54 protein-coding genes and 1 pseudogene (2 of these 55 running past the window's edge) are annotated in these 56060 nt (G+C 72.4%); 24 read left to right on the plus strand and 31 right to left on the minus strand.

All coding sequences use genetic code 11. From position 1 onward, the window contains the following. A pseudogene (locus ACIQAC_RS33435) lies at positions 1 to 412 on the minus strand (DMT family transporter); its annotated part reaches 434 nt to the left of the window's first position; the annotation flags it as partial. Here ACIQAC_RS33435 and ACIQAC_RS33440 point away from each other — a divergent pair. The 3 genes from ACIQAC_RS33440 (at position 403) to ACIQAC_RS33450 (ending at position 5220) form a co-directional block, all read left to right on the plus strand. Further along, complete coding sequence (locus ACIQAC_RS33440; RefSeq protein WP_402197807.1) at positions 403 to 1917, plus strand: PLP-dependent aminotransferase family protein; 1515 nt, start codon at positions 403 to 405, stop codon at positions 1915 to 1917. The pseudogene ACIQAC_RS33435 and the gene ACIQAC_RS33440 overlap by 10 nt on opposite strands. Before the next feature lie 119 nt (positions 1918 to 2036). Then, positions 2037 to 3611 (plus strand): alkaline phosphatase D family protein, encoded by a 1575-nt coding sequence (locus tag ACIQAC_RS33445; RefSeq protein WP_402197809.1) that lies wholly within the window; start codon positions 2037 to 2039, stop codon positions 3609 to 3611. 211 nt (positions 3612 to 3822) lie between these two features. Next, positions 3823 to 5220 carry a GNAT family N-acetyltransferase gene (locus tag ACIQAC_RS33450; RefSeq protein WP_402197811.1) on the plus strand — a complete coding sequence of 466 codons (1398 nt, stop codon included), beginning with the start codon at positions 3823 to 3825 and terminating at the stop codon, positions 5218 to 5220. A gap of 171 nt (positions 5221 to 5391) precedes the next feature. Here the strand turns inward: ACIQAC_RS33450 and ACIQAC_RS33455 are convergent, their stop codons facing one another. Beyond that, positions 5392 to 6597: a trans-sulfuration enzyme family protein gene (locus ACIQAC_RS33455; protein WP_402197814.1), complete on the minus strand. Its 1206-nt coding sequence runs from the start codon at positions 6595 to 6597 to the stop codon at positions 5392 to 5394. 60 nt (positions 6598 to 6657) lie between these two features. Between ACIQAC_RS33455 and ACIQAC_RS33460 the strand changes: the two genes are divergently transcribed. Next, entirely contained in the window at positions 6658 to 7149 is a 492-nt protein-coding gene (locus tag ACIQAC_RS33460; protein ID WP_402197817.1) for an Lrp/AsnC family transcriptional regulator, read from the plus strand. A gap of 33 nt (positions 7150 to 7182) precedes the next feature. Continuing rightward, entirely contained in the window at positions 7183 to 8877 is a 1695-nt protein-coding gene (locus ACIQAC_RS33465; RefSeq protein ID WP_402197820.1) for a DUF885 domain-containing protein, read from the plus strand. Positions 8878 to 8926: 49 nt separating this feature from the next. Here the strand turns inward: ACIQAC_RS33465 and ACIQAC_RS33470 are convergent, their stop codons facing one another. After that, complete coding sequence (locus tag ACIQAC_RS33470; RefSeq protein ID WP_402197823.1) at positions 8927 to 9760, minus strand: SDR family oxidoreductase; 834 nt, start codon at positions 9758 to 9760, stop codon at positions 8927 to 8929. Between the two features lie 100 nt (positions 9761 to 9860). Next, positions 9861 to 10343: a rhodanese-like domain-containing protein gene (locus tag ACIQAC_RS33475; RefSeq protein ID WP_402197825.1), complete on the minus strand. Its 483-nt coding sequence runs from the start codon at positions 10341 to 10343 to the stop codon at positions 9861 to 9863. A gap of 121 nt (positions 10344 to 10464) precedes the next feature. On the opposite strand from ACIQAC_RS33475, the gene ACIQAC_RS33480 reads away from it, so the two are divergent. Then, the gene (locus ACIQAC_RS33480) at positions 10465 to 10911 is read left to right on the plus strand and encodes an Lrp/AsnC family transcriptional regulator (protein WP_402197827.1); all 447 of its coding nucleotides are present in this window, start codon (positions 10465 to 10467) and stop codon (positions 10909 to 10911) included. Positions 10912 to 10925: 14 nt separating this feature from the next. On the opposite strand, the gene ACIQAC_RS33485 is transcribed toward ACIQAC_RS33480, so the two are convergent. The 5 genes from ACIQAC_RS33485 to ACIQAC_RS33505 form a co-directional block, all read right to left on the minus strand. Beyond that, positions 10926 to 13922 (minus strand): AAA family ATPase, encoded by a 2997-nt coding sequence (locus ACIQAC_RS33485; RefSeq protein WP_402197828.1) that lies wholly within the window; start codon positions 13920 to 13922, stop codon positions 10926 to 10928. Next, positions 13919 to 15082 (minus strand): exonuclease SbcCD subunit D, encoded by a 1164-nt coding sequence (locus tag ACIQAC_RS33490; protein WP_402197831.1) that lies wholly within the window; start codon positions 15080 to 15082, stop codon positions 13919 to 13921. Before ACIQAC_RS33490 ends, ACIQAC_RS33485 begins: the two co-directional genes overlap by 4 nt. Positions 15083 to 15177: 95 nt before the next feature. Then, the gene (locus tag ACIQAC_RS33495; protein WP_402197833.1) at positions 15178 to 15804 is read right to left on the minus strand and encodes a YigZ family protein; all 627 of its coding nucleotides are present in this window, start codon (positions 15802 to 15804) and stop codon (positions 15178 to 15180) included. Between the two features lie 299 nt (positions 15805 to 16103). Continuing rightward, positions 16104 to 16643, minus strand: coding sequence for a SixA phosphatase family protein (locus ACIQAC_RS33500; RefSeq protein WP_402197835.1), 540 nt, complete (start codon positions 16641 to 16643; stop codon positions 16104 to 16106). After that, complete coding sequence (locus tag ACIQAC_RS33505; protein WP_402197838.1) at positions 16640 to 17410, minus strand: hypothetical protein; 771 nt, start codon at positions 17408 to 17410, stop codon at positions 16640 to 16642. The genes ACIQAC_RS33500 and ACIQAC_RS33505 overlap by 4 nt, the downstream gene beginning before the upstream one ends. Before the next feature lie 155 nt (positions 17411 to 17565). Between ACIQAC_RS33505 and ACIQAC_RS33510 the strand changes: the two genes are divergently transcribed. Beyond that, the gene (locus tag ACIQAC_RS33510) at positions 17566 to 17973 is read left to right on the plus strand and encodes a CoA-binding protein (protein ID WP_402197841.1); all 408 of its coding nucleotides are present in this window, start codon (positions 17566 to 17568) and stop codon (positions 17971 to 17973) included. Positions 17974 to 18146: 173 nt separating this feature from the next. Beyond that, the gene (locus ACIQAC_RS33515; RefSeq protein WP_402198023.1) at positions 18147 to 19361 is read left to right on the plus strand and encodes a 4-hydroxybenzoate 3-monooxygenase; all 1215 of its coding nucleotides are present in this window, start codon (positions 18147 to 18149) and stop codon (positions 19359 to 19361) included. 7 nt (positions 19362 to 19368) lie between these two features. Here the strand turns inward: ACIQAC_RS33515 and ACIQAC_RS33520 are convergent, their stop codons facing one another. Then, positions 19369 to 19737: an ArsR/SmtB family transcription factor gene (locus ACIQAC_RS33520; protein WP_402197842.1), complete on the minus strand. Its 369-nt coding sequence runs from the start codon at positions 19735 to 19737 to the stop codon at positions 19369 to 19371. Positions 19738 to 19802: 65 nt separating this feature from the next. Here ACIQAC_RS33520 and ACIQAC_RS33525 point away from each other — a divergent pair, with 65 nt between their 5' ends. Beyond that, entirely contained in the window at positions 19803 to 20951 is a 1149-nt protein-coding gene (locus ACIQAC_RS33525) for a cation diffusion facilitator family transporter (protein WP_402197845.1), read from the plus strand. A gap of 10 nt (positions 20952 to 20961) precedes the next feature. Here ACIQAC_RS33525 and ACIQAC_RS33530 read toward each other — a convergent pair whose 3' ends face one another. Both ACIQAC_RS33530 and ACIQAC_RS33535 read right to left on the minus strand, forming a co-directional pair. Then, positions 20962 to 21519 carry a YbaK/EbsC family protein gene (locus tag ACIQAC_RS33530; protein WP_402197846.1) on the minus strand — a complete coding sequence of 186 codons (558 nt, stop codon included), beginning with the start codon at positions 21517 to 21519 and terminating at the stop codon, positions 20962 to 20964. Between the two features lie 43 nt (positions 21520 to 21562). Beyond that, entirely contained in the window at positions 21563 to 22135 is a 573-nt protein-coding gene (locus ACIQAC_RS33535) for a helix-turn-helix domain-containing protein (protein ID WP_402197849.1), read from the minus strand. A gap of 105 nt (positions 22136 to 22240) precedes the next feature. On the opposite strand from ACIQAC_RS33535, the gene ACIQAC_RS33540 reads away from it, so the two are divergent. Beyond that, positions 22241 to 23098 (plus strand): EamA family transporter, encoded by an 858-nt coding sequence (locus ACIQAC_RS33540; protein WP_402197851.1) that lies wholly within the window; start codon positions 22241 to 22243, stop codon positions 23096 to 23098. 49 nt (positions 23099 to 23147) lie between these two features. Here the strand turns inward: ACIQAC_RS33540 and ACIQAC_RS33545 are convergent, their stop codons facing one another. After that, the gene (locus tag ACIQAC_RS33545) at positions 23148 to 23933 is read right to left on the minus strand and encodes an acyltransferase (protein ID WP_402197854.1); all 786 of its coding nucleotides are present in this window, start codon (positions 23931 to 23933) and stop codon (positions 23148 to 23150) included. A 118-nt stretch (positions 23934 to 24051) separates the two neighbouring features. Here ACIQAC_RS33545 and ACIQAC_RS33550 point away from each other — a divergent pair, with 118 nt between their 5' ends. Then, the gene (locus tag ACIQAC_RS33550) at positions 24052 to 24582 is read left to right on the plus strand and encodes a gamma carbonic anhydrase family protein (protein WP_402197857.1); all 531 of its coding nucleotides are present in this window, start codon (positions 24052 to 24054) and stop codon (positions 24580 to 24582) included. A 28-nt stretch (positions 24583 to 24610) separates the two neighbouring features. Here the strand turns inward: ACIQAC_RS33550 and ACIQAC_RS33555 are convergent, their stop codons facing one another. From ACIQAC_RS33555 to ACIQAC_RS33570, 4 genes are all read right to left on the minus strand, one after another. Next, the gene (locus ACIQAC_RS33555) at positions 24611 to 25255 is read right to left on the minus strand and encodes a DedA family protein (RefSeq protein ID WP_402197858.1); all 645 of its coding nucleotides are present in this window, start codon (positions 25253 to 25255) and stop codon (positions 24611 to 24613) included. Between the two features lie 231 nt (positions 25256 to 25486). Then, entirely contained in the window at positions 25487 to 25699 is a 213-nt protein-coding gene (locus tag ACIQAC_RS33560; protein WP_402197861.1) for a hypothetical protein, read from the minus strand. Further along, a complete protein-coding gene (locus ACIQAC_RS33565; RefSeq protein ID WP_402197863.1) occupies positions 25696 to 28215 on the minus strand; it encodes a beta-glucosidase in 2520 nt (839 codons plus the stop codon). The genes ACIQAC_RS33560 and ACIQAC_RS33565 overlap by 4 nt, the downstream gene beginning before the upstream one ends. A gap of 335 nt (positions 28216 to 28550) precedes the next feature. Continuing rightward, a complete protein-coding gene (locus tag ACIQAC_RS33570; RefSeq protein WP_402197865.1) occupies positions 28551 to 30524 on the minus strand; it encodes an RICIN domain-containing protein in 1974 nt (657 codons plus the stop codon). 361 nt (positions 30525 to 30885) lie between these two features. On the opposite strand from ACIQAC_RS33570, the gene galU reads away from it, so the two are divergent. Further along, positions 30886 to 31818: a UTP--glucose-1-phosphate uridylyltransferase GalU gene (gene galU, locus ACIQAC_RS33575; RefSeq protein ID WP_402197868.1), complete on the plus strand. Its 933-nt coding sequence runs from the start codon at positions 30886 to 30888 to the stop codon at positions 31816 to 31818. Positions 31819 to 31918: 100 nt separating this feature from the next. Here the strand turns inward: galU and ACIQAC_RS33580 are convergent, their stop codons facing one another. Further along, a complete protein-coding gene (locus tag ACIQAC_RS33580) occupies positions 31919 to 32359 on the minus strand; it encodes a DUF4442 domain-containing protein (protein WP_402198026.1) in 441 nt (146 codons plus the stop codon). A gap of 107 nt (positions 32360 to 32466) precedes the next feature. Between ACIQAC_RS33580 and ACIQAC_RS33585 the strand changes: the two genes are divergently transcribed. From ACIQAC_RS33585 to ACIQAC_RS33595, 3 genes are all read left to right on the plus strand, one after another. Beyond that, positions 32467 to 33396 (plus strand): hypothetical protein, encoded by a 930-nt coding sequence (locus ACIQAC_RS33585; RefSeq protein ID WP_402197870.1) that lies wholly within the window; start codon positions 32467 to 32469, stop codon positions 33394 to 33396. Between the two features lie 82 nt (positions 33397 to 33478). Next, entirely contained in the window at positions 33479 to 34501 is a 1023-nt protein-coding gene (locus ACIQAC_RS33590; RefSeq protein WP_402197871.1) for a hypothetical protein, read from the plus strand. Between the two features lie 59 nt (positions 34502 to 34560). After that, positions 34561 to 35898, plus strand: a complete 1338-nt coding sequence (locus tag ACIQAC_RS33595) for an MFS transporter (RefSeq protein WP_402197873.1) — start codon at positions 34561 to 34563, stop codon at positions 35896 to 35898. On the opposite strand, the gene ACIQAC_RS33600 is transcribed toward ACIQAC_RS33595, so the two are convergent. The 3 genes from ACIQAC_RS33600 to ACIQAC_RS33610 form a co-directional block, all read right to left on the minus strand. Further along, positions 35860 to 36705 (minus strand): spermidine synthase, encoded by an 846-nt coding sequence (locus ACIQAC_RS33600; protein WP_402197875.1) that lies wholly within the window; start codon positions 36703 to 36705, stop codon positions 35860 to 35862. The two genes, ACIQAC_RS33595 and ACIQAC_RS33600, sit on opposite strands and share 39 nt — an antisense overlap. 108 nt (positions 36706 to 36813) lie before the next feature. Continuing rightward, positions 36814 to 37983: an elongation factor Tu gene (gene tuf, locus ACIQAC_RS33605; RefSeq protein ID WP_402197877.1), complete on the minus strand. Its 1170-nt coding sequence runs from the start codon at positions 37981 to 37983 to the stop codon at positions 36814 to 36816. A gap of 308 nt (positions 37984 to 38291) precedes the next feature. After that, positions 38292 to 39017 carry a DNA alkylation repair protein gene (locus tag ACIQAC_RS33610; RefSeq protein ID WP_402197878.1) on the minus strand — a complete coding sequence of 242 codons (726 nt, stop codon included), beginning with the start codon at positions 39015 to 39017 and terminating at the stop codon, positions 38292 to 38294. 50 nt (positions 39018 to 39067) lie between these two features. On the opposite strand from ACIQAC_RS33610, the gene ACIQAC_RS33615 reads away from it, so the two are divergent. Further along, positions 39068 to 39928 carry a TVP38/TMEM64 family protein gene (locus ACIQAC_RS33615; RefSeq protein ID WP_402197881.1) on the plus strand — a complete coding sequence of 287 codons (861 nt, stop codon included), beginning with the start codon at positions 39068 to 39070 and terminating at the stop codon, positions 39926 to 39928. Positions 39929 to 39988: 60 nt separating this feature from the next. On the opposite strand, the gene ACIQAC_RS33620 is transcribed toward ACIQAC_RS33615, so the two are convergent. Next, positions 39989 to 41158, minus strand: coding sequence for a thiolase family protein (locus tag ACIQAC_RS33620; RefSeq protein WP_402197883.1), 1170 nt, complete (start codon positions 41156 to 41158; stop codon positions 39989 to 39991). 94 nt (positions 41159 to 41252) lie between these two features. Here ACIQAC_RS33620 and ACIQAC_RS33625 point away from each other — a divergent pair, with 94 nt between their 5' ends. From ACIQAC_RS33625 to ACIQAC_RS33635, 3 genes are all read left to right on the plus strand, one after another. Continuing rightward, the gene (locus ACIQAC_RS33625; protein WP_402197886.1) at positions 41253 to 41723 is read left to right on the plus strand and encodes a winged helix-turn-helix transcriptional regulator; all 471 of its coding nucleotides are present in this window, start codon (positions 41253 to 41255) and stop codon (positions 41721 to 41723) included. A 137-nt stretch (positions 41724 to 41860) separates the two neighbouring features. Beyond that, positions 41861 to 42736, plus strand: coding sequence for an undecaprenyl-diphosphate phosphatase (locus ACIQAC_RS33630; RefSeq protein WP_402197888.1), 876 nt, complete (start codon positions 41861 to 41863; stop codon positions 42734 to 42736). A gap of 74 nt (positions 42737 to 42810) precedes the next feature. Beyond that, positions 42811 to 42990, plus strand: coding sequence for a hypothetical protein (locus tag ACIQAC_RS33635; RefSeq protein ID WP_402197889.1), 180 nt, complete (start codon positions 42811 to 42813; stop codon positions 42988 to 42990). Between the two features lie 45 nt (positions 42991 to 43035). Here ACIQAC_RS33635 and ACIQAC_RS33640 read toward each other — a convergent pair whose 3' ends face one another. After that, complete coding sequence (locus ACIQAC_RS33640) at positions 43036 to 43776, minus strand: glucose 1-dehydrogenase (protein WP_402197892.1); 741 nt, start codon at positions 43774 to 43776, stop codon at positions 43036 to 43038. Between the two features lie 157 nt (positions 43777 to 43933). Between ACIQAC_RS33640 and ACIQAC_RS33645 the strand changes: the two genes are divergently transcribed. The 3 genes from ACIQAC_RS33645 to lnt all read left to right on the plus strand — a co-directional run bounded on the left by ACIQAC_RS33645 (position 43934) and on the right by lnt (position 48272). Beyond that, complete coding sequence (locus ACIQAC_RS33645) at positions 43934 to 45997, plus strand: restriction endonuclease (RefSeq protein WP_402197894.1); 2064 nt, start codon at positions 43934 to 43936, stop codon at positions 45995 to 45997. A gap of 152 nt (positions 45998 to 46149) precedes the next feature. After that, complete coding sequence (locus ACIQAC_RS33650; protein ID WP_402197896.1) at positions 46150 to 46626, plus strand: nuclear transport factor 2 family protein; 477 nt, start codon at positions 46150 to 46152, stop codon at positions 46624 to 46626. Positions 46627 to 46700: 74 nt separating this feature from the next. Continuing rightward, positions 46701 to 48272, plus strand: a complete 1572-nt coding sequence (lnt, locus tag ACIQAC_RS33655; RefSeq protein ID WP_402197899.1) for an apolipoprotein N-acyltransferase — start codon at positions 46701 to 46703, stop codon at positions 48270 to 48272. Here lnt and ACIQAC_RS33660 read toward each other — a convergent pair. Further along, entirely contained in the window at positions 48190 to 49101 is a 912-nt protein-coding gene (locus ACIQAC_RS33660; protein ID WP_402197901.1) for a Gfo/Idh/MocA family protein, read from the minus strand. The genes lnt and ACIQAC_RS33660 overlap by 83 nt on opposite strands. Before the next feature lie 154 nt (positions 49102 to 49255). Here ACIQAC_RS33660 and ACIQAC_RS33665 point away from each other — a divergent pair, with 154 nt between their 5' ends. Then, positions 49256 to 49768, plus strand: coding sequence for a DinB family protein (locus ACIQAC_RS33665; protein ID WP_402197904.1), 513 nt, complete (start codon positions 49256 to 49258; stop codon positions 49766 to 49768). Positions 49769 to 49881: 113 nt separating this feature from the next. Continuing rightward, positions 49882 to 50382 carry a hypothetical protein gene (locus tag ACIQAC_RS33670; protein WP_402197906.1) on the plus strand — a complete coding sequence of 167 codons (501 nt, stop codon included), beginning with the start codon at positions 49882 to 49884 and terminating at the stop codon, positions 50380 to 50382. Between the two features lie 119 nt (positions 50383 to 50501). Here the strand turns inward: ACIQAC_RS33670 and ACIQAC_RS33675 are convergent, their stop codons facing one another. The 7 genes from ACIQAC_RS33675 to ACIQAC_RS33705 all read right to left on the minus strand — a co-directional run. Next, positions 50502 to 51053, minus strand: a complete 552-nt coding sequence (locus ACIQAC_RS33675; protein WP_402197907.1) for a hypothetical protein — start codon at positions 51051 to 51053, stop codon at positions 50502 to 50504. Positions 51054 to 51164: 111 nt separating this feature from the next. Next, positions 51165 to 51848 carry a uracil-DNA glycosylase gene (ung, locus tag ACIQAC_RS33680; protein ID WP_402197910.1) on the minus strand — a complete coding sequence of 228 codons (684 nt, stop codon included), beginning with the start codon at positions 51846 to 51848 and terminating at the stop codon, positions 51165 to 51167. A gap of 79 nt (positions 51849 to 51927) precedes the next feature. Beyond that, the gene (locus ACIQAC_RS33685) at positions 51928 to 53508 is read right to left on the minus strand and encodes an ABC transporter substrate-binding protein (RefSeq protein ID WP_402197911.1); all 1581 of its coding nucleotides are present in this window, start codon (positions 53506 to 53508) and stop codon (positions 51928 to 51930) included. 214 nt (positions 53509 to 53722) lie between these two features. Then, complete coding sequence (locus ACIQAC_RS33690; protein ID WP_402197914.1) at positions 53723 to 54475, minus strand: SDR family oxidoreductase; 753 nt, start codon at positions 54473 to 54475, stop codon at positions 53723 to 53725. Between the two features lie 11 nt (positions 54476 to 54486). Continuing rightward, entirely contained in the window at positions 54487 to 55248 is a 762-nt protein-coding gene (gene fabG, locus ACIQAC_RS33695) for a 3-oxoacyl-ACP reductase FabG (RefSeq protein ID WP_402197916.1), read from the minus strand. Positions 55249 to 55385: 137 nt separating this feature from the next. Next, positions 55386 to 55835, minus strand: coding sequence for a DUF3037 domain-containing protein (locus ACIQAC_RS33700; RefSeq protein WP_402197918.1), 450 nt, complete (start codon positions 55833 to 55835; stop codon positions 55386 to 55388). Continuing rightward, on the minus strand, positions 55832 to 56060 hold the final stretch of the coding sequence (locus ACIQAC_RS33705; RefSeq protein ID WP_402197920.1) for a HipA family kinase. The gene runs 536 nt beyond the window's last position; 229 of the gene's 765 nt are visible here — the last part of the coding sequence; its start codon lies beyond the right edge, outside the window; the stop codon is at positions 55832 to 55834. The genes ACIQAC_RS33700 and ACIQAC_RS33705 overlap by 4 nt, the downstream gene beginning before the upstream one ends.

A 56060-nucleotide genomic window follows, 5' to 3' on the forward strand; every position in this document is an offset into this window, starting at 1 on the left:
CGGCGGCCAAGGGCACCAGTACGGCGACGACGACGGGCGCGCAGCCCACGAAGACACCGGGGACCGCCGGTTCCGCGGTGCGCTCCGCCGCGAGCACCGCCAGGTTGAAGCCGACCATGCCGACGGCCGCGAGCAGCGCCAGCCGCCCCCACTGACGCGGGACCAGCCGCCTGAGGCGGGCCGCCGCGCCCCTGCCCGCCAGCGGGATCAGCAGCGCACAGGCGAGGGCGTACCGCAGGAACTGCCCACCCGCGTACGGGTAGTCGCCCAGGACGCTGTTGGCGGTGAACGATCCTCCGACGAGGACACAGGCGAGCGCGGCCAGCAGGGCTCCGCGCGTGGTGGTGGCGTTCATGGAGGCGACGCTAGGAAGGAAGGCGGTCCGGATTAAGGTCCACTTCCATGAGGGCATCGGAGACCAATCCGGAGCGGGACACTCCCTGGGCCGACACCGCTCCCCCGGCCGAGACCGCTCCCTCGGCCGACACGGCTCCCTCGGCCACGGGTGCCGCGTCGGCCTCCGCCGCCTGGGAGTTGCTGCTGCCCGCCGCCGGAGCGCCCGCACGCGCGCGTGGCCGTTCCTTGCAGGCCGCGCTGCGCGAGGCCGTACGGTCGGGCCGGCTCGCCCCGGGGACGCGGCTGCCGTCGAGCCGGGATCTGGCGGCCGACCTCGGCGTGTCGCGGGGGCTGATCACCGAGGCGTACGAGCAGTTGACGGCCGAGGGCTATCTGCGCAGCGGGCGCGGGGCGGGCACCTGGGTCGGTGAGGCCGTACGGCAGGCGCGGCCGCGGGCGCGGGACCTCGCCCCGCGTACACCGGGCGCGCGGGCGGACTTCGTGCCCGGCACACCCGACCTCGCCCTGTTCCCGCGGGCCGCCTGGGCGGCGGCGCAGCGCGCCACGATGGCGGAGGTGCCGCACGGCGCGCTGGGCTACCCCGACCCGCGCGGTCTGCCCCGGCTGCGTACCGCGCTGGCCGCGCTGCTCGCGCGGCGCCGGGGTGTGGTCGCGGACCCGGAGCGGATCGTGGTGGTCTCCGGGGTCGCGCAGGCATCGGCGCTGCTCGGTCTGGTGCTGCACGCGCGCGGGACGAGGGCTGTCGGCGTCGAGGACCCGGGCAGCCCGCAGCACAACGCGCTCTACGCCTCGACCGGCGTCTCCACCGTGCCCGTCCCGCTGGACGGGGAGGGACTCGCGATCAAGCCGCTGCGGGCCTCGGGTGTGCGGGCCGTCGTGACGACGCCGTCCCACCAGTTCCCCACCGGTATCGCGTACTCCGCGCGGCGCCGTGCCGAACTGCTCGACTGGGCGCGGTCCGTGGACGGCCTGATCCTGGAGGACGACTACGACGGCGACTTCCGCTACGACCGCGCCCCGGTCGGCGCCCTCCAGGGACTGGATCCGGAGCGCGTCGCCTACACGGGCTCGGTCAGCAAGTCCCTCGCCCCCGGGCTCCGGCTCGGCTGGCTGCTGGTCCCGCGGTGGCTCGCCGAGGAGGCGGTGGAGCGCAAGCGGACCCTGGACCTGGGCCACCCGACGCTCGACCAGGAGCTGTTCGCCCGCTTTGTGGAGCGCGGCGACTACGACCGCCAGCTCCGCCGCTGCCAGCGCGCCTACCGGGAACGCCGTGACGCCCTGGTGGCCGCCCTGGCGGAGTACTTCCCCGGCGCGGAGGTCACCGGAATCGCCGCCGGACTCCACGTCATCGCCGCGCTGCCCGCCCGGTACGGCCCCGAGAGAGACTTCCTCGCACGCGTGCGGGCCGCCGGCATCGCCGTACGCCCCCTGGCGGAGTACACACACGCACGCGCGGCGACGGATCCGGACGCCGTACATCTGGTCCTCGGGTACGCGCATCTGTCTCCCGCGCGGATCAGGGCCGGAGTCCGGGCGATGGCCGGGGCGAGGGCGGCCTGACATGCTTCACGGGGGCGCCCCGGCGGTCAGTTGTTCACTTCTGGTTTGGCTGTGCGCTGCGGCGCCCCAGTAGGAGTGACAGCGCAACACTGGCCGGTTCCCGTCCTGGAGGCGCATTCATGTCACCCGCTTCGATCCCCGGCCGCCGCAGCGTGCTGCGCGGCTCGCTCGCCGCCTCGGCGGCCCTGACCCTGCCCGTCGGCCTCGGCGCGGCGCCCGCCCTCGCCCTGTCGGGGCGCCCGAAGGCGGCCTGGGGTGTGCAGGCCGGTGACGTGGCGACGGACTCCGGTCTGGTGTGGGTGCGTTCCGACCGGCCCGCGCGGATGATCGTCGAGACGTCCAGCACCGAGTCGTTCCGCAGGGCGCACCGCTGGTACGGCCCGACGCTCGGCCCCGGCACCGACTTCACCGGCACGACCGCGCTGCGCGGACTGCCGTCCGGCGAGCAGATCCACTACCGCGTGCTGCTCGCCGACCCGCACGACCCGCGCCGCACCGGCGAGCCGGTGACCGGCACCTTCCGTACGGCGTCGGTGAAGCGGCGTGACGGGGTGCGCTTCGTGTGGTCCGGCGACCTGGCCGGTCAGGGCTGGGGCATCAACCCGGAGCTCGGCGGCTACCGGATCTACGACGCGATGGCGAAGCTGGACCCGGACTTCTTCCTGTGCAGCGGCGACAACGTGTACGCCGACGGCCCGGTCACCGAGAGCGTGACCCTGCCCGACGGCCGGATCTGGCGGAACATCGTCACCGAGGAGAAGGCGAAGGTCGCCGAGACCCTCAACGAGTTCCGCGGCAACTTCCGCTACAACCTGCTGGACGAGAACCTGCGCGCCTTCAACGCCCGGGTCCCCTCGATCATCCAGTGGGACGACCACGAGGTCACCAACAACTGGTACCCGGGCGAGATCCTCGGCGACACCCGCTACACCGAGAAGCGCGTCGACGTGCTCGCCGGCCGCGCCCGCCAGGCGTTCTCCGAGTACTTCCCGATCTCCACGCTGCGCCGCCCCGACGGCCGCGTCTACCGCGTCCAGCACCACGGCCCGCTCCTCGACGTGTTCGTCCTGGACATGCGCACCTACCGCAACGCCAACTCGACCGACGACCAGAGCAGCGACCCGCGGGGCATCCTCGGCGCGGAGCAGCTGCGCTGGCTGAAGCGTGAGCTGTCCCGCTCGCGCGCGGTGTGGAAGGTGATCGCCTCCGACATGCCGATCGGCCTCGTCGTGCCCGACACCGGCGACGGCAAGCCGAACATCGAGGCGGTCGCGCAGGGCGACCCGGGCGCCCCGCTGGGCCGGGAGCTCCAGATCGCCGAACTGCTGCGGTACATCAAGCACCGGCGGATCACCGGCACGGTCTGGCTGACAGCCGACGTGCACTACACGTCGGCGCAGCACTACCAGCCGTCGCGGGCCGCGTTCACCGACTTCGAGCCGTTCTGGGAGTTCGTCTCCGGCCCGCTGAACGCGGGTGCCTTCCCGGCGAACGCGCTCGACAACACCTTCGGGCCCGAGCGGGTGTTCCTGAAGGCGCCGACGGTCGCCAACGTCTCGCCCGCCGAGGGCTACCAGTTCTTCGGCGAGGTCGACATCGACGGCGGCACCGCCGAGCTGACCGTCCGGCTGCGTGAGCAGGACGGCACCGTGCTGTTCACCCGGACGCTCACCCCGGGGCGCGTCGGCCAGTAAGACGCGCGTGGCCGGACGACCCGCGCCCACCAGCGGTGTTGTCCGGCCGCGCGTCCTCCGTGACCCGCCCGAGGGGAAACCGAGAAAAAGGGCATAAGCAGCTTTTACCGATCAGACACAGGACGTTCGTGATCACGCAACACCCTTCCTTCACAGTGGCTGCATGAATCGGAACCTGTCTGAACCGACCCGGTCGAAACACGGACGTCCTGTGCACCACTGGCGGCGTGACGTCGTCGAACTCGCGGCCCTGTTCACGGCGGTCGCGGTCGCGGACGCCGTGGCCAACTTGATCGGGCACGGCCCCGACGGACCGGCGCTCCTGGTGATCTCCGCGGTGGTGCTGCTCGCCACGGCCGCGTTCCACACATGGTGGTCACGCCGCCACGGTCACGCACCCCCGACGTCCGATACCGATGCCCGGCCGCGCTCCGCGGAGCGGCGGGCCGGGCCGTCCGACCCCTCGACCGGACAGGTGGCGGAGGGACACGCCGCCGGGGCGGAGAGCACGCTGTGGCGGATGCGGACGACGGTCCAGGACGCACCGGGCGCCCTGGCCGCGCTGTGCACGGCACTGGCCGGACACCGCGTCGACATCCTCAGCCTCCAGACGCATCCGCTGGGCGAGCAGACCGTGGACGAGTTCCTGCTCCGCAGCCCGGCGGAGCTGGGCGCGGCGGAGCTCACCCGCACGGTCGCGCTGGCCGGGGGCACTCACACCTGGATCGAGCGGGCTGACGCGCACGACCTCGTGGACGCCCCGACCCGGGTCCTCTCCCTCGCCACCCGAACCGCTCTGGACGCGGCGGAACTTCCGCTGGCCCTGCGGCAGTTGTTGGGACGGTGCACCATCCGCTCGCTGCCCGCGCAGCCCGCCGCCTCCGGCCGGGTGCCGGACGGCGTACCCGTGGAGGGCGCGCTGGAGGACACCGTGATGCGACTGCGAGCACCAGAAGGCGGAGTGATCACCGTGGAGCGGCCCTATCTGCCGTTCACACCGACGGAGTTCGCGCGGGCGCGCGCCCTGGTCGAGCTGGATTCCCGGCTCGGCCCCCGCGTCCCGCGCAGCATGGACGTACTGACGCTGCCCGAGGGCAACGACATCACCGTACGGCGGGCCGACCCCGACGATCTCGTCGCGGCGCGGGAGATGCACGAGCGCTGCTCGGCCCGCACGCTCGGCATGCGCTACCACGGTCCCGTCGGGGACGCCGACCGTTACCTCAACCACCTGCTGAGCCCGCGCTTCGGCCGCACGCTCGCGGTGCAGACCGACGCCGGGCGCGTCGTCGGCCTCGGCCACCTGCTGTGGGACGGCGACGAGACCGAGGTCGCCCTGCTGGTCGAGGACGCGTGGCAGCGGCGCGGCATCGGCAGCGAACTGCTGGGCCGGCTGGTCGCGATGGCGGTCGAGGCGGGCTGCGAGAGCGTGTACGCGGTGACGCGGGCGTCGAACACCGGCATGGTCGCCGCGATGCGCGGCCTGGGCCTCCCCCTCGACTACCAGATCGAGGAGGGCACCCTGGTCATCACGGCCCGGCTCGACGCCACCCCGGTTACGACCCGGCTGCCGTACGACGGTCCGCGCGAGCGGTTCGTCCGGGACTGAGGCACCACCCCTGGCCCCTGAGCCGCTGCCCGGCGTCAGACGCCGCGCAGCGCTCAGGGGCGCGGGGAACTGCGCGACAAGCCCCACCGGCCCGCGGCCGAACGACCACCACTCAGGGGCGCGGGGAACTGCGCGACAAGCCCCACCGGCCCGCGGCCGAACGACCACCACTCAGGGGAGCGGGGAACTGCGCAAACACCCCTCCGCCGGGCCGGCCCGGCCGCTCCCCCGCTCCGGCCGTGCCCCCGCGTCCAGTGCGCGGTCCAGGTCGGCCCACAGGTCGTCGACGTCCTCCAGTCCGACCGACAGACGCAGCAGCCGGTCACCGACGCCGGCGTTCCTGCGGTCGTCGGCGTCGACGACACGGTGGCTGATGGAGGCGGGGTGCTGGATGAGGGTGTCGACGCTGCCGAGGCTCACCGCCGGGGTGACGAGTTCCACGGCGCCGATCACGGCGTGCGGGTCGCCGTGCACCTCGAAGGCGATCATGGCGCCGCCGATGCGCGGGTAGCGCACGCGCGCGACGCGCGGGTCCGCGGCGAGCCGGGCGGCGAGTTCGGCGGCGTTCGCGGAGGCGGCCCGGACCCGCACCGGCAGGGTCGCCAGGCCCCGCAGCAGCAGATAGCCGGCCAGTGGATGCAGGACGCCACCGGTGGCGAACCGTATCTGCCGCAGCGCCCCGGCGAGTTCCTCGTCGCACGCGACGACACCCGCCATGACGTCTCCGTGGCCGCCGAGGTACTTGGTCGCGGAGTGCAGAACCAGGCGCGCGCCGTGCTCGGCCGGGCGTTGCAGGACCGGCGTGGCGAACGTGTTGTCGGCGAGCAGCGGGACCGAGCCGCAGGCGTGCGCGACGGCTCGCAGATCGAGTTCGGCGAGGGTCGGGTTGGCCGGTGTCTCGACCATCACCAGGCCGGTGTCCGGGCGCAGCGCGTCGGCGATGCCGGCCGGGTCGGTCCAGGTGACCTCGGAGCCGAGCAGTCCGGCGGTGAGCAGATGGTCGCTGCATCCGTACAGCGGCCGGACGGCGACGACATGGCGCAGACCGCGCGAGGCCCGTACGAGGAGGACCGCGGTCAGGGCCGCCATGCCGCTGGCGAAGGCGACCGCGGAGTCGGTGCCCTCCAGCCGGGCCAGGGCGGTCTCGAAGCGGGCGACGGTCGGATTGCCGAGCCGGCCGTAGACGGGCGGGCCGGCCGGTTCGGCGCCGGTGGCGGCGAAGGCGTCGATCCGGGCGGCCTCACCGCGGCTGTCGTACGACGGGTAGGTGGTGGACAGGTCGATCGGTGCGGCGTGCAGTCCCTGCCGGGCCAGGTCGTCGCGGCCGGCGTGCACGGCTTCGGTGGCCAGCGCTCTCGGTGCGGGGTACGTGTCCATGGACGCCAGGGTGAACGCGGACCGGGGTACGGCCGCCGATGTCCGTGCTACGTTCGGCCGATGCCCGAATCCGTCGTACTGGACCCGGTGGACCTCGAACTGCTGCGACTGCTTCAGAACGACGCCCGGACGACGTACCGCGATCTCGCCGCGCGGATCGGGGTGGCGCCGTCGACCTGTCTGGACCGGGTGACCCGGCTGCGGCGGGCGGGCGTGATCCTCGGGCACCGGCTCCGGCTGGATCCGGCCAAACTCGGCCGTGGCCTCCAGGCGTTGCTGTCCGTGCAGGTCAGGCCGCACAGCCGGGAACTGGTCGGGCCGTTCGTGGAGCGGATCCGGGCGCTGCCCGAGTCGTTGACCGTCTTCCATCTCACCGGCCCCGACGACTATCTGGTGCATGTCGCCGTCGCGGACATGACGGATCTCCAGCGGCTGGTGCTCGACGAGTTCACCTCCCGCCGGGAGGTGGCACGGGTCGAGACCCGGTTGATCTTCCAGCAGTGGGACTGCGGGCCGCTGCTGCCGTCTGCGCCCTCGGCCGAATCGGGGTGACGTGCGGCGGGCACTCGTATGAGGATGGACCGCATGTCAGAGACCAAGAGCCCGCAGCTGCCCCGACAGATCGCCGACGCCTACGTCGACGAGCTCATCGCCCTCGACCCGGTCACCGGTACCTATCTGGGTGTGAAGGAGAGTTCGAGCCGGCTGCCCGATCTCTCGCCCGCGGGCCAGGAGGCGGTCGCCGCGCTCGCGCGGGCCACCCTCGCCGAGCTCGACGCGGCCGAGCGGCTGCCCGGCGCGGACAGTGACATCGAGCGCCGGTGCGCGCGCCTGCTGCGCGAGCGGCTGACCGCCGAACTCGCGGTGCACGACGCCGACGAGGGGCTGCGCTGGGTCGGCAACCTGGGCACACCGCTGCACCTCGTGCGCGAGGTGTTCACGGTGACGCCGACCGAGACCGACGAGGACTGGGCCGCGATCACCGAGCGGCTGCGCGCGGTGCCGGCCTCGCTGGGCGGATACCGCGAGGCCCTCCAGCTCGGCCTGCACCGCAAGCTGTACGCCGCCCCGCGCCCCACGGCGACCCTGGTGGAACAGCTCACCGAGTGGTCCGACGTGGACGGCACCGGGCGCGGCTGGTTCGAGGACTTCGCCGCGGCCGGACCCGAGTCCCTGCGCGCCGGGCTGGACGAGGCGGCCCGGCGGGCCACCGCGGCCGTGGTGGAGCTGCGGGACTGGATGCGCGACGTGTACGCGCCGACGATCGAGGGCGCGTCCAACACCGTGGGCCGCGAGCGCTACGCCCGCTGGGCGCGCTACTACAACGGCACCGACCTCGACCTGGACGAGGCGTACGCGTACGGCTGGTCCGAGTACCACCGGCTGCTCGCCGAGATGCGCCAGGAGGCGGAGAAGATCCTGCCGGGCGCCGCGACGCCCTGGGTGGCGCTCGCGCACCTCGACGAGCACGGCCGGCACATCGAGGGGGTCGACGAGGTCCGCGACTGGCTCCAGGGCCTGATGGACCAGGCGATCGAGGCGCTCGACGGCACCCACTTCGAACTCGCCGAGCGGGTACGGAAGGTGGAGTCGTGCATCGCCCCGCCCGGCAGCGCGGCCGCGCCCTACTACACGGCCCCGTCGGAGGACTTCTCCCGCCCCGGCCAGACCTGGCTGCCGACGATGGGCCAGACCCGCTTCCCGGTCTACGACCTCGTCTCGACCTGGTACCACGAGGGTGTCCCCGGTCATCACCTCCAGCTCGCCCAGTGGGCGCACGTCGCCGGAGACCTCTCCCGCTACCAGGCCACCATCGGCGGGGTGAGCGCCAACGCCGAGGGCTGGGCGCTGTACGCGGAGCGGCTGATGGACGAGCTGGGCTTCCTCACCGACGCCGAGGAGCGGCTCGGCTACCTGGACGCGCAGATGATGCGGGCCACCCGGGTCATCGTCGACATCGGTATGCACCTGGAGCTGGAGATCCCGGCCGACTCGCCGTTCCACCCCGGGGAGCGCTGGACGCCCGAGCTGGCGCAGGAGTTCTTCGGCGGGCACAGCAGCCGTCCGGCGGACTTCGTGGAGAGCGAGCTGACCCGGTATCTGACGATCCCGGGCCAGGCCATCGGCTACAAGCTGGGCGAGCGCGCCTGGCTGCTGGGCCGGGAGAAGGCCCGCGAGCGGCACGGCGACGCCTTTGACCTGAAGGCGTGGCACATGGCGGCGCTGTCGCAGGGTTCGCTGGGCCTCGACGACCTGGTGGACGAGCTGTCGAAGCTCTGAGGACCGCGGTCCCGTTCCGCTCGCCCGAGGGTCTGGGCGCCTCGGCGTCTCAGCGCCGGAATCCGCCCTCGGAGTCGATGACCTGGCCGGTGATCCAGCCCGCCTCGTCCGTGGCCAGCCACGCGATGAGGCGGGCGGGGTCGTCCGGCATGCCCCAGCGCCCGGCGGGGAACATCGCGGCGATCGCGTCGTAGGCGTCGCCGGTGAGGTAGTCGGTGTCCACGGGGCCGGGGTTGACCGTGTTCACCGTGATCCCGCGCTCGGCGAGCGTCGTCGACAGGGACCGGGTGATCGAGGCGAGCGCGCCCTTCTGAAGGGCGTAGGCGATCTCGCCGGGCATACCGCCCGCGATGTCCTGACCGGAGGTCATCATCGTCACGCGGCCCCCGCGAGGACGTTCCGGCTGCCGGGCGAAGGCCTGGACCAGCAGCAGGACGGAGCGGGTGTCCACGGCCCAGTGCGCGTCCAGCATCGCCGCGTCAATGGTGTCGAGCGTGCCGTCGGATCCGCTGAGGGCGTGGTTGGCGACGAGGATGTCGAGGTGTCCGCCGAGCGCCTCGGTGGCGGTGGCGACCAGGGCCGCGGGCGCCTCCGGATCGGTCAGGTCGCCGGGGCCTTCCAGGACCGTGGCCCGCGCATCGCCCAGCGCCTCGCGCACGGAGGCGGCCACCTCCTCGGGCCGGTCGGCGCCCCAGGGCAGGGCGGCGTCGTGCGGGACGTGGTGGTGCAGGTACACACTCGCGCCGTACGCCGCCAGCCGGCGGGCCACGGCGTGTCCGATGCCGCCGCGCCGGCTGGCTCCGGTGACGAGGGCGGTACGGCCGCGCAGGGGCAGCGGGTCGCGGCGCAGGGCCTCGGGGGCGGGGTGCGGAAGTCGGGGCATGGAAGACCATGATGGGGAGCGGCTCCGGCGGCCGCACCTGCTTTTGATACCGCTGCCCGCGGACGCCACTCCCCACGGCTTCCCCGGGTCGAACCGGCGTTCAGCAGCCGCAGTCCCCGTCGACGGGTGCCGTGAGCGGATCGGCCGTCCGGCGCTCGCCGCCCTGCCAGGTCTCGTACGCGAAGCCCTCCCGGACCCAGTACTCGAAGCCGCCGAGCATCTCCTTGACCCGGTAGCCGAGTTCGGCGAGGGCGAGGGCCGCGCGGGTGGCGCCGTTGCAGCCGGGGCCCCAGCAGTACGTCACCACGGGTACGGATCTGTCCAGAAGCCGCTCGGCCTGCTCGGCCATGAGCGCGGTCGGCAGGTGCAGCGCGCCCGGGACGTGGCCCTGGTCCCAGGCCGCGGTGGAACGCGAGTCCAGGACGACGAAGCCCGGATCGTCACCGGTGGCGAGTGCGGCGGCGACATCGGAGACGTCCGCGTGGAAGGCGAGGCTCGCCCGGAAGTGGGCGGCGGCGTCGGCGGGGGCGGCCGGAGGGACGCGCAGGACGGGGTTGGTGGCGGCGACGGCGCTCGATGTCATGGTCTGGCCTTCCGGTCGGGTGGTTTCGGCCAGAAATCTACGATTCCTGATCGCGCGCCGGAAGGTTCGATCCCCGGCGTTGCCCTTGTCCGGCCGTGGTTTCCCCTGCTACTGATCGCCCATGACCGTGTTTTCCCCGGACGCCACCGACTGGCGCATCCTCGATGTCCTCCAGCGCGACGGGCGGGCCAGCTTCGCCGAGCTCGCGCGGGCCGTCTCCATGTCGCCGAGCGCGGTCACCGAGCGGGTGCGGCGCCTTGAGGAGGCGGGTGTCATCCAGGGGTACGCGGCCGTGGTGGACCCGGACCGGATCGGGCTGTCGATCCTGGCGTTTGTGCGGCTGCGCTATCCGCACGGCAACTACAAGCCCTTCCACGACCTGGTCGCCGCGACCCCGGAGATCCTGGAGGCCCACCATGTGACGGGCGACGACTGCTTTGTCATCAAGGTCGCCGCCCGGTCGATGCGCCACCTGAAGGAGGTGTCGGGCCGGATCGGCGCGCTCGGCTCGGTGACCACGAGTGTCGTGTACTCGTCTCCTCTGCCACGCCGGCCGCTCGGTCAGTGAGGGGCCGGCCCGGATCAGCCGACTCCGCGCGCGTGCAGCGTCGAGCCCGATCTGCCCTTGACCACCTCCAGTTGGGCGTGCACCCGCCGCTTGAGGTCGGCGACATGACTGACGATGCCCACGCTGCGGTCGCGTTCGCGCAGTGAGTCCAGGACGTCCAGGACCTCGTCGAGGGTCTGCTCGTCGAGGCTGCCGAAGCCCTCGTCGATGAAGAGCGTGTCGAGGCGGACACCGCCGGCCTCGTCGGTGACGACGTCGGCGAGACCGAGGGCGAGCGCGAGGGACGCGAAGAACGTCTCGCCGCCGGACAGCGTGGCGGTGTCCCGCTCGCGTCCGGTCCAGGCGTCCACGACGTGCAGGCCGAGGCCGCTGCGTCCGCGTCCGGCCCGGTCGTCGGAGTGGACCAGCGTGTACCGCCCGGAGGACATCCGGCGCAGGCGGGCGGTGGCGGCGGCGGCGACCTGTTCGAGGCGGGCCGCGAGGACGTAGGACTCCAGGCGCATCCTCCGCTCGTTGTCGGCGGCCGTGCCGGCGGTGAGTCCGGCCATCCGGGCCACCCGGTCGTACTCCTCGCGCAGCGGGGCCAGTCGGCGGATCCCGTCGGCCGCCCGCGCGGAGAGCCGGTCGAGTTCGGCGCAGCGGCGGGCGGCGGCGTCACCCGTGGAGGCGGCGGCGCGGACCCGTCGCGCGGCGTCGGTGGCGGCCCGTTCGGCGCCGGCCAGGTCGGCCGGGGCCTGCCGGGCGGCGGCCGCGGTGTCCTCCTCGGCGAGCATCGCGCGTACGGCGCCCTCCTCCGTCTGCCAGGCGTCCAGCCTGCGTTGCAGATCACGGTGGGCGGCGTCGTCGAGCAGGGCGTCCGCCGCGGCCCGCGGGGTGTCGAAACCGGCGCGGAACGCGGCGTCGGCCAGGCGAGCGTCGGCGTCCTTGAGCCGCTGGGCGCTGTCCTCGGCGGCCCGCACCGCGTCGGCCGCGTCGGTGAGCAGCGCGACCTGGCGCTCCAGCTGTGTCGCCCGCGCCGCCACAGTCACGGCTGCCCCGCGCGCCTGCGTCAACTCCTCGTCCAGCGTCTGCCGCTCCTGCTCCATGGCCTCACGGCGGGCGGCCCGGGAGGCGGCGCCGACCGCGGCCCGCTGCCGCTCGGAGACACGCCGCTCGTGCTCCTGCTCGGCCTGCCGCAGCTCCTCGTGCGCGGCGTGCAGGTCGGAGGCCTCGCGGCGGGCCTGCGCGAAGAGCCGCTCCAACTCCGCGGTCTCCTCGGCGAGCCGGTCGGTCGGGGTGTCCCCGGCCTCCGCCGACGCGGCGGCCAGCGCCTCCCGTACGAGTCCCAGGCGGCGCTCGTCGTCGGCGCGCCGCTCGTCCGCGCGCTGGTGGGCGGCGAGGGCGTCCTCCTCGGCCTCACGGCCGACGTGCCCGGCGACCTTCCGCGCGGGTGCGGGGTGTTCGGTGGCGCCGCAGACCGCGCAGGGCTCGCCGTCGGCGAGGTTCGCGGCCAGTTCGGCCGCGATGCCGTTGAGACGCTGTTCCTTGAGGTCGAGCCAGTGGGCGCGGGCCGCCACCGCGCGCTCGGCGGACTGGAGCGCCTGTTGCTGCGCGGCTTCCGTGTCGGCGCCGAACTGATCGCGCTGCCGGGCCGCCGCGAGCCGCCGCCGGGCCGGATCGCGCTGCACGCCGAGCTGTTCGGCCCGGGTCGCGGCCTCCTGGGCTCTGTCGATCCGGGAGTGCAGTGCGGCCCGGGCGGTGTCCCAGCCGGCCAGCCAGCTCTCCGCCTCGGCCAGCAGGTCGTCGTCGGCGCGCTCCTGGCGGTCCAGGTCCGCGCGTTCGGCGACGAGTTCGGCGAGCCGGTGCTCGGCCCGGCGGGCGGATTCCAGGCCGCCCAGTTCCTCGGCGGCGCGGCGGGCCGCGGTGGCCAGTCCCGCGGGTCCGGCGCCGGAGAACGTCTCGGGCAGGGGGTCGCGCGCGCGGGTCTCGGCGCCCGCCGCGCGGTGGTGCTCGGCCTCGGCGCCGTCCCGCAGCTCCAGTGCGGGCGCGACGACCTCCGCCTTGCGGGCCCGCTCCATCCGCGCCTGGGCCTCCTGATGGGCCTCGGCCCGCTCCTGGAGTGCCCTGGCCCGGTCCTGCGCGTCGGCGAACCGCCTTTGCAGCCGGGCCACTTCGCGTACGTCCTCCAGGGCACGATCCGCGGCGGCCTGGGCGGACTCGGCGGCGGTCAGCCCGGTGCGCGCGACGGTGAGCTGCTCGCGGGCGGTGCTGCGGGCGACGGCGGCGGCCCCGAGGACGGCCTCCGCGAGACCGGGCTCGCCCGGTGTCAGCTCGGGCAGGTCCATCGCGCCGCCGGCCGCCTGCTGCATACGGTGGGCGTCGGCGAGCAGCGCCGCGTCGCCCTCGCGCACCTTCGCCTCGGTCGTCTTGCGCCGCTCGGCGAGGCGCTTCTCGACCTCGCCGAAGCGGTGGGTGTCGAAGAGCCGGCCGAGGAGCTTGCCGCGGGCCTCGGCGTCCGCGCGCAGGAACCTGGCGAAGTCGCCCTGCGGCAACAGGACGACCTGGCAGAACTGCTCGCGGCTCATGCCGAGCAGCTGGGTGATCTCCTCGCCGATCTCCTGGTGGGAGCGGCTGAGGTCCTTCCAGGCGCCGGCCGCCGACTCGTACTCGCGCAGCCAACTCTGGGCCTTGTCGACCGTCGTGCCGGTGCCGCCGCGCCGCTTGGGGCGCTCCCACGGGGGCTGGCGGGTGATCTCCAACCGGCGTCCGGCGACGGTCAGTTCGAGGGTCACCGAGGTGCGGGTGCCGGGGGCGGCGTGGTCGCTGCGCAGCGCCAGGCCCTGGCTGCTCTGCCGGGCACCCGGCACCGAGCCGTACAGCGCGTAGCACACGGCGTCCAGGACGGAGGTCTTGCCGGCGCCGGTCGGGCCGTGCAGCAGGAACAGGCCCGCCGCCGACAGCTCGTCGAAGCCGACGCTCTGGGTGGCGCCGAACGGGCCGAACGCCGTGAGGTCCATCCGGTGCAGCCTCATCGCGCCACCTCCCGGACCGTCTGGTCGGCGCGGACGGCGTCGAACGCGTCGCGCAGCACCGACCGTTCGTCCGCGTCGGGGGCGGCGCCGCGGACATGGGTCACGAAGTCCTCCGCGATCTGCTGGTCGCTGCGGTCGGCCAGGCGCCCGGCATAGGTGACGTCGGGGTCGTCGGGTGCGCGGTCCGGGTCGAAGACGAGACCGAGTGTGTGCGGGAAGCGCTCGGTGAGCCGGGCCATCGGGTCGGACGGGCGGACCGGATCCGTGAGGGTGGCCTCCACCCAGGCCTCCTCGTGCCGTGCGAGGGCCTCGTCGGCGAGCAACTCCTCCAGCGTGCCGCGCAGCCGGGCCAGCGGGCGCGGCACCGGGCACTCCAGTCGCTCGGCGGTGACGGAGCCGTCGGCGGCGAGGTCGACGAGCCACATGCTCTTGCGGTGGTTCGCCTCCGAGAACGAGTACGGCAGCGGCGAACCGGAGTAGCGCACGCGCTCGGTGAGGGTCTGGCAGCCGTGCAGATGACCCAGCGCCACATAGTCCACACCGGCGAAGACACCGGCCGGGACGGCCGCCACGCCGCCGACGGTGATGTCCCGCTCGCTGTCGCTGGCCTCGCCGCCGGTGACGAAGGCGTGCGCGAGGACGACCGACCGGGTGCCCTCCGCGCGGGTGGCCAGGTCGGCCCGGACGCGCTCCATGGCGGCGGCGAGCACGGCCTCGTGGCCCGGCTTCTCCACGCCGAACTCGTCCTTGACCAGCGCGGGTTCGAGATACGGCAGCCCGTAGAAGGCCACGTCGCCCTCGTCGTCGCGCAGCACCACCGGGGTTCCGCACTCCGTCGGATCGGTGCGCAGATGGATGCCGGCCCGCCCGATCAGGCGCGCGCCCACGCCGAGCCGGCGTGCCGAGTCGTGGTTCCCGGAGATCATCACCGTCGGCACACCGGCGTCCGCGAGGCGGTGCAGGGCGTCGTCGAACAGCTCGACCGCGGCGAGCGGCGGCACCGCGCGGTCGTACACGTCTCCCGACACCACCACCGCGTCCACGTCCCGCTCACGCGCGGTCGTGACGAGGTGGCCGATGAACTCGGCCTGGGCATCGAGCATGTTCACCCGGTGGAACGACCGCCCGAGATGCCAGTCGGAAGTGTGCAGCAGCCTCATGATCCCCGAGACTAACGGCCGGGTCTGACATCACACCGGTTACTCCCGTATCGCCCCGTCATGTGCGCCCGAATCGTCCGTCGTGCCCCGTGACGTCAGGCGTCGCCGTATGCTTCTCCGCCAAGTTCGAACCGTGCCGAACCTGCGGTGCTGTCGGCGAGCCAGGCGCGGAACGCCTCCACATCGGCGTCCGGCAGGCCCACCTCGATGGTGACCTCCTCGCCGTAGCGCACGTCCCGCACCTCGCGGCCGGTGGCCAGGAGGTCGTTGTGGAGCTTGCCGGCGCGCTGGTGGTCGACGGTGACCGTGGCGAGGCGGAAGCGGCGGCGGGTGAGGGTGCCGAGGGTGTCGAGGGCCTCGCCGACGGCGCCGCCGTAGGCGCGGATGAGGCCGCCGGCGCCGAGTTTGACCCCGCCGTAGTAGCGGGTGACGACCGCGACGACGTAGCGCATGTCGCGGCGCAGCAGCATCTGGAGCATGGGGACGCCGGCGGTGCCGCCGGGTTCGCCGTCGTCGCTCGCCTTCTGGATGGCGGCGTCCGCGCCGATGACGTACGCCCAGCAGTTGTGGGTGGCGTCGGTGTGCTCCTTGCGGACGGCCGCGAGGAAGTCCTGGGCCTCCTGCTCGGTGGCGGCCGGGGCGAGAGCACACAGAAACCGCGACCGGTTGACCTCGGTCTCATGCACCCCGGCCTGCGCCACCGTCCGGTACTCGTCCTGCATCACCCCAGCGTATGCGGTGCCCGCGCGGAGGCATCGCGCAGCCCGGCGCGACGGGATGCCACCGCACCCACCCGTGCCGCCCCAGGCAACACACATGCCCACGGCCACGCAGGCCGCGCGAAGAGGCTTCCAGGAGCGCGGGGAACTACGCGACAAGCCCCCACCGACCCGCGGCCGAACACCCCCCCAGGGGCGCGGGGAACTGCGCGACAAACCCCCACCGGCCCGCAGCCGAACAACTACCCCTCAGGGGCGCGGGGAACTGCGCGACAAGCCCCCACCGGCCCGCAGCCGTACGACTACTTCTTGCCCCTCGGCACCGTCACCGACGTGAGCAGCGCCACGCCCGGCCGCAAGGCCTCCCACGTACGCCCGTACCAAGTGAGCACCGCGATCGCCGAGGTCGGGAACTTCACCCGCACCCGCTCCACCGCGTCGCCGAGCCCGTCCCCCGCAAGGTCGAGGACAAGCTCCTCCAGCCCGGGGTTGTGCCCGACCACAAGCAACGTCTCCACCTCGGCGGAGGTCTCACGGACCACAGCCAGCAGCTCCGGCACATCCGCCGCGTACACCCGCGAGTCATGCCGCACCGGCGGCGGCGTACCCCACTGCCCCGACGCCAGCTCCCACGTCTGACGCGCCCGCACGGCCGTCGAGACGAGCGCCAGGTCGGGCAGCTGATCGGCCTCAGCCAGCGCACGCCCCGCCGCGGGCGCGTCCCGTCGCCCCCGTGGCGCCAGCGGCCGCTGATGGTCGGCGATCCCCGGCGGCCACGCCGACTTGGCATGCCGCAGGACGACCAGCCGGCGCAGCGGACCCACGCCCGCGCGGGCCTTCACGCCGTTGCTCCGACATCCCGGACGAGTTCGAGGCCGAGCAGCCGGTCCGTGTACGCGAACGTCTCGAAGCGCGCGCCCTCGGGGAGGTCGGGGTCGGCCTCGACACGCCGCAGCACGCGCAGGACGCCGGGTACGTCGAGGTCGTCCTCCCAGGCGGACCGCAGCCGGGTCCGTACCTCCTCGGGGATCGGCCGGGACGGCTGCCGGGCCCAGCCGGCGACGGCGCCCCGCCAGCGCGCGAGCGTGTCGTGCGCCTCCTCCAGCGTGGCCGCGTCGAGCCGCACCGGAACGTTTCGCCGCGTGGAGAGCAGGGCGAGGCGCAACACGGAAGGGTCGGTTCCGGCCGGCGGTCCGGCCGGGCTCACGGGGGCGACGGCGAGCAGCGCACCACCGGGTGCCGGAGCTTCGTCCGCCGCCGCGACATGAAGCACCTGAGCCTCACCGAGCCCGAGCCCGGGTGCCTGCCCGGACCCCGCCCCCGGCGCCAACTCCGCCCCCAACCCCGACTCTCCCGCCTCCTCGAACGGCCGGATCCCGAGGGCGGCGGCCCCCGCGCGGAGCTCGGCGGGCTGTCGCTCGGCCCTGAGGAGCGCCCACACCGGTGTCCCGCCGAGTTCCAGCGCGCGGACGAGAAGGTCGGCGACGAGCAGCACACGCAGGGACGAGCTGTCGTAGCCGGAGACACGGGTCTCCACGCGGGTGAGCCCCCGGCGAACGGGGGCGGCGTCGGCGGGGTCGCCCGTACGGGCGTCGATGATGCGCAGCACGGGCTGAGCGTAGGCCGGAAAGCGTCACCGCGCAGACACGGCGTGGGCGATCCGGACACGGTCCGGCCCTGGTCGGGGGAATCCTCGCAGGCCGCCGGGCGTTCCCCTCACACAGCGACAGCACACCGCTTCGTGAGACGACCAGGAGGCCGGCCGTGTACGGCGACGCAGCGACCATCCGCAAGATCCTCACCGAGACCGGCGACACCTGGGCCGTGGTGGGCCTGTCCACGAACCAGCGGCGCGCGGCGTACGGCGTCGCCGACGTACTGCAACGGTTCGGCAAGCGCATCGTGCCGGTCCATCCGAAGGCGGAGACCGTGCTGGGCGAGCAGGGCTACGCGTCGCTCGCCGACATCCCCTTCGACGTGGACGTCGTCGACGTGTTCGTGAACAGCGACCTCGCGGGCGGGGTCGCGGACGAGGCCGTCGCGAAGGGCGCCAAGGCGGTCTGGTTCCAGCTCGACGTCATCGACGAGGCCGCGTACGAGCGCACCCGCGCGGCGGGCGTCGACATGGTGATGGACCGCTGCCCGGCGATAGAGATCCCGCGCCTCGGCTGAACGCGCGACGGTGACCGGACCACGGTGAACACATCACGGCAGCCCGCTCCCCCGCCCCTCCGCGCGGTCGTCATAATGCTCGGGTGAACTCCCCCACCCCCCACCGCGAACCCTTCTTCGCCCAGACCGTCTTCGCCGCCCCACCCGGTGAATCGCCCACCACGGACAGCGAGTTGGCACCGGCGGAACCCGGCCCGCCGCCACACCCCGCCCCCGTGGTGATCGTCGGGGCCGGGCCCGCCGGGCTCACCGTCGGCAACATCCTGCGGGCCGCGTCGGTGGACTGTGTGGTGCTGGAGACGGAGACCAGGGAGTTCATCGAGCGACGACCCCGCGCGGGCGTCATCGAGGAGTGGGCCGTACGCGGACTGCGACAGCGTGGCCTGGCGGGGAACCTGCTGGAGCGGGCCGTGTCGCACACGACGTGCGAGTTCCGCTTCGACGGGCAGCGCTTCCGCTTCCCGTACACCGAGCTGACGGGCGCTCACCACTTCGTCTATCCGCAGCCGTTGCTGGTCACCGATCTGGTGCGGGAGTACGCCGACGTCCGCGGCGGCGACATACGCTTCGGCGTCCGTGACGTCCGGCTGCACGACCTGGACTCGGACCGCCCCTCGGTGTCGTACGTCTGCCCCGAGACGGGTCAACGGCGGCTGGTCGAATGCGACTTCGTCGCCGGCTGCGACGGCGCGCGCGGGGTGACCCGGGCGTCGATGCCGGCGGAGCACGCCCGGCTCTCCCGCCACGACTACGGCATCGGCTGGCTGGCCCTGCTGGCGGAGGCACCGCCGTCCTCCGACTGTGTGCTGTTCGGCTGCCACCCGCGCGGTTTCGCGGGCCACATGGCGCGCAGCCCCGAGGTCACCCGCTACTACCTCCAGTGCACACCCGGCGAGGATCCCGAGAACTGGACGCACGACCGGGTCTGGACGGAGCTCCGGGAACGCCTCGGCGCGGCGGGCGCCCCGCCCCTCACCGAGGGCCGGTTGATCGAGAAGCGCGTCCTGGACATGCACGACTACGTCGTCGAGCCCATGGTGTACGGGCGGCTGTTCCTGGCCGGTGACGCGGCCCACCTCGTCGCGCCGATCGCCGCCAAGGGCATGAACCTGGCCCTGCACGACGCGTTCCTGCTCGGCGACGGTCTGGTCGCGCAGCTGACGAAGGGCGACGGCACGACCCTCGCCGGCTACTCGGAGGCGTGTCTGCGACGAGTGTGGGACTACCAGGAGTTCTCGCAGTGGCTGTCGGAGCTGTACCACGGGACGGCCGCGGGCGATCCGTTCCGCGCGGGCACGACCCTGGCCCGGCTGCGCCGCCTGTTCACCTCACCCGCGGCGGCCGCCGCCTTCGCCGAGCAGTACCTGGGGACGGCCGCCCAGTACTGAGCGGCGGTCAGTCGTGCAGCGGGCGGTCCGTGAGCCGGTGGTCCGCCACGTTCAGCGACTCGTCGACAAGTCGCCTCAAGTGCCCGTCCCGCAGGGTGTAGACGACCCGGCGCCCCTCCTTGCGTGTGGTCACGAGCCCGGCGAGCCGCAGTCGCGCCAGATGCTGGCTGACCGCCGGCCGCGCCGCCCCGCACGTCTCCGTGAGGGTCGTGACATCGGCCTCGCCCGACATCAGCGCGTGCAGCAGCGTGAGCCGCGTGCGGTCGCCGAGCAGCGCCAGCACCTCGGCCGCGAGCGCGAACTGCTCCTCGCCCGGACTGCGCGGATGCGCATCGTGCGCATCGTGCGCACCTGACAGGTGCATGCGTGCGTTCATACGCACATAATGGCCCCGTGGACGGGGTACGTCCATCCACCTGGGCGCATCGGAAGGGGAGCCACGTGAGCGACGACCACGGACATGACACCGCGCACCCCCGCGCACACCCGCACCACAACACACACGACCACGACCACGACCGCGACCACTCCCACTCCCACCCGCACCCGCACCCGCACCCGCACCCGCACTCCGACGCGCCCCACAACCACCCGCACCGGCACCCGAAGAAGCGCTCCCTCCGGCATCTCCTCACCCCGCACTCCCACGAGAGCGCCGACAAGGTGGACCGTGCCCTGGAGTCCTCCGCGCGGGGCATGCGGGCGCTGTGGGTGTCGTTCGCGGTGCTCGGCGCAACCGCGCTGGCGCAGACCGTTGTCGTCGTCGTGTCCGGTTCGGTGGCTCTGCTCGGCGACACGGTGCACAACGCGGCCGACGCGCTGACCGCCGTACCGCTCGGTATCGCCTTTGTGCTGGGCCGGCGCGCGGCGACCCGGCGTTTCACCTACGGCTACGGGCGGGCCGAGGATCTGGCCGGGATCGTGATCGTGCTGACCATCTCCGCTTCGGCGGCCTTCGCCGGGTGGACGGCCGTCGAGCGGCTGCTGGACCCGCAGCCGGTCGCTTACGTGCCGGCGGTCGCGGTGGCCGCGCTGGTCGGCTTCGCGGGCAACGAGTGGGTGGCCCGGTACCGGATCCGGGTGGGCCGGTCGATCGGTTCGGCCGCGCTGGTCGCCGACGGACTGCACGCACGGACGGACGGATTCACTTCACTGGCCGTGCTGTTGGGCGCGGGCGGCTCGGCGCTGGGGTGGCAGCTCGCCGACCCGGTCGTGGGGCTGGCGATCACCGCGGCGATCGTGCTGGTGCTGCGGGACGCGGCGCGGGAGGTGTTCCGCCGGGTGCTGGACGCCGTGGACCCGGAGCTGGTGGACCGGGCCGAACGGGCGGTCGAGGAGGTGCCCGGTGTGCTCGGGGTCGGTGAGCTGCGGCTGCGCTGGATCGGGCACCGGCTCCGTGCGGAGGTGGCGGTCGTGGTCGACGGCGGGGCGACGCTACGTCAGGCCCACACCGTCGCGGTGGCCGCCGAACACGCCCTGCTGCACGCCGTACCGCGGCTGACCGCGGCGCTGGTGCACGCCGACCCGGCACCGGTGGCGGGCGAGGCGGACCCGCATCTGGCGCTGGCCCACCACGCGGCAGCCGGCTGAGCGGCGGGCCTCAGGCGACGCCGAGCCCCTCCAGCACCACGGCGCCGGGCAGTTCGGCGAAGGCCTTGCCCGGCACGAGGAGCTTGCCGCGCCGCCGGCCGCTGCCGACGAGGACGTACGGCAGGTCCACGACGGCGGAGTCCACGAGGACCGGCCAGCTCGCGGGCAGACCGATCGGGGTGATGCCGCCGTACTCCATGCCGGTCTCGCCGGTCGCGGTGTCCATCGAGGCGAACGAGGCCTTGCGGGCGCCCAGTTGACGGCGTACGACCCCGTTGACGTCGACCCGGGTGGCGGAGAGGGCGACGCAGGCGACGAGGGTGCTCTCGCCGCCCCGCTTGCCGGCCACGACCACGCAGTTCGCCGACTGTTCGAGCAGCTCCTGGCCGTAGTGCTGGACGAAGACGGCGGTGTCGGCCCACTCCGGGTCGGTGTCGACGTAGATGATCTGCTCGGCGGGGACGCTGCCGTTCCAGTTCCGCACGGCCTCGGCGACGGGGGCGGCCAGTTGGTCGAGTCGCTCGGGGGCGGGGTCTGCGTGGTCGAAGTGACCGATGGGTGCGCGCATGGCCGCACGGTAACAGGGGTCCGGCGGGGCTCCGCGGGGTGTCTCAGTGCACGGGCGGGACGGAGACGGCCATGACCATCTTCATCGGCTCGGCGCCCTCGTTGCCGTATGTGTGCGGGGTGTTGGCCTCGAAGGAGGCGCTCGCGCCGGCCGGGATCCGGTACTCCACCCCGTCGACGGTGAGGGTCAGTTCGCCGGCCGTGACATGCAGCAGCTCGACGGTGCCGGTGGGGTGCGGGTCGGAGGCGCTGGACTCCCCCGGCATCAGCCGCCACTCCCACATCTCCAGCGGTCCGGGGGCCTCGGTGCCGGCGAGGAGCAGGTTGTAGCTGCCTGCGTCGGTGTGCCAGAGGCGGACGGCCTGGTCGGCGGGGACGATCCGCACCTTCGGGCCCTGCTCGTAGTCGAGCAGGGTGGTGATGCTGATGCCGAGCGCGTCGCCGATCTTGACGACGGTGCCGAGGCTGGGGTTGGTGCGGGCCTGCTCGATCTGGATGAGCATGCCCCGGCTGACGCCGGACCGGGCGGCGAGCACGTCGAGCGTGAAGCCGCGCACCGCGCGCCAGTGCTTCACGTTGCGCGCCAGGGACTGGGTCAGCAGGTCGAGGTCCGACACGTTCCGTCCAACATCTAGGCCAATATTTTGGATGACATAGTTCAGTGCACTGAACTACGGTGGGGTGCACCCGATCGTTCACCGAACTGTACTGCGAGGCGACCCGTGACAGCACTCTTCGCCCTGGCCACCAGCGTGCTGTGGGGTCTGGCCGACTTCGGCGGCGGACTGCTGAGCCGGCGCACACCCGCGCTGACCGTCGTGGTGGTCTCCCAGTCGATCGCGGTGACGGTGCTGGGTGTGGTCGTCGTCGCGACCGGCGCGTGGAGCGAGTTCGGTCCGCAGCTGTGGTTCGCCGTGGCCGCCGGTCTGGTCGGCCCGGTGGCGATGCTGGCCTTCTACAAGGCGCTCGCCCTCGGCCCGATGGGGGTGGTCTCGCCGCTGGGCTCCCTCGGTGTGGCGGTCCCGGTGGGTGTGGGTCTGGTGCTGGGCGAGCGTCCGGGACTGGTGCAGTTCGCCGGGATCCTTGTGGCCGTCGTGGGTGTGGTGCTGGCGGGCGGGCCGCAGCTCCGGGGCGCGCCGGTGCAGCGGCAGGCGGTGCTGCTGACGCTGCTGGCGGCGTTCGGCTTCGGCGCGGTGATGGCTCTGATCGCCGAGGCGTCGGCGACGGTCACCGGCCTGTTCCTCGCCCTGTTCGTGCAGCGCGTCACGAACGTCGTCGCGGGCGGCACCGCGCTGTGCGTCTCCGTCCGGCGCGGCTCGCCCGCCCTGCCGCCGGAGGGTTTCCCCTGGACCTCGCTGCCCGCGCTCGCCTTCGTGGGACTGGCCGACGTCGCGGCGAACGGCACGTACTCGATCGCCGCCCAGCACGGCCCGGTCACCGTGGCCGCGGTCCTCGCCTCGCTCTACCCCGTGGTGACCGCCCTCGCGGCACGCGGCTTCCTCAGTGAACGGCTGCGCGCGGTCCAGGCGGCCGGGGCGGGGCTCGCGCTGGTCGGCACGGTACTGCTGGCCGGCGGCTGAGCCGACCGGGTCGCTCCAGGGCCGGCGGACTCACACCCCGGCCGCCCCGTCACTCCGCGGCCAGACGGGCCACCGTCTCCTCGTCCGGTTCCGCGAGGCGCGCCGCGCTCTCCTCGTCGAGGCCCGAGAGCGCCACCAGTTGCTCGGAGGTCACGCCGTCCGGTATCGGTACCGGTGCCGGTGTCCGCAGCGGCGGCTGCCATCCCTCGTCGGGGGTCCAGCGCCGTACGACCCGGGCGGGCGCCCCCGCCACCACCGCGTGGTCCGGGACCGTGCCGCGGACGACCGCGCCCGCCGCGACCACGACGTTGCGCCCGATGCGGGCGCCGGGCAGGACGACCGCGCCGGTGCCGATCCAGCAGCCGGGGCCGATCTCCACCGGCTCCATCCGCGGCCACTGCTTGCCGATGGGCTGGTGCGGGTCGTCGTAGGAGTGGTTCGTGGAGGTGACGTAGACGTACGGGCCGAAGTAGCAGTCGCTGCCGATGGTCACGGTGGTGTCCGCGATGACATGGCTGCCGCGGCCGAGGACCACACCGTCGCCGATCCGCAGGATCGGCTCGGGGCCGAGGTCGAGGTCGGGCATCAGACCGGCCGTCAGGGTGACCTGCTCGCCGACGATGCAGTGGGAGCCGATGTGGATCCACGGCTCCCCGAAGACCGTGCCCAGCGGGAAGGCGAGCCGGGTGGACTCGCCGATCGCGCCGAAGCGGAAGCGGCCGGGGTTCTGTGCCGTGACCGATCCCGTGCGCTGCACCCACGCCCAGCCCGCGTGGACAGCGCCCTGCGCCACTCGGCGACCCCAGGACGAGAACGTGTTCTTGCGCTTCGGCACGCGTTCACGTTACTCAGCGGACGGTGGACGCACTCGGCCGGTGCGCTGTGATCTTCGCCCCACAGGTGCCGTAGCGTGCGTCCACGACGGAGACCACAAGGGCGAAGGAGAGCGGGCGATGACGGACAGGGCGCTGGTCGTGGCGATCGGTGGCAGGAAGCCGGAGATCGACGAGAGCGCGTTCGTGGCGCCGACGTCGTCGGTGATCGGGGACGTCACGATCGGGGCGGGGGCCAGCGTCTGGTACGGCGCGGTGGTCCGCGGTGACGTCGAGCGGATCACCGTGGGGGTGGAGAGCAACATCCAGGACAACTGCACCCTGCACGCCGACCCGGGGTTCCCGGTGACCATCGGGGCGCGGGTCTCCGTGGGGCACAACGCCGTGGTGCACGGGGCCACCGTCGAGGACGACTGCCTGGTGGGGATGGGGGCGACCGTGCTCAACGGGGCGGTCGTCGGGGCCGGGTCGCTGGTCGCCGCGCAGGCACTGGTGCCGCAGGGCATGGTCGTGCCGCCCGGATCGCTGGTGGCGGGGGTGCCGGCGAAGGTGCGGCGGGAGCTGTCCGCGGAGGAGCGGGAGGGGCTGACCCTCAACGGAACGCTGTACGCGGCGCTGGCTCAGGAGCATCGGGGCGTGCACAAGGGCTGAAGCCGCCCGCGGGGCGGCGGACTCGGCGTCAGTCCGTCGTCGCCGGTACCGGGTCCTCGTGCGTCGTCGCCGACGTCTGCTTCGCCTTGCGCTTCAGGACGAGCATCGAGGTCAGGCCGATCAGGACAGCAAGGACCAGGCCTAGCCACGAGAAGCGCTTCAGCCAGGCCTCGGCGACGATGCCGACGTAGTAGATGACCGCCGTGGTGCCGCCCGCCCAGACGATCCCGCCGAGGACGTTGGCGATCAGGAACTTCCAGTACGGCATGTGCAGGACGCCCGCGAGCGGGCCCGCGAAGATCCGCAGCAGGGCGACGAACCGGCCGAAGAAGACGGCCCACATGCCCCACTTGTGGAAGGAGCGCTCGGCGGTGGCGATGTGCGCCTCGCTGAAGTGCCGTGGGAACTTCCCGCCCAGCCACGCCAGCAGGGGGCGTCCGCCCTTGCGGCCGATGGCGTAGCCGATCGAGTCGCCGATGATCGCGCCCGCGCTCGCGCTGGCACCGAGGATCAGCGGGTCGATGTCACCGTGCTGGGAGGCGAGCAGCGCCGAGGAGACCAGGATGATCTCGCCGGGCAGCGGGATGCCCAGGCTCTCCACTCCGATGACCAGGCCGACCAGCAGATAGATCGCCAGCGGGGGCACCGTCTCGAGCCATTCCTGGACGTGCAACGCCGCTTCCCTTCGTGTGGTGCGCCTTATGTGGTGCGTTCTTGGTGCGTTCGTGGTGCGTTCCGGCGCGCGTCCGTTGTGCGGACGCGCGCCGGGCAGCCTACCCGGTCACCGTGACCCGGCCGCGCCGTCCCAGAGGTCCCACTGGTGATCACGGGACACGGTGGTGCTCACGGCGTTTCCGCCCGCGGAGACGGTCCGCGGTGAGTCCAGACCGAAGTGCCTGAAGAGCTACTGCGACTCGTTCACACGGGTCGCGCCGAGGTCGAAGCCGGTGTTCAGCGCGCGCAGCGAGGCGAACGGCGATCCCGTGCGGTCGGCGAACTCGTACGCGGCCGGAATCGGTACGGACGACGGGGTCGCCGTCCGCCGCCGCCCGCGCCGGCACGGGGCGAGCAGCGCCGCCGCGAGGGCGGTCACGGCAAGTACCGCGCGTCCGATCACTGGTCCACCTCCACACTCGTACGGACTCTCAGATCCCGTGAGGACGCTCCGACCCACACCGCGCGGCGGCCGGTCCCGAGCACCCAGTCCCGGCGCCGCGGGTCCCAGGACGACAGCGTGCGCGCGGCGACCGACACGGTGATCCGCCGCCGCTCGCCCGGCCGGAGCGTGAGCCGCCGGTATCCGGCCAGCACCCTGACCGGCTGTTCGAGGCGCACGTCCGGCGACGGGCCGGCGTACACCTGCGGCACGGCGACTCCGGTGCGGCGGCCGGTGTTGCGGACGGTGAAGGTGACGGCGAGGCCGTCCCGGGTGCGGCGCGCGGCGAGATCGCCGTAGGAGAAGGAGGTGTACGACAGGCCGTGTCCGAAGGGGAACAGCGGGCGCACGTCCTCGGCGTCGTACCAGCGGTGGCCGGCGAACACGCCCTCCGAGTACTCCTCGACGCCGTCCGTGCCCGGGTAGCGGCGCGGGTTCCCGGCGTGGGGGTGGTGGTCGTCGTCGACCGGGAAGGTCTGGGTCAGCCGGCCGCCGGGGTCGCAGTCGCCGAACAGCACGGCGGTGGTCGCGGCGGCGCCCTCCTGGCCGGGGTAGTACATCTGGAGGACGGCCCCGGTGCGCTCCAGCCACGGCATCGAGGTCGCGGAGGAGGTGTTCAGGACCACGGTGGTCCGCGGGTTCACCGCCGTCACCGCCTCGATCAGCCGGGCCTGGTTGCCGGGGAGGGCGATCGTCGTACGGTCCTGGCCCTCGGTGGCGTCCTCGTGGGCGAAGAGCACCACCTGACCGGCCGCGCGCGCGACGCGTACCGCCTCGGCCACGTCGTCGGCGCGGGTCGCACTGGTGATCCGCCGCAGCCGGAAGGTGAGCCCCGCCGCGCCGCCCTCGGCGGTGACGCGCAACCGGTGGGCGCCCCGGGCGAGTTGCCGCGTCCCGCGGCGGACGGTCAGACCGTCGGGCGCCGACGTGACCAGTCCGCCCATGAAGTACTCGCCGAAGTCCGGGGTGATCGGGAAGAGTTCGACACCGTCGAGCAGCACCTTGGGGCGGCGCACGGGATCGCCGGAGAAGTGCAGGACGAAGGTCCACTCGTCGGGCTCGGCGACGGTGAGCGTGCCGTCGTACGTCCAGGTCTCCCCGGCGGCCACACCCTGGTGCTCGGTGTCGAAGGCGGGGGTGAGGACCGAGGCGGGGACGGCCTTGCCGAAGAGGTCCTCGCCCAGGGCGTACGTCACCCGTGCGCCCTGTCCCGCACGGGACCTGAGGGCGTCGAGCGGGCTGTCGGCCCGGTCGGGCACCACGTGCGCGCTGCCGCCGCCACTCGCGAACGGCAGGGTTCCGGACGGTCCGATCACCGCGATGTCGTCCCGGCCGAGGGGCAGTGTGCCGTGTGCGTTGCGCAGGAGCGTGGCCCCCGCCTTGGCGACCTCCAGGGCCACGGCCGCCCCCGCCTCCGGGTCCCGCGCGGGGCGCGGCGGAGCACTCTCGTCGAGGAGACCGAACCGGTCCATGACGGTGAGGACACGGCGTACGGCAGTGTCGACATGTCGCTCGGGCAGGCTGCCGTCACGGACCGCCGTCCCGAGGGCCGTACCGAAGTGCTTGCCGTCCGGCATCTCCATGTCGAGCCCCGCGGTGATCGCCTTCACGGTGCTGTGCGCGGCGGACCAGTCCGTCATCACCCAGCCCTCGAACCCCCAGAGGTCACGCAGCACCTCGGTGAGCAGGGTGCTGTTCTCGCAGGCGAAGGTGCCGTTGACCTTGTTGTACGCGCCCATGACCGCGCCGGTGCCGGCGGCGACCGCGGCCTCGAAGCCGCGCAGCTCGACCTCGTGCATGGTCCGCGCGTCGACGCGTACGTCGACGGAGGTGCGGTCCTTCTCCTGGTTGTTCAGCGCGAAGTGCTTGACGGTGGCGACGAGTCCCTCACCCTGGATGCCCTCGATCTCGGCGGCGACCAGGTCGGAGCTGAGCAGCGGGTCCTCGCCGAACGTCTCGAAGTTGCGGCCGGCGTACGGCGTACGGATGAGGTTGACCATCGGGGACAGCAGCACGTCCTGGCCGAGCGCGCGGCCCTCGCGGCCGATGACCTGCCCGTAGCGGCGGGCCAGTTCGGGGTCGAAGGCCGAGGCGAGGAGGACGGGTGCGGGCAGGGCGGTGGCGTGCTTCGTGACGCGGACGCCGGCCGGGCCGTCGGCCAGGCGCAGGGGCGGGATGCCGAGGCGTTCCACTCCGGGGACGAAGCCCGCCTGGCCGAGGGGGGCGGGGTCGGTGGCGCCGTGCAGCAGGGAGATCTTCTCGTCGAGGGTGAGGAGGGAGAGGAGCCGGTCCACGCGGGGGCGGGCTGTGGTGGGGCGGCCGGTGCTGGGGCGAACGGTGCTGGGGCGGCCGGCCGACGGGGTCGCCTGCGCGGCCGAGGTGCTGCCGGTGGCCGCCGCGGCGACGGCGACGGCACCGCCCAGCAGGCGCAGGGCGGATCTCCTGGCGAGGGCTCTTCTGGTGGCGGGCTCGGTCATGGCCGTCACTCCTTCGGTGTGCGGGGTACGAAGAGGTGAACCGCGGGCGCGTCCGGCACCCGGGTCCGCGTTCGTCCTGTGAACACACTGTGCGACAGCGACGACTTGACTCCCCGTTAGTAACCACCGGCGCGGCGGGAAAACCACGACCGTTGGTGACTCGTGTCCATGCGGCCGACAGAAATGGGCTCCTGGCGACAGGAAACGAAGGCGGGGCCGCCCTGGGAGGGCGGCCCCGGTGATGTCCGTCGGCCGGTCGGGATCGACCGGCCGGGATCGACCGGCCGGGATCAATCGGCCGGGATCAATCGGCCGGGATCGATCCGCCAGAAGAATCAGGCGCGGTTGGGTGCCTGCCCGAGGGCGTTGGTCACCGCGCCCAGCGTCTTCGTCGCCGCGGCGAGGGTGTTCGTCGCCCCGGACAGGCTGTCCGTCGCCTTGCCCAGGGTGTCCGTCACCGTGTCGACGACCGTCGTGACGACGGTGTCGACGGGAGACGACCGGGTGCCGGACCCGGACCCGGACCCGGATCCTGACCCGGAGCCGCCGCCCGAACCGGCCCCGGACCCACCGTCGGTGCCGGTCTCGACCCCGACCTGTGCGATCCGCGTGTCGAACTCCTCGCCCTGCCCGCCCGGATCGCCCTGGTCCCCGGGGTCGGCCGGAAGCCCGGAGTCCCCCTCCGGATCCCCCGCCCCGGGCCCCGATGTCGGCCCGTCGCCCGACTCGCCGGACTCACCCGGCCCGCCCGAGCCCTCCGGCTCCCCACTCCCCCGCGTGCCGGGAGCCGTGTCCCGGGCCGCGTCCCCGGTGCCCGGCTCCAGCACCCACCGCTGTCCGACGGAACCGTTCTGCCCGGCGACGACCACCTCGCCCCCGGAACCGGGCGCCACGACAAGGCGCTTGCTCCCGCGGACCAGCAGCTCACCACGGACCGTCAGATCGAACCGCACCTGCCCGGCGTGCACCCGGCAGTCCGCCAGCGTCACACTCCGGCGGTCGGTGTCGGCGCCGAGGCAGAGCACCTGGCCGAGGGCGCTGCGCAGCAGCCCGTCCTGCTCGTACGACCACTGTTGGCTTCCGGCGGTCGAGCACGCCGTCAGTACGGCGGTCGCACCGGCCTTGGCGGTACCGCCGACGACGTCGAGGCACAGGTTCCGGGCGGCGTTGCGCAGCCTGCCGTTCGCGACCTCGCCGGGGCGCTGCACGGAGGCGGCGGACGGCGCGCCGGAGGAGGGGGGTTCGGAGTCGGCGCTCGGCGAGACCGACCGGCCGTTCGCCGCCCAGGTGCTGTTCGGGTCCTGTGGGACACCGTTGTCATCCGACCAGCCCTTGTTGGCGAGGACCGTCGCGAGCAGCGCGAGGGAGACCACACCGGCGCCGACGAGGACGGCCTTGGTGCGGCGCTTGGGCACGGCGTAGGTGCCCGCCTGGGCAGGGCGGTGCCGTCCGGTCCGTACGCGCGCGGGGCCGACGTCCGGCGAGTCGGTCCGCCCCGGCCGTGACTCCAGGTAGCGCCGGGCGCCCCAGCCGAGCACCGTCTCGGCGATCAGCACGTCCAGCGGGCCGTCGAAATGACTGAGTTGCTCGGCCGCGTGCCGGCAGTACCGGCACTGCATGAGATGACGCTGCACATCGGGCAGGAGAGCGCCGCCGCGCCGCATCGGGACATCGAGGAGACGGTTGTAGAACCGGCATTCCTGTGTCGGCGCGAGTTCTCGGTGGGCACGTGCGCAGCCCCGGCGGAATTGCTCGCGGGCTTCTTCGAGCGCGGCCTCCGCCGTTTCCGTCCGGATTCCCAACTGACCGGCCGGTATGGAAATCGTTTCCGATTCGACCTCGGTGTGCCAGAGGAGGCATTGGGAGGCACTCGGAAGAGCCTTGAATGCGCGTTCCGCGATGATCCGCCTTTGGGGCGTGTCGGCGCGTGCGGCGCGAAGTCCGCGTCCGCCGGTCGTTTTGCGCAGCTCCGGCAGTACCGCGCAGATGTCCTCCTGTGCGGCCCACGACTTCACCGATTCCCTTACGGCGACCAGTAGTTGAGGGCGGAGCGCACCGGCGGTGCCACGGCGGGCGAGGACGTCCTGGAACGCGGCGGTGGCCGCCATCGACGGCGAACTTCCGGTGGAGGCCAGACAGATGACCGCGTAGTCGTGGACGGCCGGCCAGTGGCGGGCCAGGAGGATGGCGAGGGAACGTGCGCCGGAATCGGTGGCGCCGAGTCCGGCGAGGAGATCGCGGTCGGACTCCCCCGGGACGGCTCCGGGGAGTGGCGGATACGGCGGACGTGGGGGGTAAGCGGACGGCACGGGACCCATTCCTTCCGGGCCGGTGGACGCCCATCCTAAAATGTGCGTCCACCGGAAAGCAGATCCTGATTGGTTCGTACTAATGGCCTGACCTGTGCTTTCCCGCGGGAGGCACACCTTCGCACAGTTGAACCAGAGGAAACAAGGAGTTCGAGTGACCAAAGTTCAACAACGAGAAAACGATGGATGGTTACCACCGGTATCCGCACCCGCTTTCGAAATTTGACCCCGCGGCGCTCCGCAACTCGCGTGTGGCAAAGGCCGGATGGCGGACGAAATCTCCAACTTCGCGAACTCGCCCACAGCCCGCTCCCATCCGGCTCTCGGTCCACTCTCATCCGGACCCGCCACCATGGCGCGCATGATCGTCCCCCACACTCCGGACACCCGCGCGGTCCGCAAGGCGGTCGTCCCCGCCGCCGGACTCGGCACCAGGTTTCTGCCCGCCACGAAGGCCACACCGAAGGAGATGCTGCCCGTCGTCGACAAACCCGCGATCCAGTACGTCGTGGAGGAGGCCGCCGCCGCCGGACTCGACGACATCCTGATGGTCACCGGACGCCACAAGCGTGCCATCGAGGACCATTTCGACAACGCCTTCGAGCTGGAACAGGCCCTCGCCGCGAAGGGCGACACCGTACGGCTGGACGCGGTCCGCGACCCCGCCCGCCTCGCGCACATCCACCACATCCGCCAGGGCGACCCGCTCGGCCTGGGCCACGCCGTGCTGTGTGCCCGCGCCCACGTGGGCGACCAGCCGTTCGCCGTCCTGCTCGGCGACGACCTGATCGACGCCCGCGACAGCCTGCTCAGCCGGATGCTCGACGTCCGGGACCGGCACCGCGGCAGCGTGATCGCCCTGATGGAGGTGCCCGCCGAACAGGTCCACCTCTACGGCTGCGCCGCGGTGGAGCCGACCGGCGAGGACGGCGTGGTGCGGGTCACCGGGCTGGTGGAGAAGCCGGCCCGCGAGGACGCGCCGAGCCGGCTCGCGGTCATCGGCCGCTATGTCCTCGACCCGGCGGTCTTCCCGGTCCTGGAACGGACACCGCCCGGCCGCGGCGGCGAGATCCAGCTCACCGACGCCCTCCAGGAGCTGGCGGCCGGCGGCACCGTGCACGGTGTGGTCTTCGACGGGCGGCGCTACGACACCGGCGACAAGGGCGAGTACCTGCGCACGGTGGTCCGGCTGGCCTGCGAACGGGCGGACCTGGGCCCGGACTTCACGGCCTGGCTGACGCGGTTCGTGGCGGAACTGGACGGAGCCGGCGACCGGGAGGAGCGGGCGGCCTGATCCGGCCGCGGCACACCCAGGCGGCGGCACACCCCGGCGCGGCAGAAAAGACGAGGGCCCCGGTCACTGTGACCGGGGCCCTCACGCAAAGGCGACTCGACTACGGGCGATTGGGCCGCAGCGTCCAGATGACCGACATCTCCGTGGTGACCGTGCCGTCCTCCCGCTGGATCGAGACGGCGACCGGGAACTCGGGGCGCTTGCCCTCGTCGAGTTCGGCGACGACGTCGGCGATCGGCCGGCCGAGGGTCGCCGTGGCCGTCAGCGGCCCGAGGGCGATCTTCTTGAAGTCGATCTCGGCATGGACGGGCAGCGGTACGGCGCGCGAGAGCTGGTCGCCGAACGCGGCCAGCACGATGGCGCCACTGGCGGACTCGCCGAGTGTGAACATCGCGCCCGCGTGCGGCCCTCCGACGTGGTTGCGGTACTCGTCCTGGTCCGGGAGGGCGAGCACCGCCTTCTCCGGGGTGGTCTCCAGGTACGCGAGGTTCAGCGTGCGAACCATCGGCACAGTGGCGGCGAGCATCTCGCCGATCGACATCTGATCTGCGCTCATGCCCAGATGTTACCCACGAGTAGCGACTGCTGGCCAGAGCCGGCCGGAGCTGACCGCCACAGCGAGACCGGCGCGCCGTATTGTTGCCGCCCATGCAGGGAGAGCAGCCGCCCGCGGGCGGACCGGATCCACGGCACCAGCAGCCGAACCCCTACCTCCAGCCCGGGTACCAGCAACCCGGGCCGTACGGCGCCGGGCAGCAGCCGCAGGGTGACTGGAACTCCCCGGGCGCTCCGCCCGGCGGCGGCCCGGGACGCCGTACCCAGGCGATCGCGATCACCGCGTCCGCCGTGGTGGTGGTCGCCGCCGCGGTGACCGGGGCGGTGCTGCTCGGCGGGGACTCCGACGACGGGGCGGCGCCGGGACCGACCGCGTCCTCGGCCTCGCCCAGCACGTCCGGCAACCCGCGGACGGACACCGGGGTACAGCCGACCGTCGCCGGCTGGGAGGCGGTGGTCAACCCGGATCTGGGCGTCGCGTTCGACGTACCGCCGGAGTGGGCGCCGAAGTCGCCGGACTGGGTCTCGTACGTGGCCGAGGCGGACGACCCGGACGAGAAGCCGCTGGTCGCCATGAAGGCGCCGGCGGTGCTCCAGGAGAAGTGGTGCTCGACCGACGAGGACCGCGACGGCACCCTCGACCACACCGAGCTGGCGTCCGTGGGCACGCGGGGGAACAACGGCGCCAGAAGCACCGAGGAGATCGCGCGGGCCGACTCCGCGGCCTGGGTCTACGGCCTGTACACCCAGCCCGACCACAAGAAGGTCGGCACCGAGGCGGTGCGCTCGTTCACCACCGCGTCCGGCATCAAGGGCACGGTCACCACGTCTCGTTCGTCCGGCGCGCCGAAGCGGGACAAGTGCGACACCGACGGCAAGGCCACCACGTTCGCCTTCAAGAACGCCGCGGGCGACTTCGTGTCGTGGTCGTTCGTCGGGGCGACCGGGGTCCGCGCGGAGGTGCCGGAGGCCACGGTGTCCGGCATCCTCGACACGGTCCGGATCGTCGAACCCGCCTCCTGACCCCGCCCGGCGCCGGTTCGGTACGTCCCTGACAAAGGGCGGTGACCGAATCGTGTCCGGGACGGCACTAGGGTTACCGCTCATGTGGCCAGGACAGCAGCCGCCCGGGGGCGAGCAGAACCCGCAGCAGAACAACCCGTACCAGCAGCCGGGGTACCAGCAGCCGAATCCGTATCAGCAGCCTGGTTACCAGCAATCCGGCCCCTATCCGCAGCAGCCGCCGCAGCAACCGCAGCAGCAGTGGGGTGCGCCCACGCCGATGGGCGGCCCGCAGCCGCCGGCCGGTGGCGGTGGCGGGAACCGGACCAAGCTGGTCGCCATCGTCGCGGCGACGGCCGTGGTGGTCGCCGCCGGTGTCACCGGTTTCCTGGTGCTCGGCGGCGACAAGGACGACACCGCGGACAGCAGCACGGACCAGAAGCCGAGCAAGTCGGCCCCGGCGGACCCGTCGGAGTCCTCGACCGGCGCCGAGGACAACCCGCGCGGCACGGAGACCGAGAAGCCGTCCATCGACGGCTGGAAGGTCGTCGTCAACGCGAAGTGGGGCATCGCCTTCGACGTGCCGGCCGACTGGGAGGTGCAGTCGCCGACGCTGACCATCGGCTTCGAGGAGGCCGACTCCGACGACCCCAAGCCGCTCATCACCATGTCGGGCACGGCCCTGTACAAGTCGAAGTGGTGCACGAGCGACGACAACAAGGACGGCACGGTCGACGAGACCGAGCTGGGCGCGGTTGGCACCAAGGGCGCGGACGGCGCGAAGAACACCGAAGAGGTCGCCGTCAACAACGTGCCGTGGTGGGTCTTCGGCGGCTACACCCAGCCCGACAAGAAGAGCGTCACGAACGACGAGAAGGCCGAGGACTACACCACGGCCTCGGGCATCAAGGGCTCCATCGCCTGGGCCCAGTCGAACAACACACCCCAGAAGGGCAAGTGCGCCAGCGACGGCAAGGCGCTCACCTTCGGCTTCAAGAACTCCACCGACGACTTCGTGTCCTGGAGCTTCTACGGCGCCAAGGGCGTCAAGGGTGAGGTTCCGAAGGAAACCATCATGAAGATCCTCAACACGGTACGGCTGCACGGGGACCCGACGGGCGGCTGACCCGCGAACGGCCTGCAATGGGTTTGGCAAGGCGGGTGCGCGGCGGCGATAGTCGGGCTGTGAAGTCCGCCGCCCGTCACCTGCCCTTTCCCCGCCGCTCGCGCCGTCCCGCGTGGGCGGGCCGCAACTACACCCTGCTCACGAGCGCGGCGGTCGTCACCAGCCTGGGCAGCAACGGCGCCCTGATCGCCGCCGCCTTCGCCGTCCTGGAGACCGGCGGGGACAGCGGCGACGTCGGTCTGGTGGCCGCTGCGCGCACCCTGCCGCTGGTGCTGTTCCTGCTGGTCGGCGGCGCGGTCGCGGACCGGCTGCCGCGGCACCGGGTGATGGTCGCGGCCAACTCCCTGAACTGTGTCTCGCAGGGTGCGTTCGCGGTGCTTGTGCTCGCCGGGCACGCGCAGCTGTGGCAGATGATGCTGCTGTCCGCCCTCGGCGGCACGGGCCAGGCGTTCTTCAGCCCCGCCGCCGAGGGCATGCTGCTGTCGAGCGTGACCGCGGAGCAGGCGAGCCGGGCGTTCGCGATGTTCCGGATGGCGATGCAGGGCGCGGGTCTCGGCGGGGCCGCGCTCGGGGGTGCGATGGTCGCCGTGATCGGGCCGGGCTGGGTGCTGGCGGCGGACGCGGTGGCGTTCGCGGTCGCCGGCACGTTCCGCTGGTTCCTCGACGTCAGCCATGTCCCGCCGCGCGAGGCGGGCGGCGGGCTGCTGGCCGATCTGCGCGAGGGCTGGCACGAGTTCGCCGGACGGCCCTGGCTGTGGAGCATCGTCGTCCAGTTCTCGATCGCGAACGCGGTCGTCGCGGCCGCCCAGGGGGTCTACGGTCCACTGGTCGCCCGGGACCATCTGGGCGGGGCGGCGCCCTGGGGTATGGCGCTGGCCTTCTTCGGCGGGGGCACGGTCGCGGGCGCGCTGCTGATGAGTCGCTGGAAACCGCGCCGCCTGCTGCTCGCCGGCACTCTGGGTGTCTTCCCCCTGGCCCTGCCGTCGGCCGCGCTGGCCGTCCCGGCGTCCATCGGCCTGCTGTGTGCGGTGATGTTCGTGACCGGCGTGACGCTGGAGGTCTTCGGTGTCTCCTGGATGACCGCCCTGCACCAGGAGATCCCGGAGCACAAGCTCTCGCGCGTCGCGGCCTACGACTGGTTCGGCTCCGTCGCGATGGTTCCGCTGGCGACGGCGCTGGCGGGCCCGGCGGAGTCGGCGTTCGGCCGCCCGGCCGCGCTGTGGGGCTGTGCCGTGCTGGTCGTCGTCGTCACGGGCCTGGTGCTGTGCGTGCCGGAGGTGCGCAATCTGCGGCGGTGGACGAAGCCGGTGACGGGAGGCACCGGCACGAAGTCCTCCGGACCGGAGGCGGCGAGGCTCTCAGCCGATCCCGAACGCCCCGTCGGGGGGCACGGGTGACGGTACGGCGTCCGCGTCGGTGACCGGGCGGGCCCCGCCCATCAAGTCCCGTAGCGCGGGCCCGTGTTCGACGCGCGCGGGAAAGACGTCGCCGGCCGTGCGCCGGGCCAGGGCCGCCGTGTCGAGGGGCCGGTGGGCGGCCACGAGCACGGTGTTGCCGAAGCGGCGCCCGCGCAGTACGGCCGGCTCGGCGATCAGCACGAGTTCCTCGAACTCCGTTGCCAGCGTGGCGAGTTGGGACCGCAGAAACGTGAACGGCGTGGCGTCGGCGAGGTTGGCCAGATAGACGCCGGTGTGGTTGAGGACTCGCGCGGCCTCACGGACGTACTCCACGGACGTCAGGTGCGCCGGGACCCGGGAGCCGCCGAAGACGTCGGCGACGAGGACCCCGGCCGAGTCGGTGGGGGCGGATTCCAGCCAGGTGCGGGCGTCCGCCGCGTGCAGCGTGACGCCGGCCGTGCCGGGGAGCGGCAGGTGGTCGGCCACCAGGTCCAGCAGCCCCCGGTCCGCCTCCACCACGTGCTGGCGCGACCCCGGCCGGGTCGCCGCCACATAGCGGGGCAGGGTCAGCGCCCCGCCCCCGAGGTGCACGGCGTCCACGGGCCGCCCCGGCTCGCCAACGAGGTCGAGGACATGCCCGAGCCGGCGCGTGTACTCGAACTCAAGATGTGTCGGGTCGTCGAGGTCGACGTACGACTGCGGTGCCTCGTCGACGGTGAGCAGCCACGCCCGTTCACGGTCGATGTCGGGCATCAGCCGGACGGTGCCCTGGTCGGTGGTCCTGATCACGGGAATGGCGTCGGTCACGCGTCCATTGTGCGGGGCGCGTCCTGCGGGGAACGGGCGGGCGCGGGGCGCGGGCGACCGCGCGGCCGGTCTCTGCCGGCCGCGCGGCCCCCGTATCCGGACGCCCCCTCAGTCCAGGGCGGTCACCGTTCCCGCCCCGACGGTCCGCCCGCCCTCGCGGATGGCGAAGCCGAGGCCCGGCTCCAGCGGCACGTCCCGGCCCAGTTCCACGGTCATGGTGACCGTGTCCCCGGGGCGTGCGACGGCGGCCTCACCGAGGTCCACGTCACCGACCACGTCCGCGGTACGGATGTAGAACTGCGGCCGGTACCCCGTCGCCACCGGTGTCGTACGTCCGCCCTCGCGCGCGGAGAGCACGTACACCTGCGCCGTGAACCGCCGGCTCGGCACCACGCTCCCCGGCGCGGCCACGACATGCCCGCGTCGGACCGCGTCCCGTGGGACACCACGCAGCAGCAGCGCCACGTTGTCGCCGGCCTGCGCCTCCTCCATCGGCTTGCCGAAGGTCTCCAGACCGGTGACGACGGACTCCACGTCCGCGCCGAGCACCTCGACACGGTCGCCGAGGCGGATCGTGCCGCGCTCCACGGCACCGGTGACGACTGTGCCGCGACCGGTGATGGTCAGCACGTTCTCCACCGGCAGCAGGAACGGCGCGTCCAGGTACCGCTCCGGCATGGGCACATACGTGTCCACCGCGTCGAGCAGCGCGTCGATCGACGTCGTCCAGCGCGGGTCGCCCTCCAGCGCCTTCAGCCCGGAGACCCGTACGACGGGCACCGCGTCGCCCGGGTAGCCGTTCCGCGTGAGCAGGTCGCGGACCTCAAGCTCGACCAGGTCGGTCAGCTCCTCGTCGCCCGCGTCGGCCTTGTTCAGGGCGACGACGATGTGGTCGACGCCCACCTGCCGGGCGAGCAGCACGTGTTCGGCGGTCTGCGGCATGATCCCGTCGAGCGCGGAGACGACCAGGATCGCTCCGTCCAGCTGGGCGGCGCCGGTGACCATGTTCTTGACGTAGTCGGCGTGGCCCGGCATGTCCACGTGCGCGTAGTGCCGGGTGTCGGTCTCGTACTCGACGTGCGCGATGTTGATGGTGATGCCGCGCGCGGCCTCCTCCGGCGCCCGGTCGATACGGTCGAACGGGACGAACGTGCCGGAGCCGCGCTCGGCGAGGACCTTGGTGATGGCGGCGGTCAGGGTGGTCTTGCCGTGGTCGACGTGACCCATCGTGCCGATGTTCAGATGCGGTTTGGTGCGGACGTACGCCGTCTTGGGCATGGCTGAGCCTCGAAGTCTCTCCGTGCAGGAAAGTGACGGTCCCGGCGGCGCTCGGGCGCGCGGCGGGACGGGGACCCCGGGGCGTTCTCCGACCCTCCCCCTGCGGGGTCCGCCGGACAATCCGGAGAGGGTCAGCTTCGGGCGCCGTCGGCTGCGGCCGTGAGGATCGCTGCGGCAGCCTTCGGGGCATCCGCGACTGCGGATGCTGCGAGGAGGAAGGCATACCGGAACATGTCGTCGATCATCGCCGACGACCGGGTCCGCGTCGAATGGTTTTCCGCGGACCGGGGTTGAGGGGCGCGGGTCCGCTACCGGCCGCCGATGTTCTTCAGCGCCTCGCGCACCGAGAGCGGCGCGAACCGCCGTTCCTCGCGCGCGAGGAAGGCCCGCACGGCGTCCGGGTCGGTCTTGGCGTACTCGCGCAGGGACCAGCCGATCGCCTTGCGGACAAAGAAGTCCGGGTGCCCCGACTGGCGCAGGCAATAGGCGAAGAGCCGGTCGGTGTCGGTGTGTTCCTTGTGACGCAGCTGGTGCAGCAGGGCCGTACGGGCCACCCAGAGGTCGTCGTCGGCGATCCATTCGTCCATCGCGGCCTTGAGCGCGGGGTCGGCGGCGACCAGCGCGCCGACGACATGCGCGGCAAGCAGGTCGACGGTGTCCCACCAGGAGACCGTGGTGACGAGCTGCCGGGCCACCGGGAGGAAACCGGAGGAGCAGCGGTCCACATGGCGGCGGAGGTAGTCGACGGCGAAGTAGTGATACTCACGTTCCGGGAGCCGCCAGCAGGACAGGGCGAGGGTCGTGCAATCGGTCTCGTCGGGGTGTGGCGCACTGGCGAGGACGGTCCGGGACAGGGCTCGGCGCACGGGTGTCGGCAGACCGAGAAAAGGGGCGATGTCCTTCATGTATGCGCCCATGGCGGTCGCCCGTCCGGGGTCCGCCGCGCCGGCGTAGGCGACCGTGAGTCGCTCCAACAGGGTTTGCGCAAGTGCACTGCGGGGAAGATCCGCTGTTTGCCTTCCTGTGACACCCATGAGACGAACCATACGGCGATCACACATACACGTCAGTTAGTGTCGCCGACATGCTCGATGCCACCACCCGCTCTGGGGGCACCGCCATGGCCTCTCCCCGGGCCTCGTCCACCGAACTCGCGAACACCGTCCCGTCGGACGTGTCGATCGCGGTTCCCGTGGGCGCCACGGCCACCGTCCCGACGGACGCCGCGCCGGCTGTCGCCGCCGCCCTCCCCGTCGGGGCAGTGCCGCTCCGCACCGGCTTCGCCGCCCGCACGGCGAGACTCCTGCTCTCACCCTGGGCCCGGTTCTCGCTGCTGATCGCGCTGCTCGTCGGGGCGGCCGCGACCGTCCTGCTCTTCGAGCCGCAGCGACTGCTCCAGAACGGCTGGCCGCCACAGCTGGGCGGACTGGTCGCGGCGCTGGTGTTCGCGGCGGTGTACGGCCTGATCACCGTGGCCTTTGTGCCCCGGCCGCTGCTCAACCTGGCGGCGGGCGCCTTGTTCGGCTCGGAGCTCGGGACCGGGACGGCGATCGCCGGCTCGGTGATCGGCGCCGGTCTGGCCTTCGGTCTCGGCCGGGTGCTCGGCCAGGAGGCGCTGCGGCCGCTGCTGCGGGGCAAGCTGCTGACCACGGTCGACGGGCAGTTCAGCAAGCACGGCTTCCGCTCGATGCTGGCGGTGCGGCTGTTCCCGGGTGTGCCGTTCTGGGCGGCCAACTACTGCGCGGCCGTCTCCCGGATGGGCTGGCTGCCGTTCCTGCTCGCGACCGCGCTCGGCTCGATCCCGAACACGGCCGCGTACGTCGTCGCCGGCGCCCGTGCCTCCACTCCGACGTCGCCGGTGTTCCTGATCGCGATGGCCTGTATCGCCGTACCGGGGGTGGCGGGCGCGGTGGTCGCGTGGCGCAAGCGGCACCATCTGCGCTGACGCGCAGGCCCGTTGGGGTCACGCGCACGCCTGTTGGGGTCACGCCCACGCCCGTTGGGGTCAGACGGACTCCAGGATCATCGCGTTGGCCAGCCCTCCCGCCTCGCACATCGTCTGGAGGGCGTAGCGGGCGCCGCGCTGCCGCATCGCGTGCACCAGCGTGGTGGTGAGCCGGGTGCCGCTGGCGCCCAGCGGATGCCCGAGCGCGATGGCGCCGCCGTTGACATTGACCTTGGCGAGGTCGGCGCCCGTCTCCTGCTGCCAGGTCAGCACCACGCTCGCGAAGGCCTCGTTGACCTCGAACAGGTCGATGTCGTCGAGGGTGAGTCCGGCCCCGCGCAGCACCTTCTCGGTGGCCGGGACGACGCCGGTGAGCATCAGCAGCGGGTCGGAGCCGGTGACGGCGAAGCTGTGCAGCCGGGCGAGCGGGGTGAGCCCCAGCCGGGCCGCCGTCTCGCTCGACGTGATCAGTACGGCGGAGGCACCGTCGTTGATCGGGCTGGCGTTGCCGGCCGTGATGTTCCACTCGATCTGCGGGAACCGCTCGGCGAAGGCCGGGTCGTGGTACGCGGGCCGGAGCCCGGCGAGGATCTCGGTGGTGCTGCCGGGCCGTACGCACTCGTCGCGCGTGACACCGTCCAGGGCGGCCACCTCGGCGTCGAAGCGGCCGGCGTCCCAGGCCGCGGCGGCCTTGTGGTGCGAGCCGACGGCGAAGGTGTCCATCTGCTCGCGGCCGATCGACCACTTCGCGGCGATCAGCTCGGCGCTGATGCCCTGCGGCACCAGCCCCTCCGGGTAGCGGGCGGCGACGCCGGGCCCGAAGGGGTCCTTTCCGGGCGGGACGTTGGACCACATCGGCACCCGGCTCATCGACTCCACTCCGCAGGCGACGACGAGGTCGTAGGCGCCGGAGAGGACACCCTGGGCGGCGAAGTGGACGGCCTGCTGCGAGGAGCCGCACTGGCGGTCCACCGTGGTCGCCGGGACGGTGTCGGGGAAGCCGGCCGAGAGGACCGCGTAGCGGGTGGTGTTCATCGCCTGCTCGCCGACCTGGTCGACCGTGCCGCCGATGACGTCGTCGATGAGCGCGGGGTCGACGCCGGAGCGCTCGACGAGCGTGCGCAGGGTGTGGGCGAGGAGTTCGACGGGATGGACGTGCGCCAGGGAGCCGTTGGGCCTGCCCCTGCCGATGGGAGTGCGTACGGCTTCGACGACGACTGCGTCTCGCATGGTGCGGGCCTCCGTGCCATTACCGGTGAGTAGGAAATCCAAACTCACCATAGCTCGAAGGGTTGGAAAATCAAACCCTCATTACACTGGGCCCATGGCCGCCCGAAAAGACCCACGCCCCTGCTCGATCGCCGACACCCTGTCGCTGGTCGGCGAGAAGTACTCGCTGCTCGTCCTGCGGGAGGTGTGCCTCGGCAACGGCCGCTTCGACCAGCTGGTGCGCAACATCGGCGCCCCGCGCGACATCCTCGCCACCCGGCTGCGCCGCCTGGTCGACGCCGGGATCCTCAGCAAGCGGGTCTACAGCGAGCGCCCCCAGCGCTTCGAGTACCGGCCGACCCCGGCGGGTCTCGAACTGGAGCCCGTACTGATGACCCTCATGGCCTGGGGCGACCGCCATCTGCACACCGACGACGACCGTCCGATGGTGATCGAGCACAACTGCGGCCATGAGCTGGTCCCGCAGGTCACCTGCCGGGCCTGCGGCGCCCAGGTCGAGCACGCCGGACTCCGGGCCCACCCCCAGTCCCCCGGCTGGACCGTGACGGGACCCACGGCGGCGTAACGGCCCCACGAAGCCCCTGTGTCGGACGTGTGCGCACGGGACGCTACGCTGCCCTGCAACACACCTGATCACCCGCACGGGCGTCGTCGGTGTGTCCGTCGCCCGTTCCACGATCGGCACTTGGACTCCCTACTTCCATGTCTTGGTTCGAATCACTCATCCTCGGACTCGTCCAGGGGCTGACCGAGTTCCTCCCCGTGTCCTCCAGCGCGCATCTGCGGCTCACGGCCGCCTTCTCCGGCTGGGAGGACCCGGGCGCCGCCTTCACGGCGATCACCCAGATCGGAACGGAGGCCGCCGTACTGATCTACTTCCGCAAGGACATCGGACGGATCGTCTCCGCCTGGTTCCGGTCGCTCTACAGCAAGGAGTGGCGCCGGGACCACGACGCCCAGATGGGCTGGCTGGTGATCGTCGGCTCGATCCCGATCGGCGTGCTGGGCGTCACGCTCAAGGACCAGATCGAGGGCCCGTTCCGCGATCTGCGGATCACGGCGACGATGCTGATCGTGATCGGCATCGTGATCGGCATCGCCGACCGGATGGCCGCGCGGGACGAGACGGGCGGCCGGCACCGCGCCCCGAAGCAGCGCAAGGGCCTCCAGGACCTGAACGCCAAGGACGGCCTGATCTTCGGCCTCTGCCAGGCCTGCGCCCTCGTCCCCGGCGTCTCGCGCTCGGGCGCCACCATCACGGGCGGCCTGTTCATGGGCTACAACCGTGAGGCCGCGGCCCGCTACTCCTTCCTCCTCGCCGTCCCGGCGGTACTCGCCTCGGGCCTGTTCGAGGTGAACGACGCGATGGACGGCGGCCATGTGACATGGGGCCCCACGATCTTCGCGACGGTGATCGCGTTCGCCACGGGATACGCGGTCATCGCATGGTTCATGAAGTACATCAGCACCAAGTCGTTCATGCCGTTCGTCTGGTACCGCATCGCGCTCGGCATCGTCATCATCGTGCTGGTCGGCTTCGGTGTACTCAGCCCGCACGCGGCGGAGTCGGCAGGCTGATCTCCGCCATATGACTTCTGGTTGTGTAGCCAACCGGTAGCGCAGTGTCAGTGCTTGCCCCTAGGCTTGCCCGCATGTCCCCAGATTCCGTGTCCTCTGGTTCCGTGCGGTCTGCCGTAGAGGTGAACGAGCAGATCCGGGCGCTGTGGCTGCGCGCCGGCGGCAGACTCTCCGCCCAGGAGCGCGAGGAGTACGAGCTGTTGGTGGTCGAGTGGGCCGCCGCGGTACGGGGTGACGTCGTCAAGGCGGCCTGAGGGGCCGCCGGTCCACCCGCCTTCCCCCGGGCGGGCGCAGCGCCTTCAGCGCCCGCCGGACACCCGCAGCACGGCCCCGGTCGTGTACGAGGACTCCGGCGACATCAGCCAGGCGACGGCCGCGGCGATCTCCTCGGCCGCACCAGCCCTGCGCAGCGGGATGGTCGAGGCGGCCCGACGGGCTCGGTCGGGGTCGCCCATCGCCGCGTGCATCTCGGTGTCGATCATCCCGGGCGCCACGGCGTTGACCCGCACCCCGTCGGGCCCGAGCTCCTTGGCCAGGCCGAGCGTGAGGGCGTCCACGGCCGCCTTGGTCGCGGCGTAGTGCACGTAGTCGCCGGGACTGCCGAGCGTCGCGGCGGCCGAGGAGACGTTCACGATGGCGCCGCCGCCCCGGGCGGTCATCAGCCGGGCGGCCCGCCGCGAACACAGCAGCGTACCCAGCACGTTGACGTCGACGACCCGCCGCAGATCGTCCGGATCCGTGTCCGCGAGCCGCCCGAGGGGTCCGGTCACCCCGGCGTTGTTCACCAGCCCCGTCACCGCCCCCACACGCTGCTCCGCCAGATCGAAGAGCCGCTCGACATCGGCCTCGACGGAGGTGTCGGCCCGCACGGTGAGCGCCGCCCGCCCCGCGGCCCGCACCCCGTCGGCCACGGCCTCGGCGGCCCGCTCGTCACGTACGTACCCCACCACGACGTCGTGCCCGTCGGCGGCCAGCCGGAGACAGGTGGCGGCGCCGATGCCACGGCTGCCACCGGTGACGACGGTGACCGACTGCGTCATGAACCCTCCCGAGGACGACGATCAAGGGTACGCCGCAGGTGCGGACCCTGTTTGCCCTTGCCGACCGGATATGCGCGGCGCCGATTGCTGGATAAAGTCGGGTGGTTACACCTGGTTGTGGGGACAACCGGAGCGCCTTGGGGAGGGCCGGCACCACATGAGTCGTCGATCAACCGGCTTTGTCGGCGTCTGGGCAGAAGTGCAGCGGCAGCAGCAACGCCAGCTGGAGGCCGAAGCCAGACGACAGCGACAGCAGACGCAGCAGGCACGGGCATACCAGCGCCGCGCCGCCCAGAGCCACCGCGAGTACCGCCAGGCGGAGGCGTTACGCCGTACCGAGGAACTCGACGCGCGGGTCGCCGCGTTGCAGGGGCTGCTCGCCTCCGGCTGCCGCGCTCCCGCCTTCCGGGCCGCCGCGCTGCTGCGTGTCGAGGACGTCCAGCCGTTCGCCCCGGGGGTGTTGGCGCAGCCCGTGACGATGCCGGACTGGAGCCAGTACGAGACGCAGGGCGGGTGGACGGCGAGCCGGCGGGCCCAGGCGCAGGCCGAGGCGCGGGCGAGGTTCGAGCGGGACTGGCAGGCCGCGCAGGTCGCGGAGACCCGGCGGCAGGACCAGCTGGCGGCCTATCAGCGGGAGTACCGGCAGTGGGCCGACACCCAGCTCGCCGAGGTGCGCCGGCACAACGCCGGTGTCTCCGCGGTCACCGACGGCGTCCGGCGCCGCGATCCCGAGTCCGTGGTCGAGTACTTCTCCGCCGCGCTCTACGCCTCCACCGCCTGGCCCGAGGGCTTCCCCCGCCAGGTGGTCGCCGCCTACGACCCCGTCGCCCAGCAGCTCGTGCTGGACTGGGAGTTGCCGGGCCTCGACGTCGTACCCGAGGTCAAGTCCGTGCGGTATCTGACGGGGACGGACCAGGACAAGGAGACGATGCGGCCCGTCAGCCAGCGCCGGGCGCTGTACCGCGAGGTGCTCGCCCAGTGCGTACTGCTGGTGCTCCATGAGCTCTTCGCCGCCGACGAGTCCGGCGCGCTGGAGTCCGTGACCGTGAACGGGTTCGTGGACGCTCACGACCCCACGACCGGCCGGCCCGGGCACATCCCGCTCGCCACCGTCATGACGTCCCGCTCCACGTTCCGCGATCTGCGTCTCGCACAGGTGGACCCGGGCAGCTGTCTCGCCGACGCGCTGCGCGGCCAGCTCTCCGCCCGGCCAGACCAGCTCACCCCCGTACGGCCCAGCCGGCGCCCGCAGGACGTGGGCAACCGGGTCGTCGCGCACGGCAGCGACGAGGAACCCGATCTCTACGCGATGGACCCGGTCGTCTTCGAGAACCTCGTCGCCGATCTCTTCCGCGCCATGGGTATGCAGGCGGTCACCACCCAGCGCTCCAACGACGGCGGTGTGGACGTCGACGCGCTCGATCCGACGCCGATCCGCGGCGGGAAGATCGTCGTGCAGGTGAAGCGCTACCGCAACACCGTGCCGCCGACCGCCGTGCGCGACCTGTACGGGACCGTGCAGGACGCCGGCGCCAACAAGGGCGTCATCGTGACGACCTCCCGGTTCGGCCCCGGCTCGCACACCTTCGCCAACGGCAAGCCGATCGAACTCGTCTCGGGCAGCGAACTCGTCGACCTCCTGCACCGGCACGGCCTGCGCGGACGCCTCGGCGACAACACCCCGCAGGCCCCGGCGCGGCCGACACCGGCCGCCCCACCGGACAACCGGCTCCCCGACGACTACAACGTCCTCGGTATGTCGTGGGCCGGAAGCGTCGCCCTGGACGTGTGCGCCCTCGTGTGCCGCGGCAACCGCGTCCTCAGCGACGAGCACTTCGTGTTCTTCAACAACCCGCAGACGGCGGACGGTTCGGTGCGCGCCCTGCCACCGACCGCGCCCGACAAGGCCGCCATCTGTGTCGCCTTCGACGCCCTGCCCGCCGAGGCCGACCGGCTGGTCCTGGTCGCCGCCGTCGATCCCGAGGTCAACCCGGACGCCGACCTCTCCGGGTTCACGGACGCCTGCATCCGGCTGCGCGATCCCGGCCTCGCCGAACTGGGCCGGCTGGAGGTCTCCGACGGCCGCCGGAACGAGACGGCGCTCGTCCTCGGCTCCTTCCGGCACCGGGCGAACGGCGACTGGGACTTCGTCCTCGGCGGCAAGGGCTACCCGGGCGGCCTGGAGGCCCTCGTCCAGGACTTCGGCATCGAGGTGGAGTGACGGACCGGGGACACGGCGGGACCGGTAGATCCACTTTTCGGCGGGGTCCCGGGCGTCCGACCACCGGGATTCCGCCAAACGCCCCACCCCGGACCGCCGAATAACCCGGCAAAGCCCTTGGCTGCGCACCCCGCGTACCCAACACTGATCCTGTGACGCAACGTGTAGAGCTGGCGACCGTGATGGACAGGCTGGCCGTGGACGGGGTGATCACCGACTACGCGGTGGCGGTGGACGACGGCGACTGGGACGCGTACCGGGAACTCTTCACCGGCGACGGACGGGCCGACTACCGGTCCGCCGGAGGGATCGAGGGCGACGCCCGCAAGGTGGCCGACTGGCTCGCGGAGAACCTCCGGGTGTTCGCCATGCGCCAGCATCTGATCGTCAACCGCCGGGTGCGGTTCGACGTGCTGGAGCGGGACACCGGGGACACCGCCCGGGTCCAGGCCGACTACGTCAACCCGATGTCCACCGCGGACGGCAACGGCGGCCCCGTCGTGCCCGACTTCGTGTGCGGCGGACGGTACGACTTCGGGCTGCTGCGCACCGACACCGGCTGGCGGCTGAGCGAGGTCGTGGTCCGGGAGAAGTGGCGCCGGCTGCCCGGCGCAGCGGGGGCTCCGTGACCGGGTGGGCCCACGCCCACTGTCCGGAGATCGTCAACGGCGCCACACTGTAGGTAGCTACAGGAAGGCGTCGTATGAAGTCGTGGGGTCAGTGGCTCGCCTCCCCGTGGCGCCGCTCCGCCGTCACGGCGGTGGCCGGCGCCCTGCCGATGCTCACGTTCCCGGCGCCGTCGCTGTGGTGGTTCGCGCCGGTGGCGCTGGTCCCGTGGATCCTGCTGGCGCGCTCGGCCCCCACGGGCCGGCGGGCGATGTACGACGGCTGGTCGGGCGGCTTCGGCTTCATGCTGGGTGTGCACCACTGGCTGCTGCCGAACCTGCATGTCTTCACCTTCGTCATCGCGGCGCTGCTCGGCGCCCTGTGGGCACCCTGGGGCCGGCTGGTACGCCGGTTCCTCGGCGGGACGCCCTCCCCGGGCCGCGTCGGTGCCGCCCTGCTCGTGCTGCCCTCGGCCTGGCTGATGGTGGAGCTGGTCCGTTCGTGGCAGGCGCTGGGCGGGCCCTGGGGCATGCTCGGTGCCAGTCAGTGGCAGGTCGATCCGGCGCTGCGGCTCGCCTCGGTCGGCGGGGTGTGGCTGGTGAGCTTCCTGCTGGTGGCCGTCAACGTCGCCGTCGCCGCCCTGGTCGCGGTGCGCGCGAGCCGGGTGCCGGCCCTGGCCGGTCTGGTCGCGACGGCGGCCGCCACCTCGGCGGCCTGGGTCTGGTCACCACGCCCGGACGTGCAGGAGCGGGTCGCGATCGCCGTGGTGCAGCCCGGCGTCGTGGACGGGATGAGCAGCGGCGACCGGCGCTTCGACCGCGAGGAGCAGCTGACCCGCGAGCTGGCCGGGCGGAACGTGGACCTGGTCGTGTGGGGCGAGTCCAGTGTCGGCTTCGACCTGGGCGAGCGGCCCGATCTGGCACGGCGGATCGCGGCGCTGTCCCGGGTGACCGGCGCGGAGATACTCGTCAACGTCGACGCCCGCCGCTCGGACCGGGCCGGTATCTACAAGAGCTCCGTGCTGGTCGGCCCCGACGGCCTCACCGGCGACCGCTACGACAAGATGCGCCTGGTGCCGTTCGGCGAGTACGTCCCGGCCCGCTCGATGCTCGGCTGGGCGACCTCCGTCGGCGAGGCCGCGGGCGAGGACCGCAGGCGCGGCACCGAGCAGGTGGTCATGGACGTGGACGGGCTGCGGGTCGGACCGATGGTGTGCTTCGAGTCCGCGTTCCCCGACATGAGCCGCGCGCTCGCCGACGACGGGGCGGACGTACTGGTGGCCCAGTCGGCGACCTCGACGTTCCAGCACAGCTGGGCGCCCGAGCAGCACGCCTCGCTGGCCGCGCTGCGCGCCGCGGAGACCGGCCGCCCGATGGTCCACGCCACGCTGACCGGCGTCTCCGCGGTCTACGGCCCGGACGGCGAGCGGGTCGGTTCGTGGCTGGGCACGGACGCGAGCGCGACACAGGTCTACGAGGTGCCACTGGCGGACGGCGTCACCCCGTACGTCCGCTACGGCGAGTGGCCGGTGTACGTGGCTCTGCTGGTCCTCGCGGCCCTCGGTGTGACGGAGGGCGTGCGGGCGATCAGGCTGCGCCGGCGGGCTCCTGAATCGCCCGTACCACCCGCTCACACAGGTCGTGAGTGGCCAGCGCGTCACGGGCACTGAGCGGCTTCCCGGTCCGTACGGCGTCCAGGAACGCCAGCACCACCTGCTCGATGCCGCGCTGCCGGGCCACCGGCACCCAGTCGCCGCGCCGCCGCACGGTGGGCTGCCCCTTGTGGTCTGTCACCTCGGCGAGATTGGTGACCTGCCGCTTGGTGTCCTGCCCGGACACCTCCAGGATCTCCTCGGTGCTGCCGCTGAGCCGGTTCATCACACCGAGCGCGGTGAAGCCCGCCCCGGCGAGCTGAAGCACCACGTGGTGCAGCAGTCCGTCCTCGACGCGCGCCCGCACGGTGATGTCGTCGACCGGGCCGGGTGCGAGGAAGCGCAGGGTGTCCACTACGTGGATGAAGTCGTCGAGGACCATCGTGCGCGGATCCTCCGGCAGCCCGACGCGGTTCTTCTGCATCAGGATCAGCTCGCGCGGATGGTCGGCGCACTGCGCGTACGCGGGCGCGTACCGCCGGTTGAAGCCCACCGCGAGGCTGACCCCGCGCTCCTCGGCGAGCGTCACCAGCCGCTCGGAGTCGGCGAGTTCGTAGGCGAGCGGCTTGTCGACGTACGTCGGCACCCCCGCCTCCAGGAGCCGGGTGACGATCTCGGGGTGCACGGCGGTCGGCGCGTGCACGAAGACCGCGTCGAGGTCCTGCGCCAGCAGTTCGTCGAGCGAGGTGTGCCGTTGGCTGCCGGGCAGGTGCAGGGTGTCGGCGACCCGGTGCAGTGTGGCGGGCGTACGGGTCTGGAGATGCAGCTCGATCCCGGGCTGGACGCCGAGCACCGGCAGATACGCCTTCTGCGCGATGTCACCGAGTCCGATGCAGCCGACCTTCACGGGGTCTCCTCGTCCTTGCCTGCCTTGGTCTGTTCGGAGCATACGGCTTCCCCCGCCGGCGACGGCCGGCGAGTGGGACGTCCGCGCCCGCGTCCGCCCAGGTCAGACCCGAAACGGCTGGCGCTGCCCCGACCCGCCGGACCAGGATGCCCTCATGACCACCGAGCGCAGCGAACCCGCCCCGACCGCCGACGAACGCACCATGCTGGAGGGCTGGCTCGACTACCACCGGGCCACCCTGGCGCAGAAGTGCGAGGGGCTGACGGACGAACAGCTCAGGACGGCGTCCGTGCCGCCCTCCGAACTGTCCCTGATGGGGCTGGTACGGCACCTGGCCGAGTGCGAACGGGGCTGGTTCCGCAAGGTGCTGGCCGCCGACGACCCCGGGCCGATCTACTACACCGACGAGGACGAGGACGGCGACTTCCACCCCACCGCCGCCGACACCTGGCAGGAGACCCGCGCCACCTGGCAGGCCGAGATCGCCGTCGCCCGCCACAACGCCGCCGCGTTCGGTCTCGACGACCTCTCCAAGGGCCGCAGCCGCTTCACCGGCGACCACTTCAACCTGCGCTGGATCTACACCCACATGATCGAGGAGTACGCCCGTCACAACGGTCACGCCGATCTGATCCGCGAGCGCATCGACGGCTCCACCGGCGACTGACCGTCAGCCGTCCGCACCGCCGGGCCGCCGCCGGGGGCCGGAGATCACCCGTGCGGGTCATCCTGCGCTTGTCCGCTGTTGTGAAGGCGCCCGGAACCAGCAGAGTTGCGCGGGTGCATCGAACGACGACGACCGCCGCGCTCCTGGTCACCGTGGCCGTCTCCGCCCTCGCGGGCTGTACGACGGTCCCGCGGCCGGCCGCGCCCTCCGCTCCCCCGACGACACCCACGCAGGTGCCGGCTCCTCGGCCCGACGGCCGGGCGGAACCGCAGATCGTGCAGGCGCCGGCCCGCGAGGCGCTGGAGATGATCGGCCCGTCACAGCACCCGGAACGGAAGCCGGCCGCGACCCGCCGCCCGGCGCCGAGTCCGTCGGCCGACGCGAAGGCGGCCGGGACGCCGGGCCCGCGGTCCGCGCCGCGCCGCCGCGCCGAACGGCCGGAGCGCCCGGCGTCCCGGCCGCCCCGGCAGTCCGCCCAGGTCCCCGACCTCACCGGCCCGGTGGGCGGAGCTGTCCCGCCGAACACGGACGTCTGCGACCTCGGCAGGAAGTACGGCGGCTGGCGCCAGGACAGCCAGGAGGCACGGATCTGCGAGCAGACGTACGGGCGTTGAGGCGGGGCGGCATCACGGGGGTGCCTGGGTGCCCCTTCAGCGGCCCTCGCTCTCGCCCCTGCCCGTGCCGCTGCCCCTGCTCGTGCCTCTGCCTCTGCCTCTGTCTCTGTCTCTGTCTCTCAGAATCCCTGCCGCGGCGGCCCCCACGACGGCCCCGGCGCCCCTCCCCCGTCTCCGTTCAGTCCGTCCAGCCCCTCCAGGCCGTCCAGCCGGGACTCCAGGCGGCCGATCGCCGCTCGGATCCCGTTGCCGTAGCCGTCGTCGGCCAGGGCCGTGGAGGCCTGGCGGGCACGGGACAGATGGGTGCGGGCGGCGTCGGAGCGGTCGAGCTTCACATAGTCCGCCGCCAGGTTCAGATGCAGGGAGGGATACAGCGCCCGTACCGCCGGGGCGTCCTCGTGTTCCGCGAGCCGCTCGTCCGTGAGCTCTCCGGCCGCGGTCAACGCCCGCAGATCCCAGGCCAGTTCGTCCGTGGGGTCGTCCTGGGTGTCGGCCATGTAGTGCGCGAGGGTGCAGCGGTGCAGGGGGTCACCGTCCTCGCCGATCTCGTCCCACAACCGCAGGAAGCGGTCGCGGGCCTCCTCGCGGTCCCCCGCGTGATGCAGCATGACGACCTGCCCGATCCGTGTCATCACGGCATCCGGCACCGCCTGGTCCTGTCGCTCCGTCACCACGGCCTCCGCGCGTTCGCCGACTGATCGTCTCGACGCTAGCCGCCCCCGCCGACAATCCGGCAGAGGCGGCTCCGTAGGGTCCCCCCGGGCACGGGGCCCGGCCCCGGGTCAGGCGAGGTTCGGGACGGTCCAGTCGATCGGGGTGTGGCCCTGTCCGGCAACGGCCTCGTTGATCTGTGTGAACGGGCGCGAGCCGAAGAACTTCTTCGCGGACAGCGGCGAGGGGTGGGCGCCCTTGACGACCACGTGCCGGCTCTCGTCGATCAACGGGAGCTTCTTCTGCGCGTAGTTGCCCCACAGCACGAAGACCGCCGGGTCGGGCCGGTCGGCGACCGCGCGGATCACGGCGTCGGTGAACTTCTCCCAGCCCTGCCCCTTGTGCGAGTTCGCCTCGCCGGAGCGGACCGTGAGGACCGCGTTGAGCAGCAGGACGCCCTGGCGGGCCCACGGCATCAGATAGCCGTTGTCCGGGATCGGGGTGCCCAGCTCCGCGTTCATCTCCTTGTAGATGTTGCGCAGGGAGGGCGGGATCTTCACTCCCGGGCGCACCGAGAAGCACAGGCCGTGCCCCTGACCCTCGCCGTGGTACGGGTCCTGACCGAGGATCAGGACCTTCACGTCGTCGTAGGGCGTGGCGTCGAGCGCGGCGAAGACCTCCTCGCGCGGAGGGTAGACAGGCCCGTTCGCCCGCTCCTCCTCCACGAACTCCGTCAGCTCCTTGAAGTAGGGCTGCTGGAGTTCGTCACCCAGGACCCCGCGCCAGGACTCGGGCAGCATCGCGATGTCGGTCACGTCAACTTCCTTACGGTGTGCGGTCGCTTGCAGGTCTCAGAACCTACAGGCGACCACTGACAATCGCGTCGCGCTCCGGCTACCAGCTGGTCTTGCGGGACAGCAGCCACACCATCATGATCGTCGACGGGTCGAGGGCCTGCTCGCCGCCGGAGACCTCCTGGCTGGCGGCGATGAACTGCTTGCCCTGCCACAACGGCAGCAGCCGGGCGTCGTCGACGAGGATCTGCTGCGCCTCCTCGAAGTCCTTCTCGACCTGGGCGCGGTCGCTCTCGCGGCGCGAGCGGGGCAGCAGCACACCGGTGATCTTGGGGGCCGGGTAGGGCGTGCCGAGGGCGTTCTGGTCGCCGACGAAGGGCGCGATGAAGTTCTCGGCGTCCGGGAAGTCGGGGAACCAGCCACGGCCGAAGACCGGGTACTCGCCCTTCTGGTAGCCCTCGACATAGGTCTTCCAGGGCCGGCTCTTCAGGGTGATCTCGAACAGTCCGGAGGCCTCCAGCTGGCGCTTGAGCTCCTTGAAGAGGACGGCGGTCTCGGAGCCGTAGCGGTCGCTGGTGTACCAGAAGGTGAGCGCGACGGGTGTGGTGATGCCGTCGGCGGCGAGGATGTCGCGGGCCTTCTCGGCGTCCGGGTCGCCGTAGTCGTCGAAGAATCCCGTGGTGTGGCCGGTGAGGCCCTTCGGGACCATGGAGTAGAGGGGCTCCACGGTGTCCTTGTAGATGTTGTGGGAGATGGCCGCGCGGTCGACGACCTGGGCGACGGCCCGGCGTACGGAGGCCTTGCCCGCCATCGGGTCCTTGGGGTTGAAGACCAGGTAGCTGATGTCGGTGCCGGCGCCCTCGACGAGCTGGAGTCCGGAGTCGGGGTCCTGGCCCTGGAGGGCGACGATGTCGTCGGCGGCGAGACCTCGGTAGGTGACGTCGATGCTCTTGGACTTGAGGGCCTGGACCATCGCGCCGGAGTCCTGGAAGTAGCGGATGGTCACCGCGTCGTTTCTTCGCTCGGCGTAGCCCTTGTAGTTGTCGTTGCTGACCAGTTCGGCGCTGGCGTTCTCCTCGTAGGACGCCAGGGCGTAGGGCCCGGAGCCGGTCACCTCGGTGCCCTCGCGCAGGGCGCCGGCCGGGTAGTCCTCGGGGTCGACGATGGACATCGCCGGGGTGGCGAGGACGAACGGGAAGGTGGCGTCGGACGTCTTGAGGTGGAAGACGACCTCGCGGTCGCCCTTGGTCTGCACCCGGTCGAGGCTGCCGAGCAGTCCCGCGGGGCCACCGGCCGTGTTGATCCTGCGGATCCGGTCGATGGAGTGCTTCACGGCGTCCGCGTCGAGCGCGTGACCGTCGGAGAACGTCAGGTCCGCGCGCAGCTTGCAGCTGTAGGCGGTGTTGGTGGCGTCCGTGAACTTGCAGCTCTCGGCGGCGTCGGGCTGCGGTGTGGTCGCGCCGTTGGGGTAGCTCAGGAGGGTCTGGTAGATGTTGCGGAACAGCTCCCAGGAGCCGTCCCAGGAGGCGGCCGGGTCCAGCGTGCTGGGGGCGCTCGTGGTCCCCACGACGATCGGCTCCCCGCTCTCGGCGCTGCTGTCGGACAACACGCTGCATCCGGTCGCCAGGGATATGGACGCGAGCGCCGCGACTGGCCGCAGGCATCGGTTCCGGTTGAACACGCGAACGCTCCTCGATCTGCCGTGCCAAGGGTCGGCAGAATCTACCGCAGCACAAAGCGCTCAGAGTGGTGCTTTCGCGAGCTGATTGATCAACCGGTGAATGACGACGTTGTCATTGCCGAATTTCTTTCCCGGACGGCGACAGGGGCGCCGATTCCGTCAATCACCGGGCCGGAAACCGGGACCGGTGGGGCGGAAGTCGGCGCCCGGTGCGTCAGCTCACTCCCGCGTTGAGGAAGATTCCGCCATCCACGACGAGCGTCTGTCCGGTGACCCAGTCCGACTGGTCGGACGTGAGGAACGCGGCGGCGCCGCCGATGTCGGAGGGCACCCCGAGCCGGCCCAGCGGGTAGGCCGCGGCGGCCTCCGCCTCACGGCCCTCGTACAGCGCCTGCGCGAACTTGGTCTTCACCACGGCCGGGGCGATGGCGTTGACCCGTACCCGGGGCGCGAACTCGTGGGCGAGCTGCACGGTCAGGTTGATCAGCGCGGCCTTGCTGACGCCGTACGCGCCGATGAACGGGGAGGGCGCGAGGCCGGCGACGGAGGAGATGTTGACGATGGCGCCGCCGTTGTCCTTCTGCCAGGCGTGCCAGGTGCGCTGGGCGAAGCCGAGCGCCGAGACGACGTTGGTCTCGAAGACCTTGCGGGCGACGTTCAGGTCGAGGTCGGCGATGGGCCCGAACACCGGGTTGGTCCCGGCGTTGTTGACCAGGAAGTCGACCCGGCCGAAGGCCTCCATGACGCGTTCGACGGCGACGGCCTGGTGGGCCTCGTCGTGGGCCTTGCCCGCGACGCCGATCACCCGGTCGGCGCCGAGCCTCTCGACGGCCTCCTTGAGGGCGTCCTCGTTGCGGCCGGTGATGCAGACCCGGTCGCCGCGGGCGACCAGCGCCTCGGCGACGCCGTATCCGATGCCGCGGCTGGCGCCCGTGACGAGCGCGACCTTGCCGGTGAGTTCAGTCATGTCAGTGATCCCTAGTCGAGCGGTCCGCCGGCCACGTACAGCACCTGGCCGGAGACGAAGCCGGCGGCGTCGCCGGTGAAGAAGGCGATGGCGTTGGCGATGTCGTCCGGCTCGCCGACGCGCTGCACGGGGATCATCGAGGCGGCCGCGGTCTTGAAGTCCTCGAAGCCCATGCCGACCCGCTCGGCGGTCTGGGCGGTCATGTCGGTGGCGATGAAGCCGGGCGCGACGGCGTTGGCGGTGACGCCGAACTTGCCGAGCTCCTTGGCGAGGGTCTTGGTGAGGCCCTGCATACCGGCCTTGGCGGCCGAGTAGTTGACCTGGCCGCGGTTGCCGAGGGCGGAGGACGAGGAGAGGTTGACGATCCGGCCGAAGCCGGCGTCGACCATGTGCTTCTGGCAGGCCCGGGTCATCAGGAAGGCGCCGCGCAGGTGCACGTTCATGACGGTGTCCCAGTCGGCGACGCTCATCTTGAACAGCAGGTTGTCGCGGAGCACACCGGCGTTGTTGACGAGGATGGTGGGCGCGCCCAGCTCCGCGGCGATCCGCGCGACGGCCGCTTCGACCTGTGCCTCGTCGGAGACGTCGCAGCCGACCGCGAGCGCCCTGCCGCCGGCCGCGGTGATCTTCTCCACGGTGTCCTTGCAGGCGGCCTCGTCGAGGTCGAGCACGGCGACGGCCCGGCCCTCGGCGGCCAGCCGTACGGCGGTGGCGGCGCCGATTCCGCGCGCGCCTCCGGTCACGACTGCTACCCGCTGCTCAGTGGTGGACATGGCTGCTTCTCCTCGCCCTCGGGGATGCGGCTCCCGCGGCCCGCCCTCGATGAGCGACCGCTTAGTACCTTCGGCCTGACGTGACGCTAGAAGCCCTGGCACCCGGTGTCAACGGGCACACGGACGGATGTGATCCATCACTTCACCAGCAGGTCCAGCAGGCGCCGGGTCTCGGCCACCGGATCGGCGGTCAGTCCGGTGTGCACCGGGCCCGGCTGGACCACGGTGGAACGGGGTGCGACCAGCCAGCGGAACCGGCGCCCGGCGTCGTCGTGGGCCGCCTGTCCGGCCGCGTCGCCGCCGGTGCACACGCCTTCCACGGCCCGCAGGGCCGCCCGGACGCCGGCCACGTCCGCCCGGGGGTCGAGCGCGAGCAGCTTCGTCTCGTCGAGATGGGTGAGCGCGCCGACGTAGGCCTGGGCGCGGCAGTACAGCAGCACTCCGGCGTTGACGCACTCGCCGCGCTCCACGCGCGGGACGACGCGCAGCAGGACGTACTCGTAGACGTCCCGGTCGCCGCCCTGGCCGGCGCGGGTGATGTGGCGCTCGGTGATCCGGCCCGCCACGTTGATGTACCGGTCGCTCACGGGGATCCCTCCAGGCCGGTGACGCGGTCGTGGACGACGGCGGCGCGTGCGAGCAGCGGGCGGGCGTAGGCCCTGCGCAGGTCGTCCGGGGTGTCGAAGCCGGGTTCGCCGGCGAGCCAGGCGTCGGGGATCTCGGCGGTGACCTCGGCGAGGAGGTCCTCGGTGACGAGTGGCGCGAGGTCGGCCGCGGCGGCCGTGACGTCCGGCGCGAAGGTGCGCAGGGCG

The organism is Streptomyces sp. NPDC088387, assembly GCF_044753385.1.
Classification (GTDB): domain Bacteria; phylum Actinomycetota; class Actinomycetes; order Streptomycetales; family Streptomycetaceae; genus Streptomyces.

Coding starts and splice junctions, on each gene's coding strand:
- ACIQAC_RS33440 (WP_402197807.1), top strand. CDS start 403: ATGAGGGCATCGGAGACCAATCCGGAGCGGGACACTCCCTGGGCCGAC.
- ACIQAC_RS33445 (WP_402197809.1), top strand. CDS start 2,037: ATGTCACCCGCTTCGATCCCCGGCCGCCGCAGCGTGCTGCGCGGCTCG.
- ACIQAC_RS33455 (WP_402197814.1), bottom strand. CDS start 6,597: ATGGACACGTACCCCGCACCGAGAGCGCTGGCCACCGAAGCCGTGCAC.
- ACIQAC_RS33460 (WP_402197817.1), top strand. CDS start 6,658: ATGCCCGAATCCGTCGTACTGGACCCGGTGGACCTCGAACTGCTGCGA.
- ACIQAC_RS33465 (WP_402197820.1), top strand. CDS start 7,183: ATGTCAGAGACCAAGAGCCCGCAGCTGCCCCGACAGATCGCCGACGCC.
- ACIQAC_RS33470 (WP_402197823.1), bottom strand. CDS start 9,760: ATGCCCCGACTTCCGCACCCCGCCCCCGAGGCCCTGCGCCGCGACCCG.
- ACIQAC_RS33475 (WP_402197825.1), bottom strand. CDS start 10,343: ATGACATCGAGCGCCGTCGCCGCCACCAACCCCGTCCTGCGCGTCCCT.
- ACIQAC_RS33480 (WP_402197827.1), top strand. CDS start 10,465: ATGACCGTGTTTTCCCCGGACGCCACCGACTGGCGCATCCTCGATGTC.
- ACIQAC_RS33485 (WP_402197828.1), bottom strand. CDS start 13,922: ATGAGGCTGCACCGGATGGACCTCACGGCGTTCGGCCCGTTCGGCGCC.
- ACIQAC_RS33490 (WP_402197831.1), bottom strand. CDS start 15,082: ATGAGGCTGCTGCACACTTCCGACTGGCATCTCGGGCGGTCGTTCCAC.
- ACIQAC_RS33495 (WP_402197833.1), bottom strand. CDS start 15,804: ATGCAGGACGAGTACCGGACGGTGGCGCAGGCCGGGGTGCATGAGACC.
- ACIQAC_RS33520 (WP_402197842.1), bottom strand. CDS start 19,737: ATGAACGCACGCATGCACCTGTCAGGTGCGCACGATGCGCACGATGCG.
- ACIQAC_RS33530 (WP_402197846.1), bottom strand. CDS start 21,519: ATGCGCGCACCCATCGGTCACTTCGACCACGCAGACCCCGCCCCCGAG.
- ACIQAC_RS33550 (WP_402197857.1), top strand. CDS start 24,052: ATGACGGACAGGGCGCTGGTCGTGGCGATCGGTGGCAGGAAGCCGGAG.
- ACIQAC_RS33565 (WP_402197863.1), bottom strand. CDS start 28,215: ATGACCGAGCCCGCCACCAGAAGAGCCCTCGCCAGGAGATCCGCCCTG.
- galU (WP_402197868.1), top strand. CDS start 30,886: ATGATCGTCCCCCACACTCCGGACACCCGCGCGGTCCGCAAGGCGGTC.
- ACIQAC_RS33580 (WP_402198026.1), bottom strand. CDS start 32,359: ATGTCGATCGGCGAGATGCTCGCCGCCACTGTGCCGATGGTTCGCACG.
- ACIQAC_RS33585 (WP_402197870.1), top strand. CDS start 32,467: ATGCAGGGAGAGCAGCCGCCCGCGGGCGGACCGGATCCACGGCACCAG.
- ACIQAC_RS33590 (WP_402197871.1), top strand. CDS start 33,479: ATGTGGCCAGGACAGCAGCCGCCCGGGGGCGAGCAGAACCCGCAGCAG.
- tuf (WP_402197877.1), bottom strand. CDS start 37,983: ATGCCCAAGACGGCGTACGTCCGCACCAAACCGCATCTGAACATCGGC.
- ACIQAC_RS33610 (WP_402197878.1), bottom strand. CDS start 39,017: ATGGGTGTCACAGGAAGGCAAACAGCGGATCTTCCCCGCAGTGCACTT.
- ACIQAC_RS33615 (WP_402197881.1), top strand. CDS start 39,068: ATGCTCGATGCCACCACCCGCTCTGGGGGCACCGCCATGGCCTCTCCC.
- ACIQAC_RS33620 (WP_402197883.1), bottom strand. CDS start 41,158: ATGCGAGACGCAGTCGTCGTCGAAGCCGTACGCACTCCCATCGGCAGG.
- ACIQAC_RS33625 (WP_402197886.1), top strand. CDS start 41,253: ATGGCCGCCCGAAAAGACCCACGCCCCTGCTCGATCGCCGACACCCTG.
- ACIQAC_RS33630 (WP_402197888.1), top strand. CDS start 41,861: ATGTCTTGGTTCGAATCACTCATCCTCGGACTCGTCCAGGGGCTGACC.
- ACIQAC_RS33635 (WP_402197889.1), top strand. CDS start 42,811: ATGTCCCCAGATTCCGTGTCCTCTGGTTCCGTGCGGTCTGCCGTAGAG.
- ACIQAC_RS33640 (WP_402197892.1), bottom strand. CDS start 43,776: ATGACGCAGTCGGTCACCGTCGTCACCGGTGGCAGCCGTGGCATCGGC.
- ACIQAC_RS33645 (WP_402197894.1), top strand. CDS start 43,934: ATGAGTCGTCGATCAACCGGCTTTGTCGGCGTCTGGGCAGAAGTGCAG.
- lnt (WP_402197899.1), top strand. CDS start 46,701: ATGAAGTCGTGGGGTCAGTGGCTCGCCTCCCCGTGGCGCCGCTCCGCC.
- ACIQAC_RS33665 (WP_402197904.1), top strand. CDS start 49,256: ATGACCACCGAGCGCAGCGAACCCGCCCCGACCGCCGACGAACGCACC.
- ACIQAC_RS33690 (WP_402197914.1), bottom strand. CDS start 54,475: ATGACTGAACTCACCGGCAAGGTCGCGCTCGTCACGGGCGCCAGCCGC.
- fabG (WP_402197916.1), bottom strand. CDS start 55,248: ATGTCCACCACTGAGCAGCGGGTAGCAGTCGTGACCGGAGGCGCGCGC.